Annotated in this window: 42 protein-coding genes, 1 tRNA gene and 1 pseudogene (2 of these 44 running past the window's edge); 24 read left to right on the plus strand and 20 right to left on the minus strand. The window is 63.7% G+C overall.

The window, feature by feature from the left end; genetic code table 11:
* The 4 genes in view from MTR64_RS02735 to MTR64_RS02750 are tightly spaced (at most 3 nt apart) and all read right to left on the minus strand, a layout consistent with a single transcriptional unit that may run on beyond the window.
* On the minus strand, positions 1-64 hold the start of the coding sequence (locus MTR64_RS02735; protein ID WP_243990511.1) for a DUF817 domain-containing protein. 827 nt of this gene lie to the left of the window's left edge; only the first 64 of its 891 coding nucleotides appear in the window; the start codon lies at positions 62-64; the stop codon falls past the left edge of the window.
* A gap of 3 nt (positions 65-67) precedes the next feature.
* Positions 68-496: a GFA family protein gene (locus MTR64_RS02740; RefSeq protein ID WP_243990513.1), complete on the minus strand. Its 429-nt coding sequence runs from the start codon at positions 494-496 to the stop codon at positions 68-70.
* 1 nt (position 497) lies between these two features.
* Complete coding sequence (locus tag MTR64_RS02745; protein WP_243990515.1) at positions 498-941, minus strand: GFA family protein; 444 nt, start codon at positions 939-941, stop codon at positions 498-500.
* Position 942: 1 nt separating this feature from the next.
* Positions 943-1,788, minus strand: a complete 846-nt coding sequence (locus MTR64_RS02750; RefSeq protein ID WP_243990517.1) for an AAA family ATPase — start codon at positions 1,786-1,788, stop codon at positions 943-945.
* 212 nt (positions 1,789-2,000) lie between these two features.
* On the opposite strand from MTR64_RS02750, the gene MTR64_RS02755 reads away from it, so the two are divergent.
* The gene (locus MTR64_RS02755; protein WP_243990519.1) at positions 2,001-2,720 is read left to right on the plus strand and encodes an NYN domain-containing protein; all 720 of its coding nucleotides are present in this window, start codon (positions 2,001-2,003) and stop codon (positions 2,718-2,720) included.
* Positions 2,721-2,844: 124 nt separating this feature from the next.
* Here MTR64_RS02755 and MTR64_RS02760 read toward each other — a convergent pair whose 3' ends face one another.
* The 9 genes from MTR64_RS02760 to MTR64_RS02800 form a co-directional block, all read right to left on the minus strand.
* On the minus strand, positions 2,845-3,030 hold the full coding sequence (locus MTR64_RS02760; protein WP_243990521.1) for a hypothetical protein: 186 nt from the start codon (positions 3,028-3,030) through the stop codon (positions 2,845-2,847).
* Entirely contained in the window at positions 3,027-3,806 is a 780-nt protein-coding gene (locus MTR64_RS02765; protein WP_243990522.1) for an MBL fold metallo-hydrolase, read from the minus strand. Before MTR64_RS02765 ends, MTR64_RS02760 begins: the two co-directional genes overlap by 4 nt.
* A complete protein-coding gene (locus MTR64_RS02770; protein WP_243990523.1) occupies positions 3,803-4,579 on the minus strand; it encodes a TatD family hydrolase in 777 nt (258 codons plus the stop codon). Before MTR64_RS02770 ends, MTR64_RS02765 begins: the two co-directional genes overlap by 4 nt.
* Entirely contained in the window at positions 4,579-6,138 is a 1,560-nt protein-coding gene (gene metG, locus MTR64_RS02775; protein WP_243990528.1) for a methionine--tRNA ligase, read from the minus strand. Before metG ends, MTR64_RS02770 begins: the two co-directional genes overlap by 1 nt.
* Positions 6,139-6,167: 29 nt before the next feature.
* Positions 6,168-7,142 (minus strand): DNA polymerase III subunit delta', encoded by a 975-nt coding sequence (locus MTR64_RS02780; RefSeq protein ID WP_243990530.1) that lies wholly within the window; start codon positions 7,140-7,142, stop codon positions 6,168-6,170.
* Positions 7,139-7,786 (minus strand): dTMP kinase, encoded by a 648-nt coding sequence (gene tmk / locus MTR64_RS02785; protein WP_243990540.1) that lies wholly within the window; start codon positions 7,784-7,786, stop codon positions 7,139-7,141. Before tmk ends, MTR64_RS02780 begins: the two co-directional genes overlap by 4 nt.
* Positions 7,783-8,943, minus strand: coding sequence for a D-alanyl-D-alanine carboxypeptidase family protein (locus MTR64_RS02790; protein WP_243990542.1), 1,161 nt, complete (start codon positions 8,941-8,943; stop codon positions 7,783-7,785). Before MTR64_RS02790 ends, tmk begins: the two co-directional genes overlap by 4 nt.
* 62 nt (positions 8,944-9,005) lie before the next feature.
* Entirely contained in the window at positions 9,006-9,974 is a 969-nt protein-coding gene (locus tag MTR64_RS02795) for a septal ring lytic transglycosylase RlpA family protein (RefSeq protein WP_243990551.1), read from the minus strand.
* A complete protein-coding gene (locus tag MTR64_RS02800; protein ID WP_419144907.1) occupies positions 9,958-10,989 on the minus strand; it encodes a lytic murein transglycosylase in 1,032 nt (343 codons plus the stop codon). The genes MTR64_RS02795 and MTR64_RS02800 overlap by 17 nt, the downstream gene beginning before the upstream one ends.
* A 143-nt stretch (positions 10,990-11,132) precedes the next feature.
* Between MTR64_RS02800 and MTR64_RS02805 the strand changes: the two genes are divergently transcribed.
* The 6 genes from MTR64_RS02805 (at position 11,133) to MTR64_RS02825 (ending at position 16,570) form a co-directional block, all read left to right on the plus strand.
* A tRNA-Ser gene (locus tag MTR64_RS02805) sits at positions 11,133-11,222 on the plus strand.
* 74 nt (positions 11,223-11,296) lie between these two features.
* Entirely contained in the window at positions 11,297-11,485 is a 189-nt protein-coding gene (locus tag MTR64_RS21540) for an HGGxSTG domain-containing protein (RefSeq protein WP_419144908.1), read from the plus strand.
* A gap of 1,303 nt (positions 11,486-12,788) precedes the next feature.
* On the plus strand, positions 12,789-13,679 hold the full coding sequence (locus MTR64_RS02810) for a LysR family transcriptional regulator (protein ID WP_243990552.1): 891 nt from the start codon (positions 12,789-12,791) through the stop codon (positions 13,677-13,679).
* Between the two features lie 196 nt (positions 13,680-13,875).
* On the plus strand, positions 13,876-14,937 hold the full coding sequence (locus tag MTR64_RS02815; RefSeq protein ID WP_243990553.1) for a YeiH family protein: 1,062 nt from the start codon (positions 13,876-13,878) through the stop codon (positions 14,935-14,937).
* A gap of 120 nt (positions 14,938-15,057) precedes the next feature.
* Complete coding sequence (locus MTR64_RS02820; protein ID WP_243990555.1) at positions 15,058-15,768, plus strand: TorF family putative porin; 711 nt, start codon at positions 15,058-15,060, stop codon at positions 15,766-15,768.
* A 13-nt stretch (positions 15,769-15,781) separates the two neighbouring features.
* A complete protein-coding gene (locus tag MTR64_RS02825; RefSeq protein WP_243990556.1) occupies positions 15,782-16,570 on the plus strand; it encodes a hypothetical protein in 789 nt (262 codons plus the stop codon).
* A gap of 130 nt (positions 16,571-16,700) precedes the next feature.
* On the opposite strand, the gene MTR64_RS02830 is transcribed toward MTR64_RS02825, so the two are convergent.
* On the minus strand, positions 16,701-17,006 hold the full coding sequence (locus MTR64_RS02830) for a hypothetical protein (protein ID WP_243990557.1): 306 nt from the start codon (positions 17,004-17,006) through the stop codon (positions 16,701-16,703).
* Positions 17,007-17,169: 163 nt separating this feature from the next.
* Here MTR64_RS02830 and MTR64_RS02835 point away from each other — a divergent pair.
* Positions 17,170-18,090: pseudogene (locus MTR64_RS02835) on the plus strand (IS630 family transposase).
* A 72-nt stretch (positions 18,091-18,162) separates the two neighbouring features.
* Here the strand turns inward: MTR64_RS02835 and MTR64_RS02840 are convergent.
* The gene (locus MTR64_RS02840; RefSeq protein ID WP_243990560.1) at positions 18,163-19,803 is read right to left on the minus strand and encodes a PP2C family protein-serine/threonine phosphatase; all 1,641 of its coding nucleotides are present in this window, start codon (positions 19,801-19,803) and stop codon (positions 18,163-18,165) included.
* Between the two features lie 101 nt (positions 19,804-19,904).
* Here MTR64_RS02840 and MTR64_RS02845 point away from each other — a divergent pair, with 101 nt between their 5' ends.
* From MTR64_RS02845 to MTR64_RS02860, 4 genes are read left to right on the plus strand one after another with little or no spacing between them, the layout of a single operon-like run.
* The gene (locus MTR64_RS02845; RefSeq protein ID WP_243990561.1) at positions 19,905-22,535 is read left to right on the plus strand and encodes an MFS transporter; all 2,631 of its coding nucleotides are present in this window, start codon (positions 19,905-19,907) and stop codon (positions 22,533-22,535) included.
* Positions 22,525-23,802, plus strand: coding sequence for a histidine kinase (locus MTR64_RS02850; protein ID WP_243990563.1), 1,278 nt, complete (start codon positions 22,525-22,527; stop codon positions 23,800-23,802). The genes MTR64_RS02845 and MTR64_RS02850 overlap by 11 nt, the downstream gene beginning before the upstream one ends.
* Entirely contained in the window at positions 23,799-24,200 is a 402-nt protein-coding gene (locus MTR64_RS02855; protein WP_243990565.1) for a Crp/Fnr family transcriptional regulator, read from the plus strand. The genes MTR64_RS02850 and MTR64_RS02855 overlap by 4 nt, the downstream gene beginning before the upstream one ends.
* Entirely contained in the window at positions 24,197-25,441 is a 1,245-nt protein-coding gene (locus MTR64_RS02860) for a hypothetical protein (protein WP_243990568.1), read from the plus strand. Before MTR64_RS02855 ends, MTR64_RS02860 begins: the two co-directional genes overlap by 4 nt.
* On the opposite strand, the gene MTR64_RS02865 is transcribed toward MTR64_RS02860, so the two are convergent.
* The gene (locus MTR64_RS02865; RefSeq protein WP_243990570.1) at positions 25,427-25,759 is read right to left on the minus strand and encodes an STAS domain-containing protein; all 333 of its coding nucleotides are present in this window, start codon (positions 25,757-25,759) and stop codon (positions 25,427-25,429) included. The two genes, MTR64_RS02860 and MTR64_RS02865, sit on opposite strands and share 15 nt — an antisense overlap.
* 137 nt (positions 25,760-25,896) lie before the next feature.
* On the opposite strand from MTR64_RS02865, the gene MTR64_RS02870 reads away from it, so the two are divergent.
* The 12 genes from MTR64_RS02870 (at position 25,897) to MTR64_RS02925 (ending at position 52,931) form a co-directional block, all read left to right on the plus strand.
* Positions 25,897-26,310, plus strand: coding sequence for an ATP-binding protein (locus tag MTR64_RS02870; RefSeq protein WP_243990571.1), 414 nt, complete (start codon positions 25,897-25,899; stop codon positions 26,308-26,310).
* A gap of 44 nt (positions 26,311-26,354) precedes the next feature.
* Positions 26,355-26,828 (plus strand): SET domain-containing protein-lysine N-methyltransferase, encoded by a 474-nt coding sequence (locus MTR64_RS02875; RefSeq protein ID WP_243990572.1) that lies wholly within the window; start codon positions 26,355-26,357, stop codon positions 26,826-26,828.
* A complete protein-coding gene (locus MTR64_RS02880) occupies positions 26,825-28,048 on the plus strand; it encodes a diaminopimelate decarboxylase (RefSeq protein ID WP_243990573.1) in 1,224 nt (407 codons plus the stop codon). The genes MTR64_RS02875 and MTR64_RS02880 overlap by 4 nt, the downstream gene beginning before the upstream one ends.
* Before the next feature lie 298 nt (positions 28,049-28,346).
* Positions 28,347-31,397, plus strand: coding sequence for a CHAT domain-containing protein (locus MTR64_RS02885; RefSeq protein WP_243990574.1), 3,051 nt, complete (start codon positions 28,347-28,349; stop codon positions 31,395-31,397).
* Positions 31,398-31,512: 115 nt separating this feature from the next.
* Positions 31,513-33,510 carry a CHASE2 domain-containing protein gene (locus tag MTR64_RS02890; RefSeq protein WP_243990575.1) on the plus strand — a complete coding sequence of 666 codons (1,998 nt, stop codon included), beginning with the start codon at positions 31,513-31,515 and terminating at the stop codon, positions 33,508-33,510.
* Complete coding sequence (locus tag MTR64_RS02895; protein ID WP_243990576.1) at positions 33,497-34,246, plus strand: hypothetical protein; 750 nt, start codon at positions 33,497-33,499, stop codon at positions 34,244-34,246. The genes MTR64_RS02890 and MTR64_RS02895 overlap by 14 nt, the downstream gene beginning before the upstream one ends.
* Positions 34,247-34,287: 41 nt before the next feature.
* On the plus strand, positions 34,288-36,090 hold the full coding sequence (locus tag MTR64_RS02900) for a ShlB/FhaC/HecB family hemolysin secretion/activation protein (protein WP_243990578.1): 1,803 nt from the start codon (positions 34,288-34,290) through the stop codon (positions 36,088-36,090).
* A complete protein-coding gene (locus tag MTR64_RS02905; RefSeq protein ID WP_243990579.1) occupies positions 36,087-43,547 on the plus strand; it encodes a hypothetical protein in 7,461 nt (2,486 codons plus the stop codon). The genes MTR64_RS02900 and MTR64_RS02905 overlap by 4 nt, the downstream gene beginning before the upstream one ends.
* A 23-nt stretch (positions 43,548-43,570) precedes the next feature.
* Positions 43,571-44,944: a multiheme c-type cytochrome gene (locus tag MTR64_RS02910; RefSeq protein WP_419144909.1), complete on the plus strand. Its 1,374-nt coding sequence runs from the start codon at positions 43,571-43,573 to the stop codon at positions 44,942-44,944.
* On the plus strand, positions 44,944-46,935 hold the full coding sequence (locus tag MTR64_RS02915) for a heme-binding protein (RefSeq protein ID WP_243990582.1): 1,992 nt from the start codon (positions 44,944-44,946) through the stop codon (positions 46,933-46,935). The genes MTR64_RS02910 and MTR64_RS02915 overlap by 1 nt, the downstream gene beginning before the upstream one ends.
* Positions 46,936-48,840, plus strand: a complete 1,905-nt coding sequence (locus tag MTR64_RS02920) for a hypothetical protein (protein ID WP_243990584.1) — start codon at positions 46,936-46,938, stop codon at positions 48,838-48,840.
* Positions 48,840-52,931 carry an LVIVD repeat-containing protein gene (locus tag MTR64_RS02925; RefSeq protein WP_243990586.1) on the plus strand — a complete coding sequence of 1,364 codons (4,092 nt, stop codon included), beginning with the start codon at positions 48,840-48,842 and terminating at the stop codon, positions 52,929-52,931. Before MTR64_RS02920 ends, MTR64_RS02925 begins: the two co-directional genes overlap by 1 nt.
* A 91-nt stretch (positions 52,932-53,022) precedes the next feature.
* Here the strand turns inward: MTR64_RS02925 and MTR64_RS02930 are convergent, their stop codons facing one another.
* The 4 genes in view from MTR64_RS02930 to MTR64_RS02945 are tightly spaced (at most 42 nt apart) and all read right to left on the minus strand, a layout consistent with a single transcriptional unit that may run on beyond the window.
* Positions 53,023-53,874: a phosphodiesterase gene (locus MTR64_RS02930; protein ID WP_243990588.1), complete on the minus strand. Its 852-nt coding sequence runs from the start codon at positions 53,872-53,874 to the stop codon at positions 53,023-53,025.
* Between the two features lie 42 nt (positions 53,875-53,916).
* On the minus strand, positions 53,917-55,662 hold the full coding sequence (locus tag MTR64_RS02935) for a cytochrome c3 family protein (RefSeq protein WP_243990590.1): 1,746 nt from the start codon (positions 55,660-55,662) through the stop codon (positions 53,917-53,919).
* A gap of 5 nt (positions 55,663-55,667) precedes the next feature.
* Positions 55,668-56,528, minus strand: a complete 861-nt coding sequence (locus MTR64_RS02940; protein WP_243990592.1) for a hypothetical protein — start codon at positions 56,526-56,528, stop codon at positions 55,668-55,670.
* Positions 56,528-57,671, minus strand: partial view of a cyclic nucleotide-binding domain-containing protein gene (locus MTR64_RS02945; protein WP_243990594.1) — the 3' end only. It continues 1,346 nt past the right edge of the window; only the last 1,144 of its 2,490 coding nucleotides appear in the window; the start codon falls outside the window, past its right edge; it ends in the stop codon at positions 56,528-56,530. Before MTR64_RS02945 ends, MTR64_RS02940 begins: the two co-directional genes overlap by 1 nt.

Raw genomic sequence — 57,671 nt, forward strand, 5'->3', positions numbered from 1 at the left:
AGCTTGCGCGAATGGCGGCAAAGCGCGTGTGGGATACCGGCTGAACGCCGGCCAGAGGTTCCAAGAATCAGCTCGCGGGGGGCGGAGGAGGAGGCTGACGCGGAAACTGCTCCAGCGCCGGATCGACCACCGCCCACTCCGGGGCCTCTTCGAGCCAGATCGCCGAGGCCGGCTTGAGGCCATGATCGCCATCGAGAAAGCCCAGCCGGACCACCCACGAGCCTTGGCGTGACGAGTTGCGGCCGAAGATCGGCGTGCCGCATGTGGGGCAAAAGCCTTGCTCCACCGTGTTGCCGCTGGCCGCAGTGTAGCCTTTCCATGCGACATCGCCTGTAATTGCCATGGCATCGGTGGCGAACAGCGCGTTGTTGGTCGCAGAACCCGCAGCAGCCTTCTGGCACTGACCGCACCAGCACTGGCGCACCCAGACGGGCTCGGCCGCAATCGTCGCGGTGACCGCGCCGCAGTTGCAGCTGCCGGAGTAGGGGGCGGTCATATCAGGCACATTCCTCGATCAACGGGCTGTCCGGTCCTCGCGAATAGCGGGGCAGCGTGGTGTCGATCGGTGCCCAATGGGGCGCACTTTCCACCCAGATCGTCGCGCCTGGCGCCATGAGCTCAGGATCGTCGAGCGTGCCCGCACGGACCCGCATCGGCATTCCGGCAGGATCGACAGTCTTGCTGTAGAGTTGCGAGCCGCATTTGGGACAGAAGCCGCGTTCGACGGTATTGCCGCTGTCCGCCGTCATCCTCATCGTGCCGATGTCGCCGACATAGTCCACGGCCTCTTCGGGAAACAGCACGTTGACCGTCGCCGAGCCGCTGGCAATGCGCTGACAGTCCCGGCACCAGCAGGAGCGTGCGCCTACGGGCTCCGCGTCGATGGTGAAATGCACCTGACCGCACAGGCATTGTCCGGTGTGGGGACCGGCGTGCGGCACCTCAGTTCCCCCGGCGCGCCATGAAGGCGAGGCGTTCGAACATCATCACGTCCTGCTCATTCTTGAGGAGGGCACCGTGAAGCGGGGGAATGGCCTTCGAGGGATCCTGATTCTGTAGCACTTCCAGCGGCATGTCCTCGTTCAACAGCAGCTTGAGCCAGTCGAGCAGTTCGCTGGTGGAAGGCTTCTTCTTGAGGCCGGGCACTTCGCGCAGTTCGTAAAAGACTTCCATTGCCTTGGTTACGAGAGTCTTCTGAATGCCGGGGAAGTGGACGTCGATGATGGCTTCCATCGTCTCGCGCTCGGGGAACTTGATGTAGTGGAAGAAGCAGCGGCGCAGGAATGCGTCGGGCAGATCCTTCTCGTTGTTCGAGGTAATGACCACGATCGGGCGTTCGAGCGCCGCGATATGCTCGCCGGTTTCATAGACATCGAAGGCCATGCGGTCGAGTTCGGCCAGAAGGTCGTTCGGGAACTCGATGTCGGCCTTGTCGATCTCGTCGATCAGCAGCACCGGCAGCTTGGGCGCAGTGAAGGCTTCCCACAGCTTGCCCTTGCGGATGTAATTGGAAATGTCGTGCACGCGCTCGTCGCCGAGCTGGCCGTCGCGCAGGCGAGCCACCGCGTCGTATTCATAGAGGCCCTGATGCGCCTTGGTGGTGGACTTGACGTTCCAGGTGATCAGCTCCGCGCCAAGGCTCTCGGCAATCTGTTCGGCCAGAACCGTCTTGCCGGTACCCGGCTCGCCCTTGACCAGCAGCGGGCGGCGCAGGAGCACCGCAGCATTGACAGCGACCTTGAGGTCATCGGTGGCGACGTAATTGCTGGTGCCTTCGAAACGCTGCATTGGCCGATCCTGTACCCTTAACTGTTCGATTAAGCCCTATGTTGTGCGTCGCAGCAAGGCAAGATCAATGACGCTTGCGGCCAGACAGCCTGAAAACGCCGCCCGAGCGCTGTCGACCGAGGGTATGAAATCCTGTCATACAGAGGTGCAACCTTCGGAATTTGCGGCTATTATCCGGCCTTGAACATTCTCCGCCCTGAAAAGGATAGTCCATGGCCTCGGCCAGTGCCCGCAGGGGCCGCAACATCGCACTTCTGATCGATGGCGACAACGCGTCTCCCGCCACACTCGACGCGGCCCTGACCATCCTTGGCGATCTCGGGACCGTCAACGTACGGCGCATCTATGGAAACTGGAGCAAGCCGGCGCTGAAAGGCTGGGCCGCACTGATCCACCGGCACGCACTCGAGCCGCAGCAGCAGTTCGATCTCACCAAGGGCAAGAATGCCACCGACATGAAGATGACGATCGATGCCATGGACCTGCTGTACGGCGGCCACGTGGACGGATTTGGCATCATGTCCAGCGACAGCGATTTCATGCCGCTTGCCATCCGCATCCGGCAGAACGGGACGCCGGTCTACGGTTTCGGATCGAGCCGGACGCCCGAGGCCTTTCGTGAGGCCTGCACGCGGTTCATCGACATCGACGCCATGGTTGCTGACGAAGCCGAAGAAAGGCCCGGAAAGGCATCCGCCAAACCGGCGGTCGACGATGAACTCGTCCAATTGCTGAACGACGCATGGAAAGCGAGCAAACGGGACGACGACGGTTTCGCCAGTCTTTCGGAAGTGGGGCAGAGGGTGGCCAACCGGTCCAGCTTCGACGCGCGAAGCTATGGCTTTTCCCGCTTGTCGGAACTCGTGCAGTCGTTGCCGAACTTTGCCACCGAGAAGCGCGAGAGCGGGTTGTACGTGAAGCGCATGCGCTGAAATCCCGCCATTTTGGGCGTGGATGGCCGTGAGGGGACTGCCGTTTGGTTTCGAACGGTAGATTGATAATATATATTATGTTAAATGACGGGTGGCAGAAATCGAAAGGGGCAGCAGTACTCTGTCACTGTTCGATGCGGAAACCCGTCACCTGAATGAGCAGCACGAGACCGATAATGATCGCGGCCCAGATCGCGGCATACTGGACCGTCTTGCTCATGCCGAGATTTCGGAACGGCGCGCCGCGCGTCACCAGGATCAGGCATGCGATCACCGAGATGATCGAGACGATCATCCCCGTGCCGATCATGCCTCGATCACCATTCCATCGAACGCCACCTTGACGTGCTCCGGCACTTCGCTGCTCACAGCCGCGTAATCCATGCTCTTGTCCAGATGCGTCAGCACGACCGTTCCAACGCGCGTGGCATCCGCGAGTTCCAGTGACATGCCCAGGTGCGCGTGCGTCGGATGCGGTTCCCGGCGAAGGCAATCGACGACGAGCACATCAGACCCGTAGAACGTATCGACCATGCCGCGCGTAATTTCACTGAAGTCCGTCGCATAACTGACTGATTTTCCGTCACAATCAAACCGGTACCCCGTCGATTGCGCCGGACCGTGCGGCATTTGCACGTGATCGACCCGAAAACCTTCGCAAAGCCGCAAGGTATCGAGATTGTCGATCGTCGCGATAGTCGGATAGCCTTCCTGTCCGGCGAACACATAACCAAAGCGCTGGCGCAGGCGCCGGACCGTTTCGGACGCGGCAAAGCCCGGGATCGGCCCGCCGCGGCCATAACGTAGCGGCCGCAGGTCATCGATGCCATGGCAGTGATCGGCGTGATCGTGCGTCCAGAACACGGCGTCAAGCCGGTGGATGTCGTTGGCCAGAAGCTGCGCGCGCAGGTCCGTCGGCGTATCGACAAGGATGCGGCTTCCCGCGTCGCTTTCCAGCAGGATAGAGACGCGTGTGCGGCGGTTCTTGGGCTCCAGTGGATCGCAGCGGCCCCAATCGGCACCGTGCTCTCCGCCAAGCCGCGGAACGCCGGTTGACGTGCCGCTGCCGAGGATGGTGACTTTCACGCGGCGGCTTTCCGGAACAGCGCGAAGAAATTGCGCGTCGTCGTCTCAGCCAGATGCTCCGGCGTGACACCGCGAAGACCTGCCACGAAGCGCGCGGTGTCGGCGGTATAGGCGGGTTCGCACTTGCGGCCGCGATGCGGCACCGGCGCCAGGAACGGCGAGTCGGTTTCAACAAGTAACCTGTCTTCCGGCAGTTTCGCGGCAACAGCCTGCAGATCGGCGGCGTTCCTGAAGGTCACGATCCCGGACAACGAGATCGTCAGCCCCAGATCGAGCATCTGACGGCCGAACCCGGCGCTGGCCGTGAAACAGTGGATGAGGGCGGGGAACGCCCCCTTCTCCATTTCCTCGCTCAGGATGCGCGCGGTGTCGTCCTCGGCATCGCGGGTGTGGACGATCAGCGGCAGTCCGGTTTTGCGGGCGACGCCGATATGCGTGCGGAACAGCGCCTGCTGCACCGCGCGGTCGGACTTGTCGTAATAATAGTCGAGCCCGGTCTCGCCGATGCCGATCACCTTGGGGTCTGCTGCCGCTTCGAGCAGAGCCGCCTCGCCCAGATCGGCATGCTGGTCGGCCTCGTGCGGATGGATGCCGACCGAAGCCCAGACATCGGCCTCGCGCGCGGCAGTGCCCACCACCTTGTCCCACTCGCGCTGGCGGGTGGAAATGTTCAAGAAACCGCCGATTCCCGCTTCACGCGCGCGCGCCAGCACGCCCTGCTGATCCTCGACGAGACCTTCGTATTCAAGATGGCAGTGCGAATCGATCAGCATCAGGCAGGCTCGTCCGCCGGCAGTTCCAGTCGCGGAAACACGCCCATGGGCTGCGACAGTGTGAAACCGCTTGCTGCCAGCGCTTCGAGCCAGTCACCGTCGCCCAGTGCGGCATATTCACGCGCATCGGCGGCTACGCCCATCTGGTCCAGCAGCTTGTCGATCGCGGTGGGCACCACCGGACGCACGGCCAGCGCAAGGCTGCGCACGCAGCGCAGCAGCGTCATCAGTACCGCTTCCATGCGCTCGGGATCGGTCTTGCGCAGCGTCCACGGCGCCTGCTCGTCGACATACTGGTTGCAGGCGAACACAGCGCGCATCCAGCTTTCCAGACCGTTCGAGAAATCGAGGTCCATGAAGGCGCGGCGCATTCCGGTGATGCCCAGCGCCACGGCATCGGACAGCGCAATATCGGCTTCGGCAGCCGGGAGGCCGGGTTTCAGCACGCCGCCCATGTTCTTGAAGATCATCGAAAGCGTGCGCTGCGCCAGATTACCGAAACTGTTCGCCAGTTCGGCATTGCAACGCGTCACGATCGCCTCATGCGACCATGAGCCGTCCTGACCGAACGCCACTTCGCGCAGGAAGAAATAGCGCAGCGTATCGACGCCGTAGAGTTCGGACAGCGCGATCGGATCGGTGACGTTGCCGAGCGACTTCGATTCCTTCTGCCCGCGATTGAGCAGGAAGCCGTGACCGAAGACCTGTTTGGGCACCGGCACACCTGCGCTCATAAGGAATGCGGGCCAGTATACCGTGTGGAACCGCACGATGTCCTTGCCGATCAGGTGCAGGTTCGCGGGCCAGTACTTTGCAAAATCGCCGGTTTCGTCCGGAAAACCGAGACCGGTGATGTAGTTGGTGAGCGCATCGACCCACACATACATCACGTGATTGTCGCTGCCCGGCACCTTGATGCCCCAGTCGAAGCTGGTCCGCGAAACGGAAAGATCGCGAAGCCCGCCTTCCACGAACCGCGCGATTTCGTTGCGCCGCGTTTCCGGGCGGATGAAATCGCCGGAATTGTACAACTCCAGCAACCGATCCTGATACTTCGAAAGGCGGAAGAACCACGATTCCTCCACGGTCCACTCGACCGGAGTGCCCTGGGGCGACAGCTTTTCCCCCCCCTCGCCTTCGACCAGTTCGCCTTCGTCGTAATAGGCTTCGTCGCGAACCGAGTACCAGCCTTCGTAGCGATCCAGATAGAGATCGCCATTAGCCTCCATGCGCCGCCACAACTCCTGAGTGGACGCGTGATGGCGCGGTTCGGTGGTGCGAATGAAAACATCATACCCAACGTTCAGTGCATCGCACATCTCACGGAAATAGCCTGACATTTCCGTCGCCAGTTCCATCGGCGTCGTGTCCAGCTCGCGCGCCTTCTGCGCCATCTTGAGGCCGTGCTCGTCCGTCCCTGTCTGGAACCGCACGTCGAACCCCTCGGCCGTGCGATGACGGGCGATGACGTCTGCGGCGATCGCCTCGTAGGCGTGGCCGATATGCGGGCGGCCATTGGGATAGCTGATCGCGGTCGTGATGTAATAGGGCTCGCCCATCGGCGGTCGCACTTTCTCTTCAGGTGTGTCTAGCGAGCGGCCTCTCTAGGCATCGCCGCCGAGGCCAGCAACCCGCCAATTTCCATTATGAGGAGCCCGGCATCGAAATTGTAGATGGGCGCCTGCGAACTCAGCGCGGTCAGCGTGCCATGCGCCTCGATAATCTTCATCTGCCGCGCGCGGGACGCATCGGGCAATTCGGCGACGAGCACACTGCGCGCCAGCTCCAGCGCCGCAAGCTGCCGGTCGCGCGGGGGGCGCGCGCCCATTTCCTCGGCCAGGGCACCGCGAAGATGAAAATCCGCATCGCCCTGCCGCAGGATCTGCATCATCAGGCGGTGAATGTTGCCGAGGTCGTGCTCAACAAAATTGAGCGCCACGCCGGGCGATCCCCGGGAGGCTGCGATGGCCGCCGCGCGTGCTTCGGCGCCGGCCTCTGGCACATCGCGCCGGATCACCGCGTCAAGTTCATCCGGCCTCAGTTCCGCGAACCGCAGCACCCGACAGCGCGAACGCACCGTAGGCAGCAGCCGGCCCGGTTGATGGGTGATCAGCAGGAAATAGGTCCCTACCGGGGGCTCCTCAAGGCTCTTGAGCAGCGCGTTGACCGCGTTCTTTTCCAGATCGTCGGCCGGATCGATGATGATCGCGCGGCGGTTGCCCAGCGTCGGCCGCGTAGTCAGCCGGTGCTGCATCTGCCGGATCTGGTCGATCGTGATGTTGCGCTTGGTCTGGTAGGGCTTGCCCTCGGCCTTCTTCTTGGCCTCGTCGTCGTTGGACGGCAGGTGTTCAAGGATATGGATATCCGGGTGCGAGGCGATGTCAGGCAGTTTGCCGCCCGGTTCCCTGACCAGCTCGGCCGCGGCTGCCCGCGCGAAGGCCCGCTTGCCGAGCCCCTTGGCACCAGACAGCAACCAGGCGTGGTGCATGCGCTCCGAAGCAATGGCGGAAAGCCATTCCTGCCAGGCCGCTTCCTGTCCGATAAAGGGTTTCGGCCGGCTCATGGTGTAGTCAGCAGCGGCGCCAGTGCCGCAAGAACACCCGAGTGGGTCTCGGCAGGCGTGCCGTTGCCATCGATGCGGGCAAAGCGTTGCGGTTCGCTGCCTGCAAACGCAGCAAAGGCTTCCGCTACACGCGTATGGTAGGCGGCGCCGCGCCCGCCGATCCGATCGGTGCCGTCGGTATCGCGCAGAGCAAGCCGTTTTGCCGCCTCACCGGGCGCCACTTCGATCAGCAGCGTCAGATCGGGCAGGAAGCCCATGCTACCAATGGCGTGCAGTGTAAGGATATCGACGTCGGAAAGTCCGCCGCCGCCGCCCTGATAGGCCCGGCTCGAATCGAGGAACCGGTCGCACACGACCCATGCTCCCCGCGCCAGAGCCGGGCGGATCAGCTGTTCGACGTGGTCGGACCGCGCCGCCGCGAACAACAGCGCTTCGGCGCGGGAATTCCAACCCGGACCGTCGTCCCCCGGCACGCCTTCGAGAATCAGCTTGCGGATCGCCTCGGCGCCGGGCGTGCCGCCGGGTTCACGGGTCACGACAACGTCAATTCCGCGCGTGCGCAGGGCCTCGGCAAGAAGGCGCGCCTGCGTGGACTTGCCCGCCCCTTCCCCGCCTTCCAATGCGATGAATCGTCCCGTGGTCATGAAAACAGGTTGATAAGCCCGTTGCGCAGCCTGTCCAGCGGCCCCGCCTTGCCGACGTCGCGCCCGGCAAAAAGCGGAACGCGGCCGGGCGCCAGGCCCTGCACCCTGATCTCCAGTTCTCCGACCTCGTCCCCCTTGCGGATCGGGGCCATCAACGGCCCTTTGTAATGGACCGCGAGCGTAACCTTGGCCTTGCTGCCGCTGGGCATAGTGGCGTGAACTTCGCGGTTGGCGACGAGGGGAACGCTCAGGTCAGCGCCGTCCTGCACCTGCGCTTCGGCAAGGGGCTGCCCCTTGTCGAACAGATGGCGGGCCGTCCACGCGGAAAAGCCCCATTCAAGCAAGGCACGGGCCGCGGCATCGCGGACCGGTGTGGTCGGCGATCCGGCCAGCACCATTACCAGCCGGCGGCCTTCGCGTTCGGCAGTGCCGACGAAGTTGTAACCTGCCTCGCGCGTATAGCCGGTCTTGATCCCGTCCGCGCCGGGCACGACCCCGACCGTCGGGTCGTGGCTGCGCATGGCGACGTCGCCCGCGTGCCCATGCCAGTACCAGTGCTTATGACCGGAAAATTCGCGATAGAGATCCGGGTAGCGCGTGATCATGGCATCGGCGAGCTTCACCATGTCGCGAGCCGTGACATAAGTCTGCCCCTCGTCCATCCACCCGTTCGGTGTGTTGTAGTGGCTGCGGGTCATGCCAAGCCGCCGCGCGGCGTCGTTCATCTTGCCGGTCCACGCTTGCACACTACCCGCATAGCCTTCCGCAAGCACGACGCACGCATCGTTCGCCGATTGAGTCATGATGCCGTGAAGCAGATCGCGCGTGGTGGGGCGGTCGTGGACCGTCAGGTACATGTTGGTACCCTTGGCGAACCACTCCTTTTCGGTTTCGGGCCGTTCGGCAAAGACCCGGTCGAGCGGAAGCCGTCCGGCACTGATTTCTTCGAAGGCAACAAAGGCGGTCATCACCTTGGTGACCGAAGCGGGCAGGAAAGGCGTATCCGGGTGGCGCTGTTCCAGTACCTGCCCCGATCCGAGATCGACCAGCAGGCTGACCGGGATCGGCGCCAGTTCCGCAGGCGGGCTGGGAACGACTGCATGGGCGGCGCCTGCGGTCACGGCAACCGCCAGCCCGAACGAAACGATAGACTTCAAGACCCGACTTCTCCCGCACGCCCGCGCGGGGCGCCAAATGCGTGCGGCGCCGGTACTGCCGGTCAATCCGCTGACTGGATTCGGGCATCCTTATAGCCAGCGTTCCGGACCTTCTCCAGCGCCGGAGCGGCTTGTGCACGGTTTGCAAAGGGCCCGGTGCTCACGATCCAGAACTTGCCCGTCCTTGTGACGTTGCCACCTAGCTGTTTGGCGGCCTTGCGGGCATTGGCTTCGACCGAAAATGCCCCGGCCCGGACCAAGAGCGAACCTTTCGGCGCAGGCGGGGCGGCGGAGGCCACTGGAGGCTTCGCGGCTTCTGGCTTTGGCATCGCGGCCGGAACGGGCTTGGCAGCCTTTGCTGGCGTGGAAAGCTTAGCGGGAGCGGGTTTCTGAGCAGCCGCCTTGGGTGTCGGAACCGGCGCGGGCTTGTCCGTCATTGCCGGCATCGACGGCGGGGTGGAAGGCGGCGGCAAAAGGGGTGACTGGTCGGCCAGTTTGCGGCGAAGAACCTTGAGCAGCCCATCCGGCGTTGCCATCCGCTCCGGCGCGCGTTCGCCCATCCGCAGCATGGCCCGTTCCTGCTCGGGCGGATTGACCCGCCTTACCCGCACCGGCGCGTGGCTGCCCGGCACGATACCAAGCTGCTGCGCCGCCATCGGTGACAGCTCGACCAGCACGTCGTTGACCATTGGCCCGCGCCGTTCAAGCCGCACAAGAATGGTCTTTCCGCTCGCGAGCGAAGTAACCTCGACATAGCAGGGCAGCGGCAGTGTCTTGTGTGCACCGGTCACCCCGGCAAGGCTGATATCGCCAACCGAAGCGTCGCCCACGGCGTCGTAGTTGAGCTGGTCGGTCGGCGTCCAGACGGTCTGGCCAATCGTGAAAGGCTGCCCAATCACCACCGGATAATCGGCGGCAGGGCCCGTAACCGGCGCAGGCTGCTTGTCCTTGTGGTCCCTGGCGCTGGCCGCACCCGTGCCGAGCAGAATCAGAACCGCAAGCGGCAGGACACGGTTAACGGGCAATCTCATCAGCAAGCAATCCCACGGACATGGCGTAGTAATTCGAGCAATTGTACTGAAGGATAACCCGATAATTCCCGGTTAACAGATAGGCGGGCGTGCCCGGCCCATCGGGCTGGAACACCGTGGCCAGAACCTCGTTGCCGATCGGCGCCAGCGGTGCCACGCCCAGAGAGCGCCATTCGGCAACGGTCTTCCACTGCGAATGGCGCGCATGCACCTTTTCACAGGTCGGCGAGACCAGCTTGGTGGCATAAGCACTGACGTCGAAACCCGAAGGCACGGCCGCCCTCACGCCCCAGGGTTCCCCGGAGCGCCAGCCAGCATCGCGAAAATAGTTGGCGATGGATGCAATCGCATCGGCCGCACTGAAGAGGTCGGTGCGGCCATCACCGTCACCATCCACTGCAAGCTTCAGATAGACGCTGGGCAGGAATTGCGGATAACCGAAGGCACCTGCCCAGCTGCCCTTGAGCGTGCTGCGCGGCACGCCGCGGTCTATCATCTTCATCAACGCGATCAGCTCGCCTTCGAAAAGTTCGCGCCTGCGGCCCTCCCAGGCCAGCGTGGCCAGCGAGCGGGCCAGATCGAAATCACCGGTATAACTGCCGAAATTGGTCTCATGCCCCCAGATCGCGAAAAGAATCGAAGCTGGCACATCATACCGCCGCTCGATCGCCGGCAGCATCGACGCCATCGAAGCGTAGCGCGCACGCCCCCTGCTCACGATCGAACTGCCGACGTGCCGGGCGATATAAGGCGCCAGCGGCGGCGGCCCGCCCTGGCTGCCCGGCTGCGAGGTATCCAGATCGATGACGCGCTGGTTCGGGGTCAAGCCTGCCAGCGTGCTGGTGATCGTCGCTTCGCTCACCCCGTCGCGCCGCGCGTGGCTGGCGACGGTCTGCATATAGGCCGAAAAGCTCTCCTGCTGCGCATCCGCCCGCATTGAGGGCAAAGGCAGGGCAGCAAGACAAAGGACCAGAGCGGAAATGCGTAGCATGCTGAATTTCGAGAGAGAAATCATCGCGGTGAATTTCGCACAAACAACCGGTCTTGCAAACCGCTCGGCCATCTCCGTCGTGGACAGACTGGCGCACGTGCAATGCCATTCACCGATGAAGACCCTCTTGCGCCAGCCACGCATTGAGCTATGCGCGAAAAGGCAGCGGACAGGTGGCCGAGTGGTTTAAGGCAGCGGTCTTGAAAACCGCCGTGGGTTTACGCTCACCGTGGGTTCGAATCCCACCCTGTCCGCCAATTTACATTTCCAACATCCCCAGCGCCCCCTGAACATCGCAAGTATCTGAACTTCATGCCCGCCATGCAGCGCCTTGCGATGCCTTACCACCCCGCAGCCAGCCCAACCGAAATGCAGGAAGTGTGGTGCCAAGACACGAGCCGGAACGCCATGCGAGCGCCGGAATATTCATCGGATCGGCCGCTGTAAGCTGCACGGAGGGCATGAACACCAGGCCTCGACGATACAGGCAAAGCGACGACCGCAGGCGCAAACCCCATGAAAGGGTGAGAAATGCTGAATCTTGGACACTTCGCTTGTGCGGACAAGCTCCGGCGCGGCCATGGCCACACTGGAAACAACAGGCAAACCCTGCTGCTGAGCCGTTAAATATTGATCGTCAAAATTGGACTTGAATCCTGCTCGGGCACGAACCTTTTCAAGCGCCTGGCCTCCGGCGTCGCTGCGCGTTGCGACATGCCTCCTGTGACCGAATCGTCACTTCCTGCGGGCGACGATGGAACAATGCCCGTCGTATCATTCCGCTCTATCTCAAGGTGCCACCTGGACCCAGGCGCGCTCTGCTTCCGCACCAGGACAATGGCCTCGTCGAACCTGGTTTGATGCGCATTTATGGCTTCCAGGGCCCGGTTCCGATCTCGGTCAGCCTCTTGCAGCCGAGCCGTCGCATCCGCTAACGCCTCCCCCGCCTTGCGCAATTCACTCTGAATTGCAGCCAGGTCAGGCAAATCGTTCGTCGAACCATTACTCGACATGGTCCCTCCAACGTCCCGCTTAGTGGTTTGAAAACCAGCATTTTTAACCCATCCTTGCAGCGACCTACAAGTGATTCAAAGTAGGTATAAAATTGCTTTTTAGGGGTAGGTATTTATTGCGCGCTCAATCTAGGCCGCGTGGCATATTTCCAGGTGAAAATTATGTTCACACCGATATACAAATCATCGGGCGGTGCGGCTGAATGCACAAGACCAACGGATTACCCACAATACCATTTTAAAAAATGACATCTTTTCATAAAACATATAATAAAATTACAATGGAATAAATCAGAAATGGCAACATCCTCAAAACCACCAGACCACCTATGGTTTATGATCGCCGCCATTTCATTTCCAATATCTTTACTTATCCTGAATTTAGTCTGGTCTAAGCAACTCTGGAAAGGATGGGAAATTTATGCAATCTCCATGATCGCCCTTATCCCAACAATATTATTTATATGTCTTGGGATTTATTTCTGGCGGGAGCGAAGGGTCAGGAAGGCCCAGGAAGATCAGATTGAAGAATTTCTTCGCGACATGATGCGTGACGAATAGAGGCACTTCCACCATTCATGTCGCCAGGCCAATCGGGTTCAACTTGATGACAGCGCCTGTCATTCAAGACTGAACACCAACTCCGCCTAACCGGAGCGGAAATGTGCCCCCATTGTCGCTGGCGCGGTCTATTTCCCGCCCACATCCCGATCAGGCTTTGGGCGCGGGCGGTGCCAGGCGCGATACAGAAGAATTTGCTGTCTGCTCACCTGCTTGCCAAAGCCGGTCGCACGAGGCACAGCCCAACCCATGACGCTGGAACAACTGCGGATTTTCGTTGCTGTCGCGGAACGCGAACACGTCACCCGTGCCGCCGAAGTGCTGAACGTCACCCAATCGGCGGCCAGTGGCGCGATTGCCGCGCTTGAAGCCCGGCACGGCGTCAGGCTGTTCGACCGCGTCGGCAGGCGGATCGAACTCACCGATGCCGGCCGTATGTTCCTCGAAGAAGCCCGCGCCGTTCTTGCCCGGGCTGCCAGTGCCGAACTGGCGCTCGCCGAATATGGCGGACTGCAACGCGGCACCCTGCGGCTGGTCGCAAGCCAGACCATCGCCGGATACTGGCTGCCCGAGCGGCTCACCGCCTTTCACCGCCGCTATCCGGGCATCGAGTTGTCGGTTTCCATCGCCAACAGCGAAGGCGCGGTCGGCGCGGTGCAGGCGGGCCACGCCGAACTCGGCTTCATCGAGGGCACCATCGACGATCCGGCGCTGGCGCAATGGGCCGTCGGCGCCGACCAGATGGTGATGGTGGGGCCCGAACCGGTCGAGGCTGTCACCAACGAATGGCTGGCCAGAGCCCCCTGGATCATGCGCGAGGACGGTTCGGGCACGCGCTCCACGTTCGAAGCTGCGATCCGTGATCGGGGCCTCGATCCCCGCGCCCTCAATGTAGTGCTCACGCTACCCTCGAACGAGGCGGTGCTGGCCGCCGTGCGCTCGGGCGTCGGCCATGGTGTGCTGTCCACGCTGGTGGCGGGGCCCGCCATCGCCACGCGCGCGCTCCACGCGCTGCCGTTCCACCTGCCCGAGCGGCCGTTCTTCGGCATCCGGCACAAGGAACGCTATCGCAGCAAGGCCGCAGGCGCCCTGCTCGACGTCATCCACGGACACGAAGCGCAGGCTGACTGGGTGATCTGATCGCCGCCCGCGATCATTTTGATCGGCAGGCACGCCTCGGAAATCACCCGTTTGATGCCGGCGCGTTCACCGGTCAACGGAAACCCGCCGATCCCCTTGTCAGACCAATCTTAAATTCAGATCAAATCCATACGAATTGATCGTTGGAGTGATTGGTTTTCACCGGTCACATGTCTCCAGTCGCAAGGAGACTGCCATGACCACCCGCCTCGCCCCCTCCCGTATCGCTCCCGGCTTACTGCTCTGCCTTGCCGTCACCGGGGGCGCCTTTGCCCTGCAACAGATCGAGGAAGCCCTGTTCGACCGGGCGTGGCTTGAGGCACTGGTGCTCGCGATCCTGCTGGGCACGGCCGTGCGATCGGTGTGGACGCCGCATGACCGCTGGTTTCCCGGCATCAGCTTCAGCGCCAGGTTTCTGCTGGAGGCGGCTGTCGTGCTGCTGGGGGTTTCGGTCAGCGCCGCGACGATCCTTGCCGCAGGGCCCTGGATGCTGCTGGGCATCGCCGGAGTAGTGGTCGTGGCCATCGGGGCGAGCTTCCTGATCGGCCGCCTGTTGCGCCTCCCGGTTCGCATGGCGCTGCTGGTCGCCTGTGGCAACTCGATCTGCGGCAATTCGGCCATCGCTGCTGTCGCCCCGGTGATCGGCGCGGATGGCGACGACGTTGCCGCCTCGATCGGCTTTACCGCCGTGCTGGGTGTCGCCGTGGTGCTCGGCCTGCCACTACTCGGCATCGCGCTGCATCTCGACGGGTTGCAGTATGGCGCACTCGCCGGACTTACCGTCTATGCCGTGCCGCAAGTGCTGGCGGCCGCCGCGCCGCTGGGAACGGCCGCCGTGCAGATGGGCACACTGGTCAAGCTGGTGCGCGTCCTCATGCTAGGGCCGGTCTGCCTGCTGCTGTCGCTGGTCGCGCCGCGTCTGCGCGAGGAAACCGATGAGTCCGCACCCCACGTCACCGCGGGCGAGCGCCCGGCGCCCGGACGCCCTGCCCTCCATCAGCTCGTGCCGTGGTTCATCATCGGCTTCCTTGTGCTGGTCGGTGTCCGCTCGCTCGGCCTCGTTCCTCACGTGCTGATTGCCCCCGCAGGCACCGTGGCGACGTTCCTTACCGTCGTATCGATGGCGGCGCTGGGTCTGGGCGTCGATGTGCGCACGGTAGCCTCCGCCGGAGGGCGGGTCACCGCTGCAGTCGTGCTGTCACTGCTGGTACTGGGCGCGATCAGCCTCACCCTGATCCAGGTGCTTGCCATTGTCTGAGCGCTTTCCAGCCAAAGCGCTGCCAGCCGGAACAAATGCGATGCAGCCGTTCACGATTATTTATTCATAATTTTCTATCGCCTGCCCCATCCGGCACAACGCAGGCGAAGGGAAAGGGCATTGAACAGGATCATTTCGATCGTTCCGCTGCTTTTCGCCATGGTGACGGTCGCAGTTCCGGCGATGGCGCAGGATGCGGATCATGACCAGCAATCCGCCTTTACAGTGTCGGCCAATGTCTCGCTGACGTCCGACTACCGGTTTCGCGGCATCAGTTCCTCGAACAAGGATCCCGCCGTCCAGGGCGGCATCGACGTAAGCCATGAAAGCGGCCTGTTCGTGGGGACATGGGCTTCGAGCATCGCGACATATGGCGGCTCGAACATGGAACTGGACGTCTATGGAGGATACAGCGGTTCGGCCGGTGCTGTCGACTACACGCTGACCGCGCTGGTCTATCTGTATCCCGGCGGCAGCGGCGTGAATTACGCGGAGTTCTCAGGCTCTTTCACCACCGCGGCGGGCCCGGCAACGGTCGGCGTCGATCTCGCATGGGTGCCCTCGCAAGACAATTTCGGCGGCGACAATTTCTATATCGCGGGCAAGGGCGAAGTGCCGCTGGGCGGCACAAAGGCCAGCCTGTTCGGCCACTTCGGCTATGAGAACGGCGATGCCTATTTCAACAAGTTGGACTGGGAGGCGGGGATTTCCTATTCTGCAGGCCCGCTGACGGCATCGCTGTCCTACGTCGATTCCGACTATTCGGGGATCAATCAGGCGGGCCGCCTTGCCACTGCCGGGCTTGTTGCATCGGTCACGGCCACATTCTGATCCGGATTTGAACATGCATCGTCTCTTCCTCTCCGTGGACATGGTCGGCTCGACCCAGTTCAAGGCAACCGCCTCGGCCAGGGGAGCCGGAGGATGGCTGGAGACCTTCCGCACGTTCTTCACCAATTTCCCGCTGATGCTGGCGGGGCAGATGGCCTTCGAGTTCCTCGACGAGGTCGAAACCCCGGCGGTTGACGTCTGGAAGGCCATGGGCGACGAAGTGATCTTCACTGCCCTGCCCTCCAGCGCGGAAGAGCTGACCGGCATCCTGCGCGTGCTGTTGCGCACGATGCGGCTTTACGAAGCGCAGCACTTCGAACGGTTGCCGCTGCGGCTCAAGGGCACCGCGTGGCTGGCCGATTTCACCGAAAACAACATCGCGCTGGAAATCCCGGAACTGTCCTCCAACGACGCCGCGCCGCATCTGGACTACATCGGACCGGACCTCGACCTGGGCTTTCGCCTGTCCAAGTTCGCACGGCCCGCCAGCCTCGTACTGTCGCTCGACCTCGTCGAGGTACTGCTCGGCGCGGACAACCGCGCGGACGTCGCGCTCTATCTGGTGGGACGTGAGGAGCTGAAGGGCGTGATGTTCGGGCGCCCCTATCCGATCATCTGGATGCACGATGCGCTGGAAAGCTTCGATTTCCTGCCATGGGAGGCGGAGGCCTGCACATACACCGCCTCGGTGATCGGCGCCGATCCCACGCCCGAACCCGCACTGCGCCGCCAGATCGAGGACATGCGGCTCTACTTGCGCAAGATGCATGGGATCGAACGGCCTCCGATCGCGCTGCGGTAGTCCGCGGGGGTAAATTCGGGCGCGGGCGCGTGGCAGCTATCGGGGATTTACGACCAAGATTGAACCGTCAGGGCCCCCTGATAATGCTGACGTTCGTTGCAATGCTTGGATCATATGTGGTCACGGGCATTCATCCAAGCCGATAAGGCGTTGGGTCCCCCCGCTCGGCAATGAGCTGTTTGCGGGCCTCCGAAAGGCAGAGGCCATATTCTGTCGAAACTTCCTCTCTGGCCCGGCCGATACTCGCGGCAATGAGATCGAGAATCGCGTCTTCTGGCATTACGGCGATTTCGCGTGTCACAATCTGCTCGTCGAGCTTGTAAGATCTAGCCAGAAGTCTGGTCGCACGGGCGCGTTGCCTAAACTCGAAGTCCATGAGCCGAGCGGACTCGAACTCCTCCTTCTTTCGCATCGCTTTGCCAAGATCCCACACCATGAGGACTGGTATGCCGCTGGCTTCTTCGCAACTCAAGACGTTGCTAGCTTCTCACGCCTTTGCGAGCATTAGAGCGGTTTTCGACCGTTCTGAATCGGGATGGGATTCCCTTTGGTCACGATTTCTGATTCAGAATCCGTGCTGGTGAAGGAGGCCGGCATGGATGGCTCTTTCGATGGATTTGCGCACTCGGCTCTTGGCAGCGGTGGATAGTGGATCGAGTTGTCGTGCTGCGGCGGCCCGGTTTGGTGTTGCACCATCAACGGCGGTCCGCTGGCGGGCACAGCAGCGCGAGACGGGTGACATTGCACCAAAGCCCCTAGGCGGCGATATGCGTTCGCGGCGGATGGAAGAGCGGGCAGCGGACATTCTGGCCATTTGGGAGGAGCGCAGGGACATCACCCTCGGAGAACTGCGCTTAGCGCTGGCAGACAAGGGTATGGACGTTTCCGTTGCCGGGCTACATCGCTTTTTTGTTCGCCGCGGACTGACGCGCAAAAAAAGACAGGCCATGCGATAGAGCAAGATCGACCCGACATCCTTAAGCAGCGTCAGGACTGGTTCGAGGGTCAACTCGATCTCGAACCGGAGCGTCTGGTCTTCATCGACGAAACCTGGACCGCGACCAATATGACCCGCAGCCACGGTCGTTGCCCGAAAGGCGAGCGGCTGCGGATGGGCTTCCCGCACGGCCACCGCAAGACCACCACCTTGGTCGCCGGCCGGCATGGTCGCGCCCATGGTGCTCGATGGGCCGATCAACGGCGACTGGTTCGAAGCCTACGTCGCCCAGGTCCTCGTCCCGGAACTGCGGCCCGGCGACGTCGTCATCATGGACAACCTGTCGAGCCACAAGCGCACATCGGTGCAGGTGCTCATCGAGACCGCAGGCGCAACCCTGCGCTTTCTTCCACCCTACAGCCCCGACTTCAATCCGATCGAGAAAGCGTTCTCCCGCCTCAAGGCCATGCTCCGTAAAGCGGGCGAGCGTACCGTCAGTGGCCTGTGGAGCTTGATCGGCAAACTCATCGATATCTTCCAGCCCCACGAATGCGCCAACTACTTCAGATCATGCGGGTACTAACCAGAATGATCGAAAACCGCTCTAAAACCGACCAAGCGCCCGTCTGACAAGGAACTTTCGTTCAGGCGGCAATCAGCAGCTTGCCGCCGCACCCTCGTAGCACACTGTCAGAATCGCAATGTCATCCGACTGCGGCACCGCGCCGACGAAGCCGCGCACGCTTTCCGCCAGTCCTTCGGCGATCCGCCGAGCGGAAAATTCGGCCCGCGCTTCGGCCAGAGCTCCGGCAATCCGGCCCGTGGTGTAGAGTTCGTCATCCGCGCCGGTCGCCTCGGACACGCCATCGGTGAACAGCACCAGCGCATCGCCCTCGCCCAACATGAACGTCCCGGTCTTGTACGGCACGTCCTCGAAGACGCCGAGCGCCATGCCCTGATGCTTTGCGAGCCGCTCCACCGCGCCGCCAGCCCGGACGATGAACGGCGCCTCGTGCCCGCCGTCGCTGTATTCGACCTTGCCTGTCCGCACGTCGAGGATGCCCGCGAAGATCGTCACGAACATCTCCGCTGCGTTGTCGCGCGAGAGTTCGGTGTTGACGCGCTCCATGATCTCTCCGGTCGTTCCGCCGGTCATGGCGTGCGCCTTGAACAGCGTGGTCGTCATGGCCATGAACAGCGCCGCGGGCACGCCCTTGCCGGACACATCGCCGACGACAAAGAACAGGCGGCTCTCATCGATCAGGAAATAGTCGTAGAGATCGCCGCCCACCTGCTTTGCCGGTTCGAGCAGCGCGAAAACGTCGAGGTCCTTGCGGCCGGGGAACGGCGGGAACTTGCGCGGCAGCATCCCGATCTGGATATCGCGGGCGGCGGAAAGTTCGCCTTCCACCCTTTCGCGCGCGGCGGTGGCTTCTTCCACCTCGACGAGATAGCGCTGCAGCCGCGCGATCATCCCGGCCATGGCCTCGGCCAGACTGCCCACTTCGTCACCCCGGCTGTGGCTGATCTGGCGGACGGCCGCCATCTCGTCCTCGTCGGCCTGAAAGCTGCGGGTTTCCATGTTCCGGGTGAAGGCCGTCAGCCGCACGAGCGGCGCGACGATGCGCGAGACCAGCAGCCAGCCGACCGCCATGGACAGCGCGAACAGGGCAATCCCGATCGCGATCGACTTCACCAGCGCATCGTGCAGCCGCTGGTCCAGCATGACGAGATCGATATCCGCCCCGATCACATGGACGCGCCCGTCCGCACTGGTGACAGGCATGTAGATGGACCGAAAGCGTCCGAAGGAATCGCTGTATTCGTCGAACCGCACCCTGCCATCGGCAAAGCTGTTGTAGAGCTTGGCGGGCGCGGTGTCGTAGAGCGTGAAAAACCGCGTCTGCGTGCCCCCGGCGATTTCCTTGGGGGTCGCGCTCGTCGCCACCGTCCGGATCTCCTTGCCGAACTTCATGTACGTGTAGACATAGGTGAAGCGCGAGGCATTGGCGAAGCGTGACAGGCGCTGCTGGATCGCCTGATATTCCCCCTCCGTAATGGAATCGGGGCCGGTGATCTGGCGGTGATAGCCTTCGGGAATGATCTCCCGCACCGCATGCACCGCCGCATAGAGCCTGCCGTCGATGCCGGAGATGATCTCGTTGCGATCCGTACCGTACAGCACCACCGTATAGACCGTTGCCGACACCAGATTGAGGACGAGCAGCAGTAACAGCAATTGCGGCTTGAGGCCGAACCGCCTTATCCGTTGCGCACCGTCCGCACTCGCCTCCACGATGTTCCCTCTGATAACGTGATCGAAACCGAATAAGACCTATGGCCGCGCAAGTTGCAAATTTTGATTAAGGCGCGCCTTCAAAAGTGGCGGGGAGAAAATTGCCCGAATTCCTGAACAGACTGTTCCGCCTTGAACGCGGGGAATGGCCGAAGCTGCTGCAGTTCGGGTTGTTCGGATTCCTGCTGCAAACGGGCATGGGAATCGGGTTCAGCGCGGGCGACGCGGCGTTCCTGAGCCATGTCGGTGCAGACCGGCTGCCACTGGTATTCATGCTGACCCCGCTGGTCATGCTGTTCTACACCGTGGTGTTCTCCTACCTGATGGTACGCTTTTCGATCGGCCGGACCGTCGATGTCACCATGGCGATGCTGGTGACGGGCGGCCTCGGCTTCTGGGCGTTGATCGGCTCAGACCTGCCGCCCGGATGGCAAGCGCCGCTCTACTTCGCGCTGAAGCTCTATCTGGCGATGTGGTACATCGCGCTCTACTCGCTGTTCTGGAACTACACCGACGCCTACTTCGACATTCAGGACGCCAAGCGGATGTTTCCGCTGTTCGCCGCGTTCTGCGCATTCGGCACGGCAACGGGCGCGCTCATCGTCAGCGTGTTTGCCGACGTGGTCCCGGTACAACAGTTCTTCCTGCTGTGGGCAGTCATTGCAATCGGCACGTTCCCGCTGGCCCGGCTGTTGCAACGGCGCTGGCGGCAAATCGCGGAGAGCGATGCCGATTTCGAAGAAAACAGCGCCAGCGCCGTGAGCCAGCTTGCAGCCGTGGCCAAGGCCTTTGGCCAGTCGCGTTACACGGTCGTGTTCACACTGACGCTGTTCGTCACCTTGCTGATGACGAACCTTGCGGAATACCAGTATTCGATGGTCCTCCAGAAAGGACGCGATGAAGCCGGGCTGGCCGCGCTGTTCGGCGCACTTTACGCCGCCGCCAACCTGTTCAACCTCGTCACCTGCCTGTTCGTGTTCAACCGGCTGGTCGGGCGGCTCGGCGTGCGCAACGTCGCCTTCATCCAGCCGCTCACCTATTTCGCCGTCTTCGGCTGGTTCTTCCTGCAAGGCGGGACAGGCGCCGCACTGGCGGCCTTCTTCGCCTATCACGGCGTGCTGACGTCGATCGAATACAACAACCAGAACCTGCTGTTCAACGCGGTCCCCTCACGGGTGAAGCGCCCGCTGCGCACGGTGATGGAAGGCATGGCCGAACCGCTCGCGAGCCTGGTCGCGGGCGGACTTCTGCTCTACGCGGCCAGCCGTCTCGACCTGCGCGAGCTTTCGGGCATCGGGATCATCACTGGCGGTGCACTCATCGCGATCGTCGTGGCTCTGCGCCAGCTCTACCCCCTGGCCATGACCACAAACATGCGTCAGGGATGGATGAACTTCGGGGACAGCGCTGCTGCTTCTCCCGAGTTCGAGCCAGAGGCCCGCGCGGCGCTTGAACAGGCGTTGCACTCGAACGGTCCGGCCGCACAGCTGGCCAGAGCCTTGCTCGAAACAGATACCTTGCCGCCGCCGTCCTGGGCAGACACACGCGAGGTGGACGAACTCGTCGCCTTGCTGGCCCATGAGGATCCGCAGCGCCGAAGGGGGGTAGCCGAGGCCCTGTTCGCTGCCGCAAGCGCGGAAGACATCCATATCGTCTCCCCGCTGGCCAGCCGCCTGCCCGCGCTGGAGCCTGCGGAACGGCAATGCATTATCGCCTTGCTGGAGCACCTTTGCGACAGCGAAGCCATCGACGACGTCCTGCTTGCCACAGCGGAACTCGCACCACGCGAGCGCAGGGCGATCGTGACGATGCTGACAGGTATCGGCGAAACCGCGATCCCGCGCCTGATTGCCGGAATGCGACAAAGGTCGTTTTCCTTGCGGGCACGGGCAATTGCCGCCCGAGCGCTGGCTGAACTGTCTTATGCCCAGTTTGCGGCGCATCTGGACCGGCTGGTCCGGGAGGAACTGCACGAGGCGCGCAACCTGCTCGACAGTGCTGACGTGCTCGACGACGAGCCCGGTGTCCAGGCTTCGCTCATGCTGCTGGCCCGGGCTCAGCGCGAACGCGTAGGCGCAACGCTCGATTTCGTTCTGGAACTGCTGGCAATCGGTGGACTGCTGCCAAATTTCGACCTGCTGATCGTATCGCTGCATTCCGCCAACGCCAAAGTGCGCGGCAATGCGATCGAGTCCATCGAAAGCGGGATAGATGGCCAGTTGTTCCGGCTGCTCGAACCGCTGTTGCTGCCTCGGGCCCTTTCGCCCCGGTCGGGAAAGCGCGCACGAAGCATGGACCAAATCCTCCGCGCCGCACTGACCAGCGGACAGCCGGTCGAGATGGCGCTAGCCGCCGACGCGCTGTACGGCAGACTAGACGCTGCAGAATTCGCCGCACGGATTCAGGACGTGATCCAGCCCGGCATGCCCGGGTTGCTGCGCGGACACCTGCTGGCGCTGATGGGTTTTGACGATGGCCAGGAATGGCGTCTTCTCGATCTCCTTGGCGCCCTTGCCAGCGATCCAGAATTGCGTGTCGCGACTTTGGAATCGCTGCTGGTCCTTGCCGAGACAGTCCAGGACCACCCTGCGCCAGAAGGTGCCTTGCAGGGCATGGCCGGCGGGAAACCGTTCTGGGTCGCCTTCCGCGCCCTGCGCAACGTCGCCGAACGCTTCCCGGACCTCGCGCTGGTGCTCCTCAAGGCGCAGTACGATCGGCGCTATGCGGCGTAAGAGCGTCCCCATCAAGGCGCTGCTGGTGCGTACGTTCCTTCCGGCAGTCGTCGTCGTGTCTGTGCTGCTCGCCGGGCTGGTCTACAATCGGCTCTATGCCTCGATCCTCAATGGGTTCGAGCGCAAGCTGGTGGCGGCCAGCGCCATGACCGGCGCGATGATCGACCCGGATGATCACGACCGGCTGATTGCAGCGGCACGCAGCGACAAGGACACTGCAACTACCGAAGCCTCTCCGCTGTATCAGCGCAATGTGCGCCCGATCCGGCACATCCGAGACGAGCTGGGGCTGACTTATCTCTACACGCAGGTTCTGGGCGGTCCCGGTGATATCCAGTACATTCTCGATGGCACCGAAGGCGCGGATCATTCCCCCCTCGGTTCCGGTGACGACTTGCCCGGCGCAACCGTCGCCGGTCTCAAGCGTGTGCAGGCGCGCGGCGCGGTCTATGTCTCCCCCATCGAATATCAGGAGCAATGGGGCCTGCTGAAAACGGCTGCCTCTCCCGTCATGGGCGCAAACGGCCAGATCACCGGCTCGACGGGTGCCGACGTCAACATCTCGGTAATCCAGGTGGCCACGCAGAACGCGCTGTTCCAGAGCGCCATGATCGGCATTGGCTCGGTCCTCGTCTGCCTGCTCGTCGCACTTGCGCTGGTGCGTCGCATTGCAGTCCCAATCGAAGCGTTGACCGAATACACCCTGCAGATCGCGGGCGGACATACGCCCGTTTCCGGCATCAGTTCGGGGCCGCGCGAAGTAAAGGCCCTGCGTTCGCACCTCGATATGCTGACCGGAGCCATGGCCCGCAGCGCCCAGCAGCGGGAACAGGAAGAAGAGCGCGCGGAAGAGATGGCACGTGCTGCAATCCTGTCTGCTCAAACACATGGGAAGGCCGATGAGCCTGTCATTCTTATTGAGGAGGAGAACCGGCTGGTGGCCTGGATTAGCGGGGAACCATTGATCCCGCAGGGCGTGCTCGCTGCCCGCGCCATGGCAAACCTTGGCCAGATATGCATCGTCAAGCCAGACATTCGGGCCATCTGGCGCGATCTCGCAGATCTGGATCATGGCAAGTGCATCGTAATCGATGCCATTGCCGGAACCATCGAATGCCTCGGCACCAGTGGGTGCGAGGTCGATGTAGACGGTAAGACCCGGAGCATCGCCCCCAACAGCCGAATGGGTCTTGCCCCGCATGAGACGGTGACCCTGATTCGTCCGGACAGGTCCGGTTTCCTTCTGTGGCCACGAGGTGGCCGATGATCACGGCACAGGTTGTGGACAGATACCTTGCGCTGGGCCGATGCGCGCCGTTCGACAGGCTCACCACTGCCGAACTGCTGCTGGTCTCACGCCATGTCCATCCACGCAGCCATTTACCCGGCGAAGTGATCCTTTCCGGCGGTGCAGTCGCGGAACGTCTGGTCGTCGTTACCGGCGGATCAGCGCTGGTCGCGGGCGAAGCGGCACCATCGGTGTTCGACGCGCAATCGGCTTTGTTCGGGCTGGCGGTGCGATCCGACTACTTCGCCGGCCCGGAAGGCGCCGAAACGCTTTGCCTCGCCAAGCCGCACTTGTTCACTATCGCCCGCGAGTGCCCGGATTTCATAGTCGGGCTGGCCGCATTGCGCTCGAAGTCCGGAGCAACATCCGGCACATGACTATCCGTTCCACCACAGTCCTGCTGACGTTACCGCTGTTTCTGGCACTGGCCGTCGTCAACGGTGCGCTCCTCTATTTTCAGGATCGCGCGGAGACACACCAGGCACTGAATGATCTGGCTCTGGTGCCGGCAGTGACGGTCGCCGAATTCGTGCGCGAAATGGACGATCCCTACAAGGAGCTTTCCAAGCCGATCCGCAAGCAGGCATTGCGTGCCGCCCTGCACCATGTGGCAGGCATCGATGGGCTTTATCTCCTTGCTCCCGGCAGGAAACCTCTGCCTCTTATGCCTGGTGGCAGCCACTGGGACCCGTCCGCGCTGGAGTTGCCGTCGAAACCTTCAAGCTTTGCATCGGGTAGCGGAGCGAGAGGAGATCGCTGGGTGACCGCCCTCGCCCCAGCCGGTCAAGGACGCTTCGTAGCGTCACGGTTCAGTACCGAACCGCTTCACGAGCATATGGACGCCGTCCGCCGCGACATCCTCGCCAGCATCCTCCTGCTTGGCCTGCTGGCAACCGGCCTGAGCCTGTTTGTGGCCCGTCGCATTACCCGCGAACTGGAGGCCAACCACCGCCAATTGTCGCGCGGTCAAAATGCCCCCGCTGCCACCGACATGCCGGACCTCGTCATCCGTGAGGCACAGGATCTGGCCGACGCCTTGCGATTGATGGACGCCAGCAAGCAGGCCGCCCAGACGCGCAGGCACCTTGTTGCGGCCCGCAAGCAACGGCTGCGCGATCCTGAGCAGGCAATTGCCGAAACGCAGGCGGACCTTTTCCCGCCCTGCGTGGTCCGAAACGGCGGGTACGAAATCGCGATGCGTTTGTGCGGCGACGTGGAACCCGGCACGTTTTTCGTCCACGCATTGACCGCAACGGGCGGAACCGCCTTCATCGGCCGTTGCCGGGCCAGTTCGCCGGTCGACGCGCTAGCCTCGGCTGCGAACGTGCGCCGCCGGCTCGAACATTGCCGCGACAGAACCTCGCTGGAACGAACGCTCGAACACCTCTGCGCTCTTTACGATTTCGCCGCGCTTGAGCGGTTTGACTGGACTCACGAGGCCGCTGCCTCCCCGATCCTTCTCTCCGTTGCCGATGACGCGGATGCTGTTCGCGCCCAAGTCTATTGGCGTAAAAGTCCCGGAATTGCGCCGCAGGCGCTTCTGGCCGGTCTTGCAGTACTGCTGGCGCCGAACGGCGTCTTCGCCGCTATCGGACCTGCCGGATCAGGCGATCGCTGAGAGCGCACGCCCGACATCAGGCTCGATCGTGAATATCGTACTGAACCCGCTGATATCAAAGACTTCCCGCACTGACGGCAGCAAACCTGACAGGGCAATCTTGTGTCCTGATGATCGGGCAATCTTGGCGCCCTTGAGCAGAACCCGCAAGCCGGCAGAACTGACATAGCTGACGTTCGAAAGATCGACGACTGTGCCTTCATGCCCTTCGACGCGGGCAGGCAGCACCTGTTCGAGGTCCGATGCCGTGTTGCTGTCCAGCCGTCCCGCCAGGGAAATGACCAGGGACGTACCCCGGATTTCTTCGCTGATGTCCATCGGTCCGTCTCCGCCCAATCCAACTTTGCCTGTGCACCTTATTGGAGAAGTTGTGAAATTTTTCCACTCGATTAAGCTGCCCCAGCTGCCGGAGCGAAACGCGCAGGACATTGTCCGCGCAGCAAGGATCGGGTGCCATGAACTGCGATTACGAGCGCACGCTTTCCAACGGCCGGACAGGATTTCCCGAATTTCTGGAATCAATGGAAGCTTTTCTCGAAGAGACAGGTGCGCCGGTAGCGGTAGTGACGAAGTTCATGATCGCCTTCGATGAACTCGTCAGCAATATCCTCAACCACGGCAGCGCCGCTACGATCTCGGCACGCATCTTTCTGAAAGAGAGCGAAGTCGCGGCGGAACTGATCGATGACGGTGACGCCTTCGATCCCTTGTCCCTGCCCGATCCGGACACCTCGCTGTCCGTCGAAGATCGCCCCATCGGCGGCCTCGGTGTCCACATCGTCCGCAGTCTGATGGATCATGTGGACTATTCGCGCGAGGGAAATTGCAACAGGCTACGTTTCGCTAAGAATTACCCCGTAGACTTGTAAACTGCCGATCAGCACCTTCACATATTCACCGGGAAACACGGGCCTTGTTCATCAAGTTGCGGGACGATTCGCCGGGAAGCGGCTCCGAAGGTGCGCAAATCGCTATTTACGAACGCGATGATCTGGGGCTGTGCGTTCTGGCGCTCGCCCCTTTCCCCGAAGGCACCGTAGTCGACAGCTTTTCCGGCGAGATCGGACCGGACTTGCGCCAGCACAGCCTGCAGGTGTGCCCCGGCATGCATATTTCGGGCACGCAGTTCATCGGTTTTCTCACGCACGGCTGCGATCCCAACTGCCGGCTCGACATGGAACGCTTTGAACTCGTGGCCCTGCGGGATATCGCTGGGGGCGAACTTCTGACGGTCGACTATGCCGCGACAGAGGATGTGCTCTACCGTCAGTTCGAATGCCATTGCACCGCACAGATGTGTCGCGGCTGGATCACCGGGCGCATGGAAGACGTCAACGAGGAAGGCCGGGCCGTGCTGGCCGCACGAACCAGCACGCAACGCACATGAACCAGACCTGCAAGCACGGGACTGCCGGTGCCACCTTTTGGTGGGCGCGCGAGGATCTGCACTACCGCAACGGCCGCCTGCTGTTCGCCGGACAGGACGTGGCGGAACTGGCAGCAAAATCCTCCGGTCCGCTCTACCTCTACTCCCTGGACCGGGCCGAAGCCAATCTTTGCCGCGTACAGGCCGCACTCGATCAAACGGGCTGCGCGTCACGCATCTACTACGCGATGAAGGCCAACCGCTTCCTGCCATTGCTCGAAAGGCTGGCACATAGCGGCAAGTGCGGCGCCGACATCTGCTCACCCAACGAGCTCGATCTTGCGCTGTCATGCGGATTTCCGGCCAGCCGGATCAGCTTCACCGGCACCGGCGTCTCGTCTCGCGATCTCGACCGCCTGCTGGCCCAGCCTGATCTCACGATCAATTGCGACACCATCGGCATGATTCGCCGCATCGGCGAACGCCATCCGGGCCGTGAAATCGGCCTTCGCGTCAATCCCGGCCTCGGCACCGGCTACGGCGACGCCGAAAAGCTGACTTATGCCGGCGCCCGGACGACCAAGTTCGGCATCTACCGCGAACAATGGGCCGCAGCGCTCGAAACCGCGCGGCGCTATGGCCTCAAGGTCACCGGCCTGCATTTCCATGTCGGCTGCGGTTATCTGAACGGCCAGCTCGAAAGCTGGGACCGCGCGGTGGGCGCGGCCGTGAACTTTCTCGATGATCTGCCCGATGTGCGCTCCGTGAACGCCGGCGGCGGCCTGGGCCTGCCCCATCGCCCCGAAGATCGTCCCCTCGACCTGGCGGCGTGGTCCGCCATCCTGCGCCGCCACTTCGCCGGGCGCGGGGTCTCGATCGCGGTCGAGCCGGGCGACTACATCGCCAAGGATGCGGGAATCCTCGTGCTTTCGGTCACCGATGCCGAGCAGAAGCGCGACACCCGGTTCGTCTATGTCAACGGCGGTTTCAACCTTCACCCCGAACCGGCCTTCTACGGCCTACCTTGCGAGCCGGTTCCCTGCGTGCCACGCGGTGCCCCCGCAGAGCCAGTGACGATCGTGGGAAACATCAACGAGGCACTCGACATCTGGGCTTCCGACATGTCCATGCCACCCCTTGCCGAAGGCGACTTCATCGCCTTGCTCAATGCGGGCGGATACGGCTCGGCAATGAGCTCCAATCACTGCATGCGCGGCGATTTCCAGGAACAGGCGTTCTGATGTGCTGTCGCGCCGGTATCCGTGACCGGGTTCCATGAAACCGGGAAGCGGCGAGACGGGAAAACATCTTGCCATCCGCACTCACTGAAAGCCAAAAGGCAATGAAATCCGAGATGTGACAAAGGCTGTTTTTGCGCCATTCGGCAACATTTGGCGGTTGCGGAATACGCAGTTTCACGGCTAAAGGCCTTGTAAGCAGTGAACAATTCGCTGACCCAGGGGCGAAGCGACAGACCGAACGGCATTCGGCACAAATCCTGTTTTCTCAGGCGGAGGGGCCGTGCGAAATACCGGGTTCTTGATCAAGTTTGTGTGCCTGACGCTTTTGGCGTCAGCTGGCGTGACGCGTGCGGCCGCGCCGGATGTACGCCCTCTTGAAGCAGAAGACTTTGCCATTGGCACAGGCGGGTCCACTTGCGAAGCGCAAGGCCAGCCCATGGGGCCCCTGCGCAGTTCCGTCTTCGACCGCAAGTGGAGCATTCTGTGTTCGGGCACCGCCAAGGCGGTAGGCAACGCCTATGTCTTGCGTGATACCGCCAACGCCTCATCACGCATAGCTGCCACGCGCGATGAGACACTGGATTGCGGCAACACCCCCGATGCCTTTTCTGCGGACGGAACAACCTGCACCGGCACGACGTCGAACCTGCAATGGCGTGTTTACATGCGGCGGGCCCAAGGCGGCATCGTGGCTGTCGAGGGCTATGCAGCCTATGACAGCGCCCTGCGGCTCGCGCTCGCATCCATCGTCGACAATCGTGTAGTGCCGGGCGAAGTCTCGATCGCCGATCTCGGCACGGGTGATCCGCTCGCACTTGCCAAGGCGCGGGCGGAAACCGCCGGCGTCGCAACGCTGATCGGTCAAGGCTATCGCGGCAACGGCGCCGGCTCATTCGCGGAGGCAGCCGAATTCTTCGCCGCTGCGCCCGCAGTGCTGGCAGATACCGAAGCCACCGATCCGGGCAGCCGCGACGTCCAGCTTCACGAGGCACTGGTCAACCGCGCCCTGCAACTCTCGAATCTCGGATCATTCGCCGAAGCCGCCCGCCAGTTCGCACTGGCCGATGCGATTGCCGTGCGCGATCCTGTGCAACTTCGCCTGTCGCGCAACTACGCCGCGATAGACGCTGTCAACCGGCGGCAGTTCGATCAGGCCCTGACGATCCTCGACCGTCCGGTGCCCCAATTTGCCCCCGTCGCCTCCGCGCCTGGCACGGTCCAGATCGACCGGACTACCGCTGCCGGCCTGAATTCCTCGACGCACACGGCCATGGCAGGGCTGCTGGGACAACCGGCGCGGCTATCCCCGCAGGAACGCGCGGCGATTATCGATGCACAGGCCCTGCAGCTGCGCGGCACTGTCCTGCGCCTGCAGGAGCACCCGCAGGAGGCCCGCAAGGCGCTGGTCAGAGCCTATGATGAGGCCATCAAGGTTCACGACGGCCGGGTCATCTCGATCTATCGCCTGCGCGGCCAGATTCTTTCCGAACTGGCACTGAGCTATGAGGCGGACGGCAATCTGCCGATGGCCGAAACGACTTTTCGCGATGCCCTCATCCTCGTTGAAAGCCAGTATCCGGACAGCGCCTCGGTCAACCTCATCCGCGCACGTCTGGCGGGATTCCTGGTGCGCCACGGCCAGAAGGACGAGGCCCTAGACCTTTATCGCAAGGTTGCGGCCAACGTCGAAACGCGCCGCGCCGCGCTGGTCGGCATGGAAAATCTCATGCAGCCCTATTTCGACCTTCTGGTCGAGACCGGAACGGATGATCCGGCACGAGTTGCCGAGGTGTTCCTCGCCAGCCAGTTGCTTCAGTCCCCGGGGGCCGCCGACACCCTGACACAGCTTTCGCGGCAACTGGAGGGTGGTTCCCGCGAAGCCTCGGCCCTGTTCCGCCGCTCGCAGGCCGTATCCCGCGATCTGGAGCGCACCCGCATAGAGATCGCCCGGCTTTCGGCCGCTGCGGCTGAAGGCGGCGACAGCACCGGCCTTGAGCCGCTGCAGCAGCGGCAGGCCCAGCTGGCGGAAGCCCAACTGACCGTCATGGATCAGCTTTCCGCTTTTCCACGCTACCGGGCAATTGCCAGCCGCACCGTCACGCTGGACGACATGCGCGCTGCGCTCAAGCCGGGCGAAGGTTATCTCAAGCTCGCGCAGGTGGCCGGTTCGCTCTACGCGATCTATCTTACACCGGACACGCAGCGGGCGTGGAAACTGCCGCTATCCACCGCGCAGACCGAAACTCTGGTCAACACTCTGCGCGACAGCATCTCGCTCACCATCAACGGCGTCCAGTCGACCTACCCGTTCGACATCGACGACGCGGTCAGGCTGGACGACGCGCTGCTCGGACCCGCACGGGCGGATATAGCGCATGTCACGCACCTGATCTTCGAACCCGCCGGGCCGCTGCTGCGCCTGCCGATCAACCTGCTGACCGACGACCGGAAGGGTGTTGCCGCCTATCATCAACGGGTAGAGGCCGGTGGCGAAGAGTACGATTTCACCGGGATCGACTGGCTCGGCCGCGACCGCGCGGTCAGCACCGCGCTCTCTGCCGCGAGCTTCCGCGATGCCCGCAAGGCACCGGCCTCGCAGGCTGCCGACGACTATCTGGGGCTCGGCGACAATGTGCCGCTCGGTCCGGTTTCGGCACGCCCCGATGTGCGTTCGGGTGGCGAGGTGGCCATCGACGCCGACTGCAACTGGCCGGTTTCGGCCTGGAACCAGCCGATCTCACCGCGCGAACTGAACGAGGCTTCCGCGCTGTTCGGCGCCGGCCGTTCAGAGGTACTGACCGGAAGCCAGTTTACCGATGACGGCATCATCGCCCGCAAGGATCTCGGCGCGTTCCGCATCGTTCACTTCGCCACTCACGGACTCGTTACGCCGCCGCGTGCAGGCTGCCCGGTTCGCCCCGCCCTGCTGACTTCGTTCGGGGGTGCCGGGTCGGACGGATTGCTGTCCTTCGGCGAGATTTTCAACCTGTCGCTCGATGCCGATCTCGTGGTTCTCTCGGGATGCGACACGGCCGCCGGGGCCGGACTTGGCGTTACTCGCGAGGCCGGATTGACCACCGGCGGCGGCGAAGCTCTCGACGGCCTTGTCCGCGCTTTCATCGCAGCCGGTGGCCGTCAGGTGATTGCCAGCCACTGGCCCGCGCCCGATGACTACAACGCCACCGAGCGGCTGTTTTCCGGGTTCTACCGGGCCAAGAGCGCATCGATCGGAGAAGCGCTGCGCGAATCCGAGCGGGCGCTGATGGACGACCCGGACACCTCGCACCCTTACTACTGGGCCGGGTTCGCCGTGATCGGTGACGCCGCGCGCCCGGTTCCGGCGCGCTGACAGAGCGCACGGCGCGATGGCCAGCAATCCCCTTCCTCTGGCACCCGAGCCTCCTCCACCTCCCGGCGTCGGGACGCGGATTGCCGGGAGTCTGGTGCGAAACGGATGGCGCAAGGTGCGCGCAGCCAGCGCGCGCCAGATGGCAGCGACGGCCCTCTTGCTTCTTGCCGCGATGCTGCTGGCGCGGTTCTCGTGGGCAATCCCGGTGGTCGGAAACGCCGAGGACGCACTTTACGACCTGCGTGGTTTCGTCATGGCGCCCCGCGTGGCCGAGCAGGATCCGCGCATCCAGATCGTCGCCTACACCGACCAGACGCTGATTGCGGTCAAGAAGCGCTCTCCGTTAGACCGCGGACTGCTGGCGCGCGCGCTCAAGGCTATCGACGGCATGGGCGCGAAAGCCGTCGGCATCGACATCCTGTTCGATCAGCCGCAGGACGAGGACGACGAACTGGTGGCAGCGCTTCGGGCAATGAAGACGCCGACCTTCGTCGCCTACACCGACATCGCCACCAACAAGGACGACATCAGATACGAGCAGCAAGTCTACCTGCAGTCCTTCATGAAACGTCTTGAAGGCTCGAATGCCCGTCCGGCAAGCATCATGCTGAGTAACGCTGACGGGGCAACACGACTGTGGCCCGCAATCATCCCCGGAGTCCCGCCGGTTCTGGGGCGTGCCATGATCGGTGCAGTCGATCCTGCGAAGACCCGCGCGTTCGATGGCTATACCGGTTCCATCCGCTATCGCCTCTCGGGCAGGGACTCTCTCGATGACGGTCCCGACACCGTGACGCCCCTGTATTCCGAGCTGCCGGTCGATGTCGTCGCCGCTGCAGCGGATCCGGATCTGGCTGCGGCGATAGGACAACAGATCGCAGGCCGTTACGTGCTGATCGGGGGCGACATCGTCGATACCGACCAGTTGACGACTACGCTGACTGCCGCGACCAGCAGAACAGTGCCGGGAATCACCGTTCACGCCGACCTGATCGCGCAGATGCTGGACGGTGTTCGTCTGACAAAGGTTTCGGCGTGGGAACGCTGGGCCGTCGCGTTCCTCGTCATTCTGGCTGCGGTCCTGACCAGCCTTGTCGAAGCGCGGATCTGGAAAGTCGTGCCGTTCTTCGTGGCTGAACTCGCGCTGATCGGCGGCTTGCCCTTCTGGCTCGCGTACATGCACGTCGACACTTACGGCACCCCCGCCTTCGGCTGGATCGCGGGCTGGATCGTGGCCTTTCTGGCCGTGTCCAGCGCCGTGCGCGCCTCGGGCGCGGTCGAGCGCCGGTTTGCGCAGGATGCGCTGGGCAAGTACCTGCCGCGCGACATCGCTCAGGAAATCATCGACAATCCCGAACGCCTCACGCTCTCGGGCAGCAAGCACGAACTCTACATCCTCTTCAGCGATCTGGAGGGTTTCACCAAGCTCTCGCACCAGCTTGAGCCGGAAGTGGTGGCCAAGCTGCTCAACGAATACCTCGACCGGCTGAGCGCCGTCGTCCTCGAGCATGGCGGCATCGTCGACAAATACGTGGGCGATGCCGTCGTCGCCTTCTGGGGCGCGCCGATTTCCCGGCCGGACGACGGCCGCAAGGCCGCGCTCGCCGCCTATGCGATGTGGCAGGCAGGCGAGGAGTTCCGCAAGAGCGTCGATCCTTCACTGCCGCCGATCGGCCGCACCCGCGTCGGCCAGCACTTCGGCGAGGCCGTCGTCGGCAATTTCGGCGGGGAACGGCGCATCCAGTATACCGCGCTCGGCGATGCCATGAACACGGCTGCCCGTCTGGAATCCGCGAACAAGTCGCTCGGCACCTCGATCATCGCCAGCCGCGAATTCGCCGAGCGCTCCGGGCTCGACTGGTGGCGCCCGCTCGGCAAGGTCGTGCTGCGCGGCCGGGCCAGCCCGGTGGAAATCTGCGAACCGGCGCCGGACTTCCCCGAAACAGACCGGGCGGCCCTGGCCGAAGCGGTTGGCCTGATCGGGCAGGACACGCCGGCCGCCGTGGCAAAACTCACAGAGCTTGCGTGCGCGCATCCGCATGACACGGCTCTGGCGTGCCTGATAGAACGGACGCGTGAATTGAAAGGGAGTGAGGCATATGTCCTTGGCTAACACCACCAGGCGGCTGACCGCCGCCACCGCAGCCCTCGCCGCAGCCGCACTGCCGGGTGCGGCCATGGCGGGAATCGTCGTTGCATCGAGCGGCCCGTCCGCCGCCAGCTATCCGCCGGGCAAGAAGCTCCCGGACGATGCGAAGATTACTCTGAAAGATGCTGATTCGGTTACGATTCTGGATTCCAAGGGCACCCGTGTCCTGCGTGGTGCCGGCACTTTCACGGTAGGTGCGCCCGGAACCCTCAACCGGTCCACGCAGTTCGCCGTTCTCACCCGGGAACGCAGTGCAAGACGCGTGAGGACGGGAGCCGTGCGCGGCGCACACGAACAGCAGGCCAGCCCCAATCTCTGGTACGTCAATGTGACCAAGCCGGGCACGTTCTGCATCGTTAATCCCGCGGAAATCCGCGTCTGGCGCCCTGAAAAAGACGGTGACGCGACCTATCGCGCCGTCAGCGCGGATGGCGCCGACACCACTGCCTTCGGCTTCACCGATGGTGTCACCGTGGCCCCGTGGGACGTGAAGGCGGCGCCGGTCGGCGCAGGTTCGACTTACAGCATCATCGGCAATGATCCTGCTCAGAAAGTGACTGTCACGTTCGAAATGCTGCCCGCGCAAGACTATGCACCGGAAGATCTGGCGGCCGCTCTCATGGCCAAGGGCTGCACCGGACAAGTCGATCTGCTCGCCACATCGCTGGCGCTGCCGGAAGACGCGCAAACAACGATGTAAGCCAGAACCGGGCGGGCGGGCCCGGGCACAAGGGGGTGCGAATGAACCGAATGCCGAAGTTCAGCGGTGACCGTCTCCGCCATCTGCGCGGCTGGAAAGCCGTGTGGATGCTCGCAGGCAGTGTCGTGCTGCCTGCGGCTGCATCGGCGCAGGCAGTGCCCCCGCCGACCACGCGCGAGGAACTCGACATCGAGTCGCGGCTCGGTCAGCGCGCGCCCTCTCGTTCGACGCTGGATGTTCAAGGCGGGATCGAACGCGGCCCCTGCCCTCTGGCCGATCCCGCCTTTGCGCAGACGCGCGTGACGTTCTCGAAAGTCCTGTTCCCCGATCTCAAGGCCGTCGATCCCGCTGTTCTCGATGACACATGGCGTGATTTCGCAGGAACCGAACAGCCCGTGGCGGTCCTGTGCGAAGTGCGCGACCGTGCCGCGACCGCCCTGCGCGCCATGGGATACCTCGCGGCCGTCCAGATCCCCCCGCAGCGGATCGAGAAACTGGGCGAAGTCAGCATGGACGTGCTGGTCGCGCATCTCGCCGAAGTGCAGGTGCGCGGCGAAGCCGGTGCCAACGAGCGGGCCATTGCCGATCACCTCGCCAAGCTGACGTCGGAGCCCTATTTCAACACCCGCGTCGCCGAACGGCAATTGCTGCTTCTCAGCGACATCCCCGGCTATCAGGTTCGGCTGACGCTCAAGCCGGTCGCCGGATCGCCGGGTGACGTGACCGGGGATGTGGTGGTGAAGCGCCGGGCATTCGAACTGTTTGCCGGTCTCCAGAACCTCGGATCGAAAGCGGTCGGCCGCGAAGGCGTCTTCGTGCAGGCGGTGGCAAACGGTATGACCGGGCTCGCTGACCAGACCTCAGTCAGCCTGTTCAACACGCTCGATTTCAGCGAGCAGACGGTGCTTCAGGCAAGTCACAGCTTCGCCGCCGGCGCGAACGGACTGCGGTTCAATGCCAGTCTGCTCTATGGCCATAGCGAGCCAGCCGGACCGCTGAAATTCAAATCGGATACCCTCAGCGGCGAGCTTGGCCTGACATACCCGCTGGTAAGGCGGCGTGCGCTGTCGCTGCTTGCGGGCGGCGGGCTCGAAATCGTCAATCAGGACGTCGATTTCGGCGCCGTCCCCCTGACACGCGACCGGCTGCGCATCCTTTACGGACGCCTGAGCCTCGACACTGTGGACAGCGCCAGCGCGAACGGGCGAGGCGGCTATACCGGCGCCGAGCCGCGCTACCACCTGAGCGCAATGGTGGAGGCCCGCCACGGCATCGCCGGTCTGGGAGCCAGCAACGACTGTTTACCCATCACCAACTGCACTTCACCGAACGTGCCGATCAGCAACCTGCTTGCCGATCCCAGTGCCTTCGTGCTGCGCGCCGAAGCGACCGCGGAATTCCGGCCGGTGCCGATGATCACCATCGCGGCTGCCCCGCGCGCCCAGTATTCTCCCGATACGCTGCTGTCCTACGAGCGGTTCAGCGTCGGCAACTACACCATTGGCCGCAGCCTCGACCCGGGCACGCTGCTGGGCGACAGCGGCATCGGCACATCGCTGGAACTTCGCTACGGCCGCCTCTCGCGCACGATGGACAATGGTTTGGCGCTTCAGCCCTTCGCGTTCGTCGACGCCGCCTGGACCTGGACACACTACGGTCCAGCGAACGATCCGCAGGACGCCTTTACCGGTGGCGGCGGCGTGCGCGCACGCTGGGGGGACCGCATCGACAGTGCCTTCACCCTTTCCGTCCCGTTCAATAACGCGGGTTTCACGTCCACCAAGGGTGACGTCCGCTTCCTCTTCACTATCAGGGCACGGCTTCTGCCGTGGGATCCATCATGAGCATGAGCCCCCCCAAGCGCCCTCGCCGCATCCCCGGCACCGCAATCCACGCAGGCGCCAGCCTTGCAGCCCTAAGCCTCGCTCTGGCCCTGCCCCGCGCGGGTCAGGCGCAGTCCTTCGACGGCACCTACGACCCGGCGTTCGCACTCGGATCTGCCACGATCACGACTGGCGCGGGAACCACGACGGTCGCGGTAGATACCGCCCAGACAGTGATCGACTGGACGCCGAACGATACGACCGGGACCGGCACGATCGACTTCCAGGCCGCGGGCACCACGGCGACCTTTACCAACGGCCTCAGCTCCGGCCTGACCGATTTTACAGTGCTCAACCGGATCATTCCCACCGACACCAATGGCTTTGCCGTCAGCCGCGCTATCGCTTTCAACGGCACCGTCCAAAGCCAGATTTCCAGCGCCGTCGGCCCGTCCACCGCAGGCGGCAATGTCTGGTTCTATTCCCCGACGGGCATCGTCGTCGGCTCTGCCGCGCAATTCAATGTCGGCAGCCTCGTGCTCACGACGAACCCCATCGATATTACTGGCGGTCTGTTCGGTGCCAGCGGCGAAATCCGCTTTCGCGGCGGCGCAGGCTCGACAGGCTATGTCCAGATCGCCCCCGGCGCCCAGATCACCACGCAGATCAATCCGGCCACGCTGGGCGACGCTTACGTGGCGCTCGTCGCGCCACGCATCGAGCAGGGCGGCACGATCAATGCCGATGGCCCGGCCGCTCTTGTCGCGGCCGAACAGGTGGACATCACCATCAACGCCGGCCTGTTCAACATTGCCGTAACCCAGGGTACGACCGATCCCAACGGCATCGTCCACACTGGATCCACAGGCGGCCCGACGACGATCGCGTCCGGGGCTTCCCCGCAAGTTGCGCTCGTCGCGGTGCCCAAGAACGATGGCATGACCATGCTGCTTTCGGGCACGCTGGGCTATACGCCGGCCTCTGCCGTCAGTGTGGACGGCGGCGCGGTGATCCTCTCGGCGGGCAATGGCCTTGGCTATGACAGCACGGGCTCTGCCGCCACGGGCAATATCGCAATCGGCGATGCGGTGTTCACGTCGCTGCTTACGGCCAGCGCGACCGATACGATCTCCGTCACGCCCGTGAACCTGACGCAGTTCAGCAAGCTTGCCACCCTCAATGCCCTGCAGACCGTAGACATTACGGCCGCCGGGGGTGCCGTCGTCGATGCCCTTGCCACGGGTGGCCTTTCCCTCGACGTCTACGCCGGTGACGGGCTAACCGGCGGAACCATCAACGTCGCGGCATCCGGCGGCAGCACAATCAGCGCGGCGGGCAGCCTGATGTTCAGCACCGTCGGAACCGGAACGGCCGCTACCGGGCTGGACGGAACCGGCGGTACGATCGACGTCAACATCGACAATTCAACGCTCTCATCGGCGCTGGCGCTGACGATCGACGCCAGCGGCAGTGGCGGCAGCAGCACGGGCGTGGCGGGCAACGGTTTCGGCGGCTCGGCGTCACTCACCGCGACGGCGGCCACCATCACCGCCAACGGACTGAACCTTTACGCGAGCGGTTCGGGCGGCTCGGGCGACGTGACCGGTGGCAACGGTTTCGGTGGCAGCACGTCCCTCACCCTGGGCCTGGCTTCGACGGCCGATGTCCAGTCCATGTCCGACTATGCGGAAGGCAACGGCGGCTATTCATCGCTGGGTACCGGCGGAGATGGCACGGGCGGAACCGTTGATGTTTCTGTCAGTGGCAACTCCACGGTCAATTCGACTGGATTCTCCTACTTCAGCGCGGGTGGCTCCGGCTCATATGCCGGTGGTCAGGGCGGTAATGGCTTTGGTGGCGCGCTGACATTTACCGCGACGGGCGGCACTCTGGGGTTCACCAGCCCCTACTTTGCCGCGGACGGCTACGGCGGTTCCGGCGATACCGGCCCGGGCAGCGGCGTAGGCGGTTCCCTGCTGATCTCCCTCAGCGGTTCGGACCAGAGCTGGGTCAGCCTCTACGCCAGCGCAGATGCATCATCCGGTGACTATTATGGCGTGACGGGCGGGGCCAGCGCTGCCGGCGCAACCGGCGACACGGCCAATGGCGCGCAGCTGCAGATCGACGGCATTTCCCTGACACTGACCGGCTCCCTCAGCCTCAGCGCCAATGCCTACGGAACCGTCAACTGGAACAACACCAGTCTCGTCAGCGCCGGACTGGCCGATCTTTCCATCATCAACGGTGGCGCGCTGTCGGCCGATTACGGCGTCAGCGTTTCGGCAAGCGCGTCCATATATTTCGGCGACGGTGCCGGTGATCCTGACTACACCCCCAACTTGCAGGGTGGAACGGTCAACCTCACCGTCGATGGCAGTACCCTCACGACCACGCAACTGGACGTCCTCGCGCAGGCACAGAACATGGGCGCCCTGGTTGGCGCCGGCAACGCCACGGGCGGAACCGCGACGGCCACCGTTACCAATGGCGGTCTCGTGACGGTAAACGACGGCACGCTGTTCAGCACCACCGGAGCCTTTACAGTCAGCGCAGCAGCGATCGGCAACTATCAGGACTTTCTCAGTTCCGGTTTCGGAACGCTCGATACCGGCTATGCCTCGAGCGCACAGGGCGGCGACGCGCTGCTTCAACTCGACAGCGGGCAAATCAGCACTTTCGCGGACACTCTGGTCAGCGGTTCGGGTACCGGCGGACCAAGTGGTAATGGCACCGGCGGCGGCATCGGCACCGCCGGTTCGGCACAGCTCGTCGTCAACGGCGGAACGCTATCGCCCGGCGCCAACCTGAGCGTTCTGGCCGAGGGTACCGGCGGGACGGCCGCACTGGGCGGCGCAAGCGGCACAGGCACCGGCGGCCTCGCCGTCTTCAACGCAACCGGCGGCACAACGACGGTTGCCGCGGGAAGCCTCAGGGTTTCCGCACAAGGGCTCTCGACCGACATTGCCGCGACCACGACCGGGGACGGCGGCGATGGCATCGGCGGAACGGCGAGCCTTACCGCAAGCGGGGCGGCGAGCCTTACCGTGAGCGGTACCGCCGATGTGCTAGCCAACGGCACCGGCAGCGCAGGCACCAGTCTGGGCGGCAACGGCACTGGCGGCACGGCATCCATGGCGGTCTCGCAGGGAAGCATCACGACCAATGGCCTGAACCTCTATGCGAGTGGGGCAGGCGGTTTCGGAGACGTTGCCGGGGGCAACGGCACAGGCGGCAACGCATCGCTGTCAGCCGCGCTGGGATCGACCGCCACTCTCCAGTACATCAATGCCTACGCGGATGGCCTGGGCGGCTCCACCTCGACGGGCACCGGCGGCGATGGAACGGGCGGCACGCTCGATGTGCTGGTCAGCGGCAATGCCACGCTCGACGCCAGCAGCCTCGTCTACTTCATCGCCAGCGGCACCGCTGCTTATGGCAGCACCCAGGGGGGCTTCGGAACCGGCGGCGCCGTTACGCTGACAAGCACGGGCGGCACCCTGAGCTTCAGCGACCCGTACATTTTGGCGGACGGTTACGGAGGTGCTTCCGACACCACGCCCGGGGGCGCTCAGGGCGGCACTCTCCTCATCGCGCTCAGTGGCACCGGCCAGACCTGGAACAGCCTCTACGCCAGCGCCGATGCCTCCGCCGGCGACTACTATGGCCTGACAGGCGGTGCCAGCGCCGCTGACGCCATCGGCAATGCGGTGAACGGCGCGAGCCTGCAGATCGATGGCGTCACGCTGACACTGACCGGCGGCGCCCTTGACCTGACGGCAAACGCTTACGGAAACATCAACTGGAACAGCGCCAGCCTCGCCAGCGGCGGACTGGCCAACCTGTCCGTCATCAATGGCGGCGTCCTGTCGGCGGATGGCGGCATCACCGTTTCGGCAAGTGCACAACTCTATTTCGGCAATTCCGGCTCTGATCCCAACTTCACGTCCAGTCTGCAGGGCGGCACTGCGAACGTCACCGTTGATGGCGGCAGCGTAACTACCACCCAGCTCGATGTTCTGGCCGAAGCGCAGGACATGGGCGCCCTGATCGCGGCGGGCAGCGCCACTGGCGGAACCGCAACCGCGGCAGTGATCAATGGCGGGATCCTGACCGTCAACGACGGAACGCTGTTCAGCAACACCGGGGCGCTCACCATCAGTGCGGCGGCCATCGGCAATGCGCAGGCCCTGATCGGTTCCAGCTTCGGGACCCTGCAAACCGGGTACGCCTCGAACGCGCAGGGCGGTTACGCTGAACTGCAACTCGGTAACGGACAGATCAACACGTTTGCAGACATGTTGATCACCGGCTCGGGAACCGGCGGACCAAGCGGCAATGGCACCGGCGGCGGCACCGGCACCGCCGGTTCAGCGCTGATCGATCTCACCGGCGGCACGCTTACGCCCGGCGCCAACCTGAACATTTTGGCGGACGGCACGGGTGGCACGGCCGCGCTGGGCGGCACCGGCGGCGCAGGCACTGGCGGACTTGCCGCCATCTACGGCACCGGAGGCACTGCGACCTTCACGGTTACAAACCTCAACCTTTCCGCAAACGGCATCGGTGGCGACAGCAGTGGCGGCGGCGCTATCGGCGGGGCGGCCATCGGCGGCGCCGCAGCCCTCTCGGCCACGGCCGGGGATATCACCGTCACCGGCAATACCGCGCTCACGGCAAACACAACGGCGGGAGCTGGCCCCGGCGGTGCCGGCATCACGACGGCCGGCTACATTGGCCTGACCGGCGGCAACGTCACCCCCGGAGGAACGATCGCAATCGGCGGAACACTGACCGCCTCCGCGCTGGGGAACAGCGCTCGCGCCGACGGGCTCAGCCTCTCGCTGCGGCTTTACGGCGCGGACCTTGCCGTCACCGGCGACAGCACGATCGACACCACGGGCGACATCGTTTTTGACATCACCGGCGGTGGTACGTTCACCAGCGGCGGCGCACTCTCCATCACCACGCCTGCGAGCGTCACCGGCACCGGCTCGGTAGGAGCCACCGGGAACGTGGCGATTGTTGGCGACAGCGGCATTACCATGACCGGGCTGACCTCGGGCGGCACAACCTTGCTGCAGGCGATCAACGGTGCGGTGAACGTCACTGACCTGCTTTCCAGCGGCCTCGTCACCGTACTCGGCCAGTCGGTATCGATCGGTTCGTCCGGCAGTCTGTCGTTCGCCGATGCCGATGCTACGGCAGGCAATCTCACCATCGCCACCGCGGGCGACTTGCTGGTTCCCACGGTCGATGCCACCGGCGCGGTCTCGCTCACGAGCAGCGGCGGTGCATTCAGCAACACCGGCGCAGTCAATGGTGCCGGGATTACACTCGGTGCCGCTGGTCCGATCACTGCCGGCGGCACGCTGACATCGACCGGTGCGCTGTCGGCAACGTCAGCCTCCGGCTTCACCGCCAGCGCTCCGGTCTCGGCCAGCGGCGCCGTATCGATCCTCGCTGACGGCGGTATCACCCTGCCCAGCCTGACTTCCGGCGGCACCACCCTGCTGCAGGCCAGCAACGGCACCGTGACGGTAACCGACCTTCTTTCCAGCGGGCTCGTCACCGTGCTGGGCGTGACTGTCGATATCACTTCGAGCGGCAGCCTCTCCTTCGCCGACGCCGATGCGACAGGCGGCAGCCTTGCCATCGATACGGCCGGAGATCTGTTTGTCACCACCGTCAACGCAACCGGTGGACTTTCCCTGTGGAGTCGGACTGGAACAATCAGCGCCACCGGTGCAATCGACGGCGTGGGCGTATCGCTCACCGCGGCCGGTGACATCACGCTGGCCGATACGCTGATTTCGCGGCCCGCGATCAACACGGCGAGTATCCAAACCGCAGCCGCAATTCCTACCACCGCTGGCACGTTGTCCGTGATCACGCCGGGCCGGTTCGCGTCCGCCGCGCAGGTGACCGCCTCCGGTGCGGTATCGATTCAGGCCGACAGCGGCATCACCATGGCCGGACTGACATCGGGTGGCACCACCCTGCTGCAAGCCGTCAACGGTGCCGTAACCGTCGCAGACCTGCTCTCCAGCGGTTTCGTCACCGTGCTCGGTCAGTCGGTCGGCATCAACTCGACCGGCAGCCTCTCCTTCGCCGATGCGGACGCGACGAACGGGGACCTCGCGATTGCGACGGCCGGTGACCTGCTGGTTTCAACCGTCGATGGCACCGGTGCGGTCTCACTCGCCAGCAGTGGTGGCACGCTCACCAGTACCGGCGCCATCAACGGCGCGGCGCTGACACTTGCTGCCGCGGGGAACGTCAACGCCGCCGGCGCACTCACGTCGGGAAGTGCACTTTCCGTCGACGCAGGACAGAGTTTCGTGCTCGATGCCGTGGCAAGCGGCACCACAATTCGTGTGGCGTCAGCCGATATCAGCATCGGCACGACCGGCCAGCTCGGCGTTCGCGGCACGACAGCAACGGTCGACCTGATCAATGGCAACACGTCACAGACGAGCCAACTCGGCGGCCTGGCGGCGACGGCCGGTTACAGCCTGGATGCGGCCGAATTTACCCGCATTTTCGCCGACAACGGCATCGCCTATCAGGCCACCGGCGCGGGCGTCGCCGACACGCTGGTGGGTGACCTGTCGCTCGCGTTCGGCGCTTCAGGAAACATCGGGACGGACGGGTCGCTCTCGCTGATATCGGACGGACGAATCGCGGTGACGGGCAACGTCGCGCTCGCCGCGACCGGCGGCGGCGACAGGCTCGAAATCACCGCTCCCCGTTTCGATATCGTAGCGGACGGTGGCAGCCTGGCGATGACCGGCAACGCAGGCACACCGGCAGGAACACTGCTCGTTGATGCGGACATCTTTGCCGTCGCGACGTCCAATACGCTCGGCCTGCTCAACCCGGCGGGCAACATCGCTGCCACCAACGCACTTCTGGACACGCCCGGGATCGCCGGCAGTGCCGCACCGCTGACGGCAGGGGTCGTCAATGCGAACGTCTCCGGCGGTCTCTACGTGCAGAACCTGGGCACTTCGACCGAATATGCCGACCGGCGCGGCTTCGTGGTCAATGCCCTCTCCATAACGACCGGCGGCAGTAACACCCAGATCGTCATCAACGGCCTCACGCTGGACGGAAACGGCAATCAGGTTACCGGCCTCGACACGGCAGCGACCGTCACCATCAACAACCTTGCCGCGACAGCGATTGGAACATTCGATCCGAATTCGACAATCAACGGCTGTGTCATCGGACAAAGCTGCCCCATGGCCGATTTGAGCGGAGACGGGATTTTGACCAAGACGGATCTCGTTTCAAAAGTGTCGTCGGCAAATCCGGTGGGTTCGCCGGGCATCGTCGTTCCGCCCGTCGAATTGAAAGAAAACGAAAGTAATCCACTGTTACCCCTTGTTGATGAGCCCGTAACGGGCGTAGGGAACGAGGACCTATGGGGCAGTCGCTGCGATCCCGGCGTGGATAGTTGCGGAAATAATGGGCAATAACTAACGGGCAAGAACTGATGACGATGGGGGCCAACAGAACTGCCGCGTTCATGCCGTATGTCCGGCTGACACTGCTTGCGGCCATTCTTCTTGTGTTGACGGGCGGACTTCATTCAAGTGTTGCCGTTGCCGGGAACTATGAAGGCGTTGCCAGTTGCGCGGGTTCCACCTGCCACGGCCGCAACGAAGGCGACGGCAAGGTCGTCCGGCAGGATGAACTCAGGATCTGGCAGGACCGTTCCAGCCAGACCGGTGCCCACAGCCGCGCCTATGCGGTGCTGACGAGCCCGCGCGGCGAACGAATTGCCGCGTCACTGGGCCTCGGCCGGGCCGAAAGCGCGCCGGCCTGTTTAGGCTGCCATTCGACTAACGCACCCGGCGATTCACGTGGTGGCCGCTGGCTCGCATCCGACGGAGTGGGCTGCGAATCGTGCCACGGTGCTGCCTCCGGCTGGATTTCCAGCCACTATGCCGTGCCGGCCAGCCATGCCTCGAACGTCGCCGCTGGCCTTATCCCGCTGGAAAAGCCGCAGGTTCGGGCCGGTGTCTGTCTCGATTGCCACTTCGGCAGCGACAAGCCCGGCCAGTTCGTGACTCACTCGATGATGGCAGCGGGGCACCCGCGCGTCTCATTCGAGCTTGATCTGTTCTCAGCCATGCAGGCCCACTACAACCTCGATGCCGATTATGTGCGCCGCAAGGGCAGGCTGGACAGCGTCCAGCTCTGGGCCGTCGGACAGGCCGAGGCGATCCGCCGCTCGACGAGGCTTTTCGCCAATCCGGCATTTGGCAACGAAGGGGTGTTCCCGCAGTTCTACTTTTACGACTGCCAGAGCTGCCACCGCCGCATAACCGACAACCCCAACGCAGTTCGCACGTTCGAGACCAATCCGGGCCGCCCCATCCCCTTCGGCAATCCGCCCTACAATGACGAGAACATGATCATGCTCTCCGCCGTCGCCAGCGTGCTGGCACCGGAACAGGCCGGGCGGTTCGACGCGGCAGCGCGGAACTTCCACGCCGCGATGGGCCAGGGGCGTTCGCAATCGGCTGCAGCGGCACAAACGCTGGGAGCGGCCGCAGCAGGCCTTTCCGATGCGATCGCCGCGCGCAATTACGACGGCGGCACGGCGTTCCGCGTTATTTCCGCAATCGCTGGCAAGGCAATCACCCCTCGCTTCACCGACTACACCGGTTCGGCGCAAGCAGTCATGGCAATCGATACCCTTCTCAACGCCATGGTTCGCGATGGCCGCGTCACCGTGGGCGCAGCGGCAGGCATCCGGGTGCAGATCAACAAGGCCTATGCCGCTGTCTCGGCACCCGAGACCTACAACCCCAAGGCCTTCCGCGCCGCACTTGCCAATGCGGCAGGTGCCATCGAGGCGCTGCGCTGATGCGGCGTTCGATGCGCGTCACCGCCCTGCTGGCAGCCCTCGCACTTCTCGCCGGATGCGGCGGGGGAGACAGCGGTTCTTCCGGCTTGTCCAGCGGTGGCAGCTCGGGATCGTCTGGCAGCAGCGGCGGTTCGTCTGGAGGAACGACCACAACAGGCGTCTACGCCGTGCCCGCGCAGGAATCGCTGACGTCGGCCGAAGTCGGCAAGATCGTCGCGCAGGCCGCCGCACAGGGCCAGCAATCGGGGCACCCGGCCACGATCGCAGTGGTCGATCGTGTCGGCAACGTGCTGGCGGTCTTCCGCATGACCGGGGCAGGAACGACCGCCAAGATCGACGATGCACCCAATGGCGACAATATCGACATCCAGGGCCTCTCGGTGCCATCGGAAGCCGCCGCGATCGCCAAGGCCATAACCGGCGCCTACCTGTCGAGCGGCGGCAACGCCTTCTCCTCGCGCACGGCCAGCATGATCGTGCAGCAGCACTTTCCGCCTGCGGCCAGCACGGTTGGCCTCGAGAGCGGCCCCTTGTTCGGCGTGCAGTTCAGCCAGCTGCCCTGCTCCGACCTGACAGAACGGTTCCAGGCCAGCGGCACCGGAGCTTTGATCGGCCCCAAACGCTCACCGCTTGGCCTTTCCGCCGATCCAGGCGGCTTCCCTCTTTACAAGAACGGCGTGCTGGTCGGCGGCATCGGCGTAATGTCCGACGGAGCCTATTCGCTCGATCCCAATGTGCTCGACACCGACACCGACTTCGACGAGCAGATCGCGCTGGCGGGAACCGTCGGCTTTGAAGCGCCCGACGATATCCGCGCCAACCGAGTCTATGTGGACGGCACCCAGCTGCGCTATTCCGACGCGACCTATTCCAACCTTTTCGATGTGTCTGCCGCCACATACGCGCAGACCGCCCCGGCACTCGGCAGCCTCATCACGGTACGCGGCTACTTCGAGACCGCGGCGCTGCGCGCGGGCACGGCATACGGCACCGAAGCCTCGGGCATCCGTGCCTCCACAACGGCGGAGTTTTCCAACAGCGATGCTTTCGTTCTGACCGATGGCAACGGCGCCGACCGCTTCCCGGTCCGGGCCGGAACGGATGGCGCCGACGTCGCCCAGCCGATCACTGCGGACGAAGCGCGCACCCTGATCGAAGAAGCATTCAAGGTCATGAGCCGGGCGCGGGCGCAGATCCGCCAGCCGCTCGACAGCCGGGCGCAAGTCTCGATTTCGCTGGTCGATACGCATGGTCAGGTGCTCGGCGTGGTCCGCGCGCCCGACGCACCGATCTTCGGCACCGACGTTTCGCTGCAGAAAGCGCGCACCGCGACGTTCTTCTCGGGCGCCAACGCCGGAGCCGAACTGCTCGGCGATCCCAGCAGCGACGTGAACGCGTTCGTCGGCAAGGTCCGCACGTTCCTGAACGATTCCAGCGCGCTGACCGGCACTTTCGCCTTTGCCGACCGGTCCGGCGGCAACCTCTCGCGCCCGTTTTTTCCCGATGGCGAAGTCGGCAATCCGAACGGCCCGCTCTCGCGCCCGATCGTGCAGTGGAACCCGTTCTCGACCGGCCTGCAATCCGCGCTGGTGCTCACCAATCTGGCGCAGCACCTGCAATACGTGACAGGCGCGGCGGCCAGCGACACGCGCCATCGCTGCACTTTCATTCCCGATGTCGCCTCGGGCCAGAACCGGCTGCAGAACGGCATCCAGATCTTCCCCGGTTCAGTCCCGGTCTATCGCGGTAATACGCTGGTGGGCGGCATGGGCGTTTCAGGTGACGGCATCGATCAGGACGACATGATCAGCTTCCTCGGCACCAACAATGCCGGAGTGAAACTAGGCACGCTGGGCAATGCCCCCGCCGCCATCCGTGCCGACCAGATCCAGGTCAACGTGAACGGTTCACTGGTGCGGCTGCGCTTCGTGAACTGCCCGTTCGCACCATTCCTCGATACCTCCGAACAGAACGTGTGCGAGGGTCTGTAGATGCCGCTCACAGCCCTCCTGCTGCCGATGCTGCTGGCCGAGAAGGCGGCAACGGCTAAAACGCCTGCAACGGACGGATACGACGACCCCCAGGACAATACGGCAACGGCAGAAAAGCCGAAGCCGGAAATCCCGCCCGTCTTGCTGCCAGCCGGTACTGAGACTGCGCCCGAAGACATCGACAACGGCGTGATCGAAGGCCGGCGCCGCCCGGGCTATCAAGCCCCGCTTCCCGAGAAGCTCTCGCAGGACAATCCCGGCGCCGTCCGCGCGCCGCCGCCCGAGGCCTTTTCGCAGGAGGAATTCCCGATCCCCGACCGCTGGCGCCTGATCCAGACGCTTGGCGTGGTGAAAGAACACTGGTGGGACCCCTACAACCAGAACACCTACAAGGGCGACCGGCCGATCAACCGGGCCAAGGTGCCCTGGCTGCCGATCAAGGAGGATGACTGGTTTTTCACCGCCGGTCTGACGTCCGACACCGTGCTGGAGCCGCGTACCTTCCCGATTCCCGTCGGAGTGCAGACGACAGAGCGGCCGGGCAGCATCGATGTGTTCGGAAAGGACGCGAGCTTCGTCTTCTCGCAGACCGTGATCGCAACCGCGTCTCTGGTCAAAGGGCAGACGGCATTCAAGCCGCCCGTAATCGAATACAAGGTCGCGCTGGCGTTCAACTACAACTACGTCGATGTGCCTGAAAAGCGCGTTCTTTTCGTAGAACCGTCGAAGCCCTCGCACCGCTCCGACCACTTCCTCGGCGTGCAGGAAGCGTTCGTCGACTATCACCTGCGCAACACGTCGGACCGCTTCGACTTCGACTCGATCCGTGTTGGCATCCAACCCTTTCAGGCCGATTTTCGCGGCTTCCTGTTCAACGACCAGCAGCTCGGAATCCGGCTGTTCGGCAACCGCGACAACAACCGGGTCCAGTACAACCTCGCTGCGTTCTGGCGGCTCGAAAAGGACACCAATTCCGGCCTCAACAGCGTCGTCGAGCGCCCGCGCGACGATTTCGTGTTCGTCGCCAACATCTACCGCCAGGACTTCCTGATCCCGGCGCTGACCAGCCAGTTCACCGTGGTCTACAACCGCAACCGCGAAGCCGGACAGATCAAGGTCGACGACAACGGCTTTCCGGTCCGTCCAGCCCTGATCGGCGACTTGCGCGGCCGCGATTACGATGTGTTCTACCTGGGTTACAACGCTGACGGGCACGTAGGCCGCATCAACGTGACGGCCTCGGCCTATACCGCGCTTGGCCAGGACAAGAACAGCATCTTCACCAGCAAGAAGGCCGATATCCGCGCGTTCTTCGGCGCAGCGGAATTGAGCTACGACCACGACTGGATGCGCTTCCGCCTGTCCGGCCTCTACGCCAGCGGCGATCACAAGCCCTACGACAACAAGGAAACCGGGTTCGACGCAATTTTCGAAAACCCGATCTTTGCCGGCGCCGACACCAGTTACTGGATCCGCCAGACCATTCCGTTCGCAGGCGGCGGCCGCGTGATCGGCGTGAACGGGCGCAACGGCATCCTCAATTCGCTGCGTTCGTCCAAGGATCAGGGCCAGTCGAACTTCAACAACCCCGGCACGATGCTGGCAGGCGCGGGAGCCGATTTCGACCTGACGCCCGAACTGCGGCTGTCGGCCAACGCCAACCACCTGTGGTTCGAGAACACCGCCACGCTGAAGACGCTGCGCAACGAGGGCTCAATCCCGAAGGATATCGGCTGGGACCTTTCTGCCGCAGCGACCTGGCGGCCCAAGGCGACGCAGAACATCGTCGCCCGCCTGTCCGCCGCGGCACTGCTGCCCGGCAAGGGCTTCCGCGACCTGTTCGACAACTCCGGAGGTAACCGGAACTATTACTCCATCCTCGCCAATGTGATCGTGACTTACTGATGCGCCGCGCTTTATATCTCCTCGCACTCTGGGCCCTGTTCCTTGGCGTGGTTGTCCCGTCCGGGCGCCTGTTCGCCAGCGAAGAGGAAAAGCCGGTCGAGCGCGACTACTCGCTGGTGCGCGCGGCGCCCTCGCCCGCGCGGCAGAGCCTCGCCGACGTTCAGGCCAAGTCGTCCGGCTGCCTGACCTGCCATACCCAGTCGGATGCGCCTTCGATGCACGCGACCCCGGCGGTGAAGCTGGGCTGCACGGATTGCCACGGCGGCAACGCTTCGATCACCGGACGCCCCGAACTCGGTTTCGATGCCCCTGAGTATGTCACCGCGCGCGAAAAAGCCCACGTCCTGCCGAAGTACCCCGAAGGATGGCATTATCCGAGCGCGGCCAATCCCAAGCGCAGCTATGCCCTGCTGAATAAGGAAGCGCCCGAATACATCCGCTTCGTCAATCCCGGCGACTACCGCGTCGCGCGCGATTCCTGTGGTAACTGCCACATGCAGACGATCGAGGCGGCCGAGCGCTCGCTGATGGCGACCGGCGCGATGCTGTGGGGGGGCGGCGCTTACAACAACGGCATCCTTCCCTACAAGAACTACCTGTTGGGTGAGGCCTATACCAAGGACGGCGAGCCGGCGAAGATCGAGAGCCCGGGCGCTCCCCCGGGCACGCTCACACCGAAGGAGCAGGCGCGCGGCGCGTTGGCAGCGCTCTATCCGCTACCGCGCTGGAACGTCGTCCCGCCGTCGGACGTGTTCCGCGTGTTCGAGCGCGGCGGACGCACGATCAACTCCGGCTTCGCAGAAGTCGGCCTGCCCAACTCCACCGGATCGATCCAGCGGCTCGACGAGCCGGGCCGTCCGGACCTCAAGCAGTCGAACCGCGGCCCCGGCACCGGCCTTCGCGTCGCGATCGCAGTGCTCAACATCCACAAGACCCGCCTCAATGACCCGTTCATGTGGTTCATGGGCACCAATGACCAGCCGGGCGACTACCGCAGTTCGGGCTGCACCGGCTGCCATGTGATCTACGCCAACGACCGCGAACCGCGCCACAGCCTCGTCTATGCGAAGTTCGGCCGCGACGGGCAGACGATCACGCGCGACCCGACCATCGCCGCGCTTACCGAAAAGGGCTCCCACGGCGCGCTGAAGGATGGGCATGAAGGGGACGGGCACGAGGGTGAAGCCGCCAAGGGCGACGAGCGCGAGCACGGCCACCCGCTGCAGCACATCTTCACCCGCGCCATTCCGACGGCGCAGTGCATGAACTGCCACATGCACCAGCCCAACATCTTCCTGAATTCCTATCTCGGCTACACCATGTGGGACTACGAGTCCGACGCGCCGTCGATGTGGCCGGAAAAGCAGAAGTATCCCGATGCTGCGGAGGTTCACAAGGTCCTCGAACGCAACCCGGAGGGCGCTTCCCCCAAAGGCAAGTGGGCGGATCTGGACTTCCTGCGCAACGTCTACGACCTGAACCCGAAGCTCAAGGACACGCAGTTCGCCGACTATCACAGCCACGGCTGGAACTTCCGCGCGATCTTCAAGCGCGACCGCTCGGGCAACCTGCTCGATGCCGGCGGCAATCAGGCCACCTGGGGCACGGACAAGGCGCATATCGTCTCGCCCGACGACCCGGAGAAGTGGCGCAAGGCCGGCGAAGGCAAGTTCGTCCAGCCCGGCGTGAACCCCGGCAAGGCCGTCCACATGATGGACATCCACGCCGAGAAGGGCATGCAGTGCGCCGATTGCCACTTCGCGCAGGACGCGCATGGCAATGGCCTGATCTACGGCGAAGTTGCCAACGCGGTCGAGATCGGCTGCAAGGACTGCCACGGAACCGCCGATGCCTATCCCAATCTGCTGACGTCCGGCCCCGCCGCGCCGCCCAAGGGCAACGACCTTTCGCTGTTGCGCAACCCGGATGGCCAGCGCCGCTTCGAATGGACCACCGATGCCTCGGGCCGCCGCCACCTGATCCAGCGCTCGCTGGTCGACCCCAAGCTGTCGTGGGACGTCAATCTGGTGAAGGACGCGATGGACCCCGCCTCGCCCACCTTCAACGCCAAGTCCGCGCGCGCCAAGCTGATGAGCCAGTCCGGCGCGGATGACGGATCGTTCCGCTTCGGCCCCGGCGTGCCGATGGGCGACCGTGCGCACAAGGACGGCGAGATCGCGTGCTTCACCTGCCACCTCTCGTGGACCACGAGCTGCGGCGGCTGTCACCTGCCGATCGAGGCGAACTGGAAGACCAACATGCACCACTACGAGGGTGACGAGACGCGAAACTTCGCGACCTACAACCCGCAAGTGGCGCGCGACCAGATGTTCCAGCTGGGCAAGCACATGACCACCAAGGGCGCCGAAGTCGCCCCGATCAGGTCGAGCTCGGCGCTGGTGTTGTCGTCGACCAACGTCAACCGCGAACGCATCTACGTCCAACAGCCGCCGATCAGCGCGGCCGGGTTCTCCAGCCAGGCCTTCGCACCCCACTTCCCGCACACTGTCCGCCTCACCGAGACCAAGACCTGCAGCGACTGCCACCTCTCAGCGAACGAGGACAACAACGCGATCATGGCGCAGACGCTGCTGCTCGGCACCAATTTCGTGAACTTCGTCGGGCTCAATTCCTGGGTCGGTCTCGACGGTGGTTTCGAGGCCGTGCGCGTCACCGAGTGGGACGAACCGCAGGCAGTGATCGGCTCGTACCTCCAGAAATACGCCTACCCCGATTACTACAAGCTCCACGTCGAACAGAACAACCGCGAGCTCAAGAACTGGGTGCGCGGTAAGACATTCGACAAGAAGCTGTCGGGCGAATCCCACGCAATGGAGCAGTTCCGCAACGTCGTGCAGGGGACGCGCGATCAGGTCGGCTGCCTGCAGCTTCGCGGCGAATACATGTTCGTTGCCGAAGGGACCGGTGGCTTCAAGGTCTACGACGTCGCTTCGATCGCCAACAAGGCGTTCTCCGACGCGGTCGTCTCCGCGCCGTTCTCGCCGCTCGGGCAGAAGAACCACGTGAAGACGAAGAACGCCACCTGCATGGCCATTCCCACCGATCAGCCCATCGCGCCCAACCGCAACCGCGCGATGGAAGCAACCATCATCAAGGATGAAAAGGGTCAGCCCATCCTCAAGGATGACGGCAAGCCGATGACCCTGCGCGATGCCAACCAGGAGCAGCCGTTCGAGCCGATCTACAGCTACGCTGCCATCACCGACAGCGTGGAAGGCCTGATCCTCGTTAACGTCGAGACTTTCGCTGACGGCGAGTTCCGCAACAACGACCTCAAGCGCGCGGTAACGTGGAACCCCGACCATGTGCTGGATGGTGCGAAGCACATCACGCTGGCTGGCGAAGTGGCCTATATCACCGCCAAGGCGGGCCTTGTCGTGGTCGACCTGCATGACCCTCTGCACCCCAAGCTGTCTGCCGTGCGTAAGCTGGAGGATGCGCGGGCCAGCGCGATCCAGTTCCGCTACCTGTGGGTGACCGACCGCGACGGTCTCAAACTGTTCGACGTCACGAACCTGCGGAACCCACAGGCGATCCCGTCAGCCACAGTGCCACTCACCGATGCCCACCGGATCTACGTCGCGCGCACTTATGCCTATGTCGCGGGCGGCAGCGAGGGGCTCGTGATTGTCGACGTGACCAAGCCAATGGCGCCGAAGGTCTACCAGAAGGTCACGTTCGGCGGGCAGCTCAACGATGCGCAGGACGTGATCGTGGGCACCACCAATGCCTCGCTGTTCGCCTATGTCGCCGACGGCCGGAATGGCCTCAAGGTGATCCAGCTTACCTCGCCCTCGAGCCAGCCGAACTTCTACGGCTTCTCGCCGGCGCCCGAACCGCAGCTGATCGCCTGGACCAAGACGCCCTCGCCCGCACGCGCACTCTCCAAGGGCCTCGACCGCGACCGCGCGGTGGACGAGACCGGCGGCCAGATCGCCATCTTCGGCCGCCTCGGCTCGCGTCCTTTCACCCGGCCGGAAATGGAGCGCCTGTTCCTCAACCGCCGCGGCGTGCCGTTCAAGGTACGCGACGAGGTCGATATGAGTGTCTGGTGGCCTGCTGCGAAATAACCGCAACGCCATACCTGCTTCAGGCAAAAACAGAACGCCGCCCCGAATTGCCGGAGCGGCGTTCTGTTTTATTGGAACCAGTTTTACCGGCTCAGTGGCCGGACCGCTCACCGACGATCAAGCGCACGGTTTCCTGCATCCTCTCGTCATAGCGCACAAGGATCTGATGCCCTCCCACACTCTCGACATGGCTGACAAACCTGTCGCCATCCCACCGGTGCAGGGCATAAGCCGGCAATTCATTGCTGATCATCTCGCGGCCGTCGGGCTGTTCGGGATCGACGGGATTCAGGTCCAGCGACACCAGCGGTGCAGTCGAGGCGCAAACCACCATGGGCAGTCCCTCCCACATGGTCTGGATGGTGCGGTGGAGGTGGCCGCCAATAATGGCCCGAACCTGCCGGTGTCCGGCAACGGCCTGTGCCAGTCGCGCGATCCAGGGTTCCCCGGCGCCGCTATCCAGCCAGGAGAGGCCACTTTCGAACGGGGGATGGTGGAGCGCGATCACGGTCGGCACGTCCGGATGGGCGGCTAGTTCGGCCGAAAGCCAGGCCGCTCGCGTTTCGCAAAACGCACCGCCATGATGGCCGGGATCGAGCGTATCGAGCACGACGAGCCTAAGAGCGCCCAGCTCCAGTGCATACTGGATGAAACCATCATGACTGGAAGTGTCCGGAAAGGCCGCCAGCAGTGCCGCGCGATCATCGTGGTTCCCTGTCATCGGCAGCACCGGAAACGGACAGACGGACACCGCTTCCGCCAGACGGGCATAGCTTTCCGCATCACCGAACTCGGTAAGATCTCCGGTCATGAGCAGAAGATCAGGCCGGTTCGGCCCGTCCACGATGCGATTCAGCACCACTTTGAGGCGCTGCATGTTGTATTCGTCCGGGTTACCCCGGTCGAAACCGATATGAATGTCGGTGATCTGTGCGATCAGCAATGATGCTTTTCCCAAGATCGAAGCCCCCTTCCGTGCCGAACCTCAGTCCGGCTGTAGCGCGATCTTGGTTGCCAATGGCTTACGCTTCTCTGAGCCTATAGCCGTAGTGTGGTACCCATGGCACATCGCGCAGCTCGACGCCACCTTGTCTTTTGCGGTCGAGGATTCCCCGACGTGGCAGGTGCGGCAATCCTTGATCCCCGGCAGCAGCAGATCAGACGATGACTTGGACGTCTTGGCCGCGTGGCAGCTTTCGCACTTTTCCTGCTTGTGCGCGGCGTGATCGAACCAGCCATGTTCCATATAACGCATCGGCTGTGTCACCGGGACGACGCCGAGCTTGCCCTTGATCGTCGTTGGGCGATGGCACTCACCGCAGATCCCGTCCTTCGACAATGCACCGCGAAGCTGCAGTCCGTGCCAGGAAGGTGCAGAATAGTTGAAGCTGTAGAGCCCGCCGGGCGCATACTCCCCGGGCCGCTTGCGATTGGTGCCTGCGGGCAGGCTGGGGCGATAATCGCGCGCGGAAAGGTCCGCGATCAGCTGGTTCACATCGCCATGATGCAGCTTGCGGAAGATGCCGCCAACCTTGTCATAGGCCAGGCTGTGGCAGGCCTCGCAATCGCGTTCCATCTGTACCGGCTTGAAACGGATGCCGTCCTCGGTCTTGTGGTGACAATTCTGGCACTGCAACCCGCCCGGACGGTAGCCGCGCTCGGCACCGATATTGGCCGCCATACGCGCCACGCCCCCTAGCGGATCGAGATGCAGCTTGTGCGAGAAGGCCAGGCCGTCATCCTGACGCGGTGCATCATCGAGTGAGATCGGCGTGCGCTTGCGCGACATGGCATCGGTCACCACCAGAGGCGTGAACTGCGGGTGCAGCTTGGCGAAATCGCCGGCATTGCCCAGCCTTGTATCGGGCAAGTTGCTCTTCAGGCGAACATGGCAGTCCGAGCAGAACTTCTGGCTCGGCGCATCGAGGCGCGTCGGCCCCTGATGCTCGACATGGCAATCCTGGCAGGCGCCCGGCCCCTTCTTGCCGAAGGCATGCGCGACCGACCACAGCAGCCGGTCCCCCAGCGGCATGTTGCCGCGCGCCAGCGCGAGCCGCTTGGCATCTGCGTGATCGTGGACATCCTTGTGGCAGGTCCGGCAGGTCTCGTCTCGCACGGACACGAAGGCCTTGACGTGACAGGACTCGCAGCGGTCGGTCAGCGAATGGTGCGCCAGACTGAGTTGACCGGGATTCCAGCTGGAATCCCAGATCACGCCCTTCTTCGAATCCGGATCGCGCGTCGCGTGGCTGATGATCGGCACGGCCAGGAAAGCCAGCAGGATCACGATGCCGAAAACCCACGAAACCATACGCTTGCCGGGCACGACGCCCTGCAGCGAGAAGCGGCGCTTTTCCTCAAGGTCGCCCGAACGCGTAGCGGCGCTGTCGGTCTGCCGGATGGTCAGCAGCACCGCGCCGTCATCGTCCTGCGAAACGGTAATACGATACGTCCCGAAGCCCAGCTCGGCCCCGCCCCGGCTGTCGATCACGGCGGAACGGGTATCGACACCGTCGCGCACGAACCCCAGCGATCCGGCCGCCGCCACCTCGATGCGGCCGCCGCTGTGCAGGCTCATCGTCGCATGGCGGGCCTCCACTGCCAGATCCGGCAGGTGCACGTCGTTTTCGGTGGAGCGGCCGATGGCAATCGTATCGGCGGCAATGTCGCGATCACGGACGATCTCGCGCCCGGTCGCGGTTATCTCAATCTGGCGGATCCGGAATGTCATGGGGCCTACCAGTAGTAGAAGACGGAAATGATATGGGCGGTGAGCGCAGCCAGCAGCGCCATCGTCGCGGGCACGTGCACATAGAGCCACACTTCGAGCATGGATTTCAGGCGCATCTGGCGGCGCAATCGCTCGAGCTGCGCCTTACGGCGCACCAGCAACTTTTCGACGCGCTCGCTGGCGGCATCGTGTTCGCCTGCAAGGCCGAGGATCGCCGCCTGTGTCGCGCAGTCGGGATAGTGGCCGGAAAGGCGCCGAAGCAGCCCTGCCCCGAAGGGATCTTCCTCCAGCGCGGCGATCACGAGGTCCGACTGCGCGCGGGCAAGCGGCTGTGCGGCATCGTTGAGCTGACGATCGAGCGCGCGGATCGCGTCGATCATCTGGCCCTGCGTCATCTGCTCTCGGTTGTTGCTGAGCGCGGAAGGCAGCGTGGCATAGGCCCAGATGCCGAACATGCCGGAGAAGATCACCAGCATCATCAGCGCATAGGCCAGCGTGTGCACGTTCCAGCCGAACTGGAAACCGGTGTGCAGGGTCGCCACCACGATCAGCGAAAGGCCGAGATAGACGTGCGCCGATGTCCAGGCCTTGAGCGACCAGCGCCCTTCGGTAATCGCCCGCTTGCGAATGCCCAACAGCGAGAGCCAGACGATCAGCAGCGCCCCGATCGTGCCGAGCGTATAGCCGACCCATGTGCTGCCGCTCGGACGCGGCTTGGGATCGGTGAGGAAGTAGGCGGCGATCGCAACAACGCACAGGGCCGTCGCTATCTTCATCCAGTAAAACCCGCGATGCCGCAGGAAGCCTTCGTGGCTCGACCGGTATTCGCGGTTCGCGCCGCGTCCGCTATCCGAAGCACTTGCCATCAGTCTTCCTCCGCCAGCTTGGCTACCGAGAGGAAGGCTTCCGGCGATACGCGGATCGCCGCTCCGGTCGGGCAGGCGCGCACGCATGAGGGGCCGCCATCAATCCCCGAGCACATGTCGCACTTGATCGCCTTCTTGGGCTGCTCGGTCCCTTCGGCGTTCTTCTTGCGCCAGTATTTGGAAGGCTCGCCCGGCCCCGGACCCTTGCCGAGGAACATCCACGACAGCAACGAGGGTTTCTGTGGCGGGACGGCATCCATGCGGATCACGCCATAGGGACAGTTACGCTGGCAATTGCCGCAACCGATGCAGGTATCGTCGATGAAGACTTCGCCGTCGATGCCGCGACGGATCGCATTGGGCGGGCAATCAGCCATGCAATGCGGGTGCTCGCAGTGGCGGCATGAGGTCGGCACGTGAAGATGTGCGTATGTGGTCCCCGCCTCGCGATCGAGCCGCGATAGGCCATCGTGGCTGTCGGCGCAGGCCTTTTCGCAATTGTCGCAACCAACGCAGAGCGTCTCGTCGATCAGCAGCACGTCAGTCGCTTCGCCGATGCCGTTCTCGATCAGGAACTGCGCGGTCTGCGAGTACATGTCGACGACGCTGGAGAAGTTCTCCTTGCGCCCTTCGATGAAGCTGTTGATCTCCTTGCGGCGCTCCATCTCGGTGCGCGCCTTTTCGAGCAGGGCGGGCTTCTTCCGAAGCAGCCGCACGAAAGCCTCCCCAGGCAGGCGGATCACTTCGGAACGGATCGCCGCGCGCACCGTGGCCGAACGCCGCGAACCATCGATCACCGCCATTTCGCCGACATAGGATCCCGCCGGAAGGTAGCTCAGGAACACTGGCTTTCCGGCAATTTCGCGCTCGACGATCATCGAGCCGCGCCGGATGATGAAGATGTCGTTGCCTTCGTCGCCTTCCTTGAGCACGATCTGCCCGGCGCGCGCTTCCTCGACCTCGGCTCCTTCCACCAGTTCCGCGACGTCAGCGCTCGAAAGCCCGGAACCGAAGATCTGCAGCAGCTGCCGCTCGATCGAAATGCGGTTGACGGCCTTGGCTGCGGCGGGTGCCGTCGCCATCAGCTTGAGCGCGGCGGCGCGCGAGAGTTCGACGACGATCAGATCTTCCGCTGCACGGATG

Origin of the sequence: Novosphingobium album (ex Hu et al. 2023), assembly GCF_022832385.1 — a bacterium.
GTDB lineage: Bacteria > Pseudomonadota > Alphaproteobacteria > Sphingomonadales > Sphingomonadaceae > Novosphingobium > Novosphingobium album.

Bases quoted from the DNA above. Each gene is read 5' to 3' on its own strand.
- MTR64_RS02740 (WP_243990513.1), bottom strand. From the start codon at position 496: ATGACCGCCCCCTACTCCGGCAGCTGCAACTGCGGCGCGGTCACCGCG.
- MTR64_RS02750 (WP_243990517.1), bottom strand. From the start codon at position 1,788: ATGCAGCGTTTCGAAGGCACCAGCAATTACGTCGCCACCGATGACCTC.
- MTR64_RS02755 (WP_243990519.1), top strand. From the start codon at position 2,001: ATGGCCTCGGCCAGTGCCCGCAGGGGCCGCAACATCGCACTTCTGATC.
- MTR64_RS02760 (WP_243990521.1), bottom strand. From the start codon at position 3,030: ATGATCGGCACGGGGATGATCGTCTCGATCATCTCGGTGATCGCATGC.
- MTR64_RS02770 (WP_243990523.1), bottom strand. From the start codon at position 4,579: ATGCTGATCGATTCGCACTGCCATCTTGAATACGAAGGTCTCGTCGAG.
- metG (WP_243990528.1), bottom strand. From the start codon at position 6,138: ATGGGCGAGCCCTATTACATCACGACCGCGATCAGCTATCCCAATGGC.
- MTR64_RS02780 (WP_243990530.1), bottom strand. From the start codon at position 7,142: ATGAGCCGGCCGAAACCCTTTATCGGACAGGAAGCGGCCTGGCAGGAA.
- tmk (WP_243990540.1), bottom strand. From the start codon at position 7,786: ATGACCACGGGACGATTCATCGCATTGGAAGGCGGGGAAGGGGCGGGC.
- MTR64_RS02795 (WP_243990551.1), bottom strand. From the start codon at position 9,974: ATGAGATTGCCCGTTAACCGTGTCCTGCCGCTTGCGGTTCTGATTCTG.
- MTR64_RS02800 (WP_419144907.1), bottom strand. From the start codon at position 10,989: ATGATTTCTCTCTCGAAATTCAGCATGCTACGCATTTCCGCTCTGGTC.
- MTR64_RS02810 (WP_243990552.1), top strand. From the start codon at position 12,789: ATGACGCTGGAACAACTGCGGATTTTCGTTGCTGTCGCGGAACGCGAA.
- MTR64_RS02815 (WP_243990553.1), top strand. From the start codon at position 13,876: ATGACCACCCGCCTCGCCCCCTCCCGTATCGCTCCCGGCTTACTGCTC.
- MTR64_RS02825 (WP_243990556.1), top strand. From the start codon at position 15,782: ATGCATCGTCTCTTCCTCTCCGTGGACATGGTCGGCTCGACCCAGTTC.
- MTR64_RS02830 (WP_243990557.1), bottom strand. From the start codon at position 17,006: ATGGTGTGGGATCTTGGCAAAGCGATGCGAAAGAAGGAGGAGTTCGAG.
- MTR64_RS02850 (WP_243990563.1), top strand. From the start codon at position 22,525: ATGCGGCGTAAGAGCGTCCCCATCAAGGCGCTGCTGGTGCGTACGTTC.
- MTR64_RS02855 (WP_243990565.1), top strand. From the start codon at position 23,799: ATGATCACGGCACAGGTTGTGGACAGATACCTTGCGCTGGGCCGATGC.
- MTR64_RS02860 (WP_243990568.1), top strand. From the start codon at position 24,197: ATGACTATCCGTTCCACCACAGTCCTGCTGACGTTACCGCTGTTTCTG.
- MTR64_RS02865 (WP_243990570.1), bottom strand. From the start codon at position 25,759: ATGGACATCAGCGAAGAAATCCGGGGTACGTCCCTGGTCATTTCCCTG.
- MTR64_RS02870 (WP_243990571.1), top strand. From the start codon at position 25,897: ATGAACTGCGATTACGAGCGCACGCTTTCCAACGGCCGGACAGGATTT.
- MTR64_RS02880 (WP_243990573.1), top strand. From the start codon at position 26,825: ATGAACCAGACCTGCAAGCACGGGACTGCCGGTGCCACCTTTTGGTGG.
- MTR64_RS02895 (WP_243990576.1), top strand. From the start codon at position 33,497: ATGTCCTTGGCTAACACCACCAGGCGGCTGACCGCCGCCACCGCAGCC.
- MTR64_RS02900 (WP_243990578.1), top strand. From the start codon at position 34,288: ATGAACCGAATGCCGAAGTTCAGCGGTGACCGTCTCCGCCATCTGCGC.
- MTR64_RS02905 (WP_243990579.1), top strand. From the start codon at position 36,087: ATGAGCATGAGCCCCCCCAAGCGCCCTCGCCGCATCCCCGGCACCGCA.
- MTR64_RS02910 (WP_419144909.1), top strand. From the start codon at position 43,571: ATGGGGGCCAACAGAACTGCCGCGTTCATGCCGTATGTCCGGCTGACA.
- MTR64_RS02915 (WP_243990582.1), top strand. From the start codon at position 44,944: ATGCGGCGTTCGATGCGCGTCACCGCCCTGCTGGCAGCCCTCGCACTT.
- MTR64_RS02920 (WP_243990584.1), top strand. From the start codon at position 46,936: ATGCCGCTCACAGCCCTCCTGCTGCCGATGCTGCTGGCCGAGAAGGCG.
- MTR64_RS02925 (WP_243990586.1), top strand. From the start codon at position 48,840: ATGCGCCGCGCTTTATATCTCCTCGCACTCTGGGCCCTGTTCCTTGGC.
- MTR64_RS02935 (WP_243990590.1), bottom strand. From the start codon at position 55,662: ATGACATTCCGGATCCGCCAGATTGAGATAACCGCGACCGGGCGCGAG.
- MTR64_RS02940 (WP_243990592.1), bottom strand. From the start codon at position 56,528: ATGGCAAGTGCTTCGGATAGCGGACGCGGCGCGAACCGCGAATACCGG.